This window comes from Salegentibacter maritimus, from assembly GCF_016236915.1.
GTDB classification, from domain to species: domain Bacteria; phylum Bacteroidota; class Bacteroidia; order Flavobacteriales; family Flavobacteriaceae; genus Salegentibacter; species Salegentibacter maritimus.
Genome location: NZ_JAEHOK010000003.1, coordinates 114,967 through 172,637 on the forward strand (window position 1 = coordinate 114,967; position 57,671 = coordinate 172,637).

Genomic DNA, 57,671 nt, shown 5'->3' on the forward strand with positions numbered 1-57,671 from the left:
GAATTGAATTTCCTAAAGTTAGAAAACGTACCGAAAGCCGTGGTAAGCGTCGAAATTATCAGGCTGAAAAATATAGAAAATGGGAATTACTGGAATTCTTGATTGAAAATAAAATGTGTCCGCTTACTATTGATGAGCTAAATGAATGGCGAAAATACTCCAGAAAAGACAAACGCAAATATCCTCAAACAGAAGAATTTATTAATTGGCTGAGATTTGACTTTAATGGCGACGGAAAACCCGATTTTCATTTATTGGGTGGTGACAAACACGAGAGTTATTATTTATTCAGGGCAAAAGTAATTAGTGAAAATACTACAGACAAAAAAGTATTTCAAGAAAACCCAGAGATTTTAGGACGTGTTTTTTATCAACTAGTTCAACGACGTGGTTTTAAAGGGCGTGATGAGGAAGAAGCCAAAACAATGCTTAAAGGCTCAAAAGATGGTACTGTAAAAGGCAGGGATGCTATTGCTGAATATATCGAAGAATATAAAAGTTTAGGTGCGGCACTTTATTACTACCAAAGAGACCACTCTACAGATTACGAAAAGATAAGGATTCGTCAACGGTACAATTTGCGAAAAGATTATGAAAATGAACTAAAAGAAATTTGCCGTGTTCAGAATTTAAGCGAAAGTGATTATAAAAAGTTGCACAAAGCCATTATTTGGCAACGCCCATTACGAACTCAAAAAGGTTTGATTGGCTTATGCACTTATGAAAAAAGTAAACGAAGAGCACCTATAAGTCATCCGCTTTATGAAGAATATCGTACATGGGTATTCATTAATAACCTTAAAATTGAAGCTCCAGAAGGAGAATCCATTGAAAATTATCTCAATGAGAAAATTTATCCATTGTTCTTAAAAAGCAGTAACGATTTTAAGTTAAAAACCATTCTCGATAGAATTAATAGAGATGGTGCAAAAATTCATTCTAAATTCAGTGAAAGACCAGACACTAAAGCTCTATCGGCAAAACTGCTGAAAAAACTACAAGATGTTTTGGGCGAAAATTGGAAAGAAGATTATAATTGGAAGACTTCTTTTGAGCGCCAAGCTCAACCCAAGAAAAAACAAAACAATAATTATTCAGTTGAAGATATTTGGCACGTTTTATTCACTTTTGATAATGAAGAAAAACTTAAAGATTTTGGTACACAAAAACTACGACTTACTGAAGAAAAAGCTGAGAAATTTTCAAAAATAAAATTACAACAGGGTTATGCAACGCTTAGTCTTTCAGCAGTAAAGAAAATCATTCCTTACCTTCAAAAAGGCTTTATTTACCCTAAAGCAGTTTATATGGCCAACCTTCAAAAGGTTTTGGGAACCCCCGAAATATCCAAAAATTTTATTAATCATTTTGCCAATGAAATTGATGGTATTTATGAAAATGCTTCCACAGCTAAAAAACTAAACAATGTGCTTAACAGTCTTTTTAGGACAGAATTAATTGCTGAAGGCGATTATCACCTTTCGGAAAATGAAGATTTGGATGCCTCTGATTTAAATTTAATTCAGCAGAAAATCATCGATAATTTAGGCGAAAAAACCTGGAAAGAAACAGATGAAGCTACTCAAAATAAATATAAAGATTATGTAAAAAAGCACTTTAAAGATTTTTTACAAAAACCACTGCAAGCCAAAAAAAGTGGATTTATGGAGCAGCCCAGAATTCATGACCAGATTTTTTCTTATCTCCAGGAGCATTATCCAGAGCAGGTTCCTGATGAAAACATCAAGTTTTTATGGCATCCATCTGAACAAGAAAAATACCCCAATGCTTCAGAATATCAAGAAGTCAGCTTAAAGAATAAAACTTTTTACATTAAAGAAAGTGAGCTTGATCGCTTTTTACATAAAAATCCCACTGCCGAAACCGAAGGGATTTCTTTAAAATTATTGGGAGATCCTGAGCCTATAAGCAAAGGTTTTAAAAACCCAATGGCTCTAAAAAGTTTACATAAGCTTAAACAGTTATTGAATTTTTTGTTGCAAACCCAACAAATTGACGCACACACACGCATTGTGGTTGAAATTGCCCGAGAATTGAACAACGCCAATTACCGGAAAGCTCTTGAGAAATGGCAAAATGAACGTGAACGAGAAAATGAGACTTTCAAAAAGCGTATTGAAGAAATCAATAAAGAATGTAAAACTAGTTTTGATGTTAACGATAAATCACTATTGCGGAAAATTCGCCTTTGGGAAGAACAAGATAAAAAATGCCTTTACACAGGTGAAACCATTAATATGTGCGATGTGCTTAATGGCGAATATTACGATATTGAACATACCATTCCTGCAAGTATAAGTTTTGATAGTGAGTTGAAAAATTTAAGTCTGGCTAATAAAGATTTTAATAATCGCATTAAAGGAAAAAAATATCCTTCACAACTCGATAATTATAAAGAAGCTTCAACCTTTAATGGAAAACACATGGAGCCTGTTATAAAAAACATCGAAAGTATTTTTGGGAAACGTACTTTTTACAAAAAGAAAGTTAAAAAAAGAGGTGTAGAAAAAGAAATCACCGTTGAAAAATGGGCAAAAATAGCTGATTTAGAAAAACAGTTGGATGGTTTAAAAAACCTGAGTTATATAGATAACAAAGACGCTAAAGATTATAAAATTCAGCAACGACACCTGTTAAAATTCAAATTAGATTATTTAAAACAAAAACTGCAAACCTTTACCGTAGAAGAATATAAAGCCAGTTGGAGAAACAGTCAGTTACGGGATACTCAAATTATGACTAAATATGCTGTTCCATATTTACGAACGGTCTTTAATCGCGTAGAAGTACAAAAAGGAAATGTAGTAAATGATTTTAAAGAGATTTACAATGTAAAATTATTTGGTGAGAAAAAAGACCGAACCAAACACAGTCATCATTCTGTAGATGCAGCCATTTTAACGCTTATTCCAAAACCTGTTCACCGAGAGCGGATTTTAAAAGAATATCATCTAGCAAAAGATAATCATACTGCTAAAACTTATCATGAACAACCTATAGATTGGGATGATTTTAAACCCTATTACATTAAGCAAATTGAAGAAGAAACCCTTATCAATAATTTAACCGAGCAACGCACCTTAACCCCAACTTTTAAAAAGGTAAGAAAACGTGGTAAAATTGATAAAAAAGAAAACGGCAAACCAAAATGGGCAAAAGGTGACACTATTCGCGGACAATTACACGAGGAATCATTTTATGGTGCTATAAAACAAGCCAAACGTAATGAAGATAATACCATCGTGTTTGATGAGAAAAAGAAAATGATTTTAGAAGATGAAATTAAACTTGTCATTAGAAAACCTTTGGTTTATGCAAAAGATAACAATACACCTGGTTTTAAAAAATTAGCTGATATTAAAAAAGTAATTGTTGACAAAGCCTTGTTTCAAATGATAGCAAAACAAGTTGAAGAGGCAGGAAGTTTTAAAGATGCTTTAGCAAAAGGCATCTATATGTTAGATAAAAAAGGCGAAAAAGTCAATAAAATTAGACATATTCGTTGTTTCTTTAAGGGGCTAAGTTATAATAGTTCAGTTAAGCCACATATACACGATTTTTCTTCCGATAAAGATTATAAACAATCAACCATAGCTAAAAGAGGAGATAATATATTCTGCTTATTTTACAAAGGCGAAATCAAAGGAAAAGAAGAACGAGCTATTAATATTGTGGGCATTTTTGATTTAGCAAAACTAGACATTAATGATGAAAAAGAATTTTTCGAAATCCCACATTTCAATTCCATTCAGAAGAAAAAAGCCGAACTGCCTTTATATGCTATCTTAACATCAGGACAAAAAGCTATCTTTTATAAAGAAAGCTTGGAGGAACTAAAAGAGCTTAACGAAAAAGAACTTTCTGAACGAATGTATAAAATGTATCAATTTGAGGCCGATTCAAATAAAATAAAATTCAAACATCATTTGATTTCAGGAGCTAATACAGATATTACAAAAAACTTACCAAAAGGTTATAAAGAGGCTTCGGCATATGGAAGCTTTGAGAAACAACCCTTAATGCGGTTAACGGCTGGTAACTGGAATTTTGCAATTGAGAAAAAAGATTTTGAAATGAATTTGGATGGTTCAATAAAATTTAAATTTTAAAAGGTGATGAAAATTTTCTTTGGTAAGAACCAGCCCAGCCCTGGCAGGTTTAGAAAACCTGCCAGGGCTCAATTCGACAAATAAAAGTTGATAATATGCAAGACAAAAAAGCAATATTAAATCCCGAAAGCTCCTATCATATTTATAATAGAGCAAATGGGAGTGAGCAATTATTTGTATCAAACGAAAACTATAGGTACTTCCTCAAAAAGTATGATACATATATAAATCCCATAGCAGATACGTTTTGCTATTGTTTGATGCCTAATCATTTTCATTTTTTGTTAAGAATAAAAACAGAAGAAGAGTTATCATCAACTTTTCCAAAGTTTGAAACTTTGGAAAAGTTAAGCCTCCTCCTAAGCAAACAATTTTCAAACTTCTTTAGTTCCTATACACAAGCTTTCAACAAACAACAAAGTAGAAAAGGGAGCCTGTTTATGAAAAATTTTAAACGAAAGCTCATAACTAATGAAGGTTATTTTAGAAAAGTTATGCATTATATCCACTACAATCCTGTAAAAGCCGGTTTGGCAACATCTCCAAAAGATTGGAAATATTCTTCATATCGAACAATTATTTCCAATAGGGAAACAAAACTACAAAGAGAAGAAGCCATAAGCTATTTTAATGACCTCAATAATTTTAAATATTGCCATAATATACCACCCGAAATTACCGGCATTAATTAAGTCGTGAAAATTTCAGACCCTTTCCAAGATTGAAAAAACCCAACAACTATGATAAAACGCAGCCTCTTTTTTGCCAATCCTGCTTACTTAAGTACCAAAAACGAGCAGTTAGTAGTTTCCTTCCCGGAAGGGGAAAAAGAAGATAAAACAGTTCCCATTGAGGATATTGGGATGTTGGTTCTGGAAAATCCTCAAATTACCTTGACCAACGGACTTATCACAAAGCTTATTCAAAATAAAGCGGCCGTGGTGAATTGTGATAAACAACACCTTCCCTGCTCTATTTTACAACCCCTGGTAGGCCACACCGAACAAACCGAACGTTTTTCAGCTCAACTCAGTGCAAGTTTACCATTAAAGAAAAATTTGTGGCAGCAAACCATAAGCGCTAAAATTAGCAATCAGGCACAGCATCTTTTTAGGAGAGGTAAAAACCATAAAAAACTAGTGCGTTGGGCTAGAGAAGTGAAAAGTGGCGATACCGAAAATCACGAAGCTATCGCAGCCGCTTTTTATTGGCAAAACCTTTTTGAGCTAGAAGGTTTTACCAGGTATAGACACGGAGATCCGCCAAACAGTTTGCTTAATTACGGTTATGCAATTTTAAGGGCTGTTACCGCCAGGGCACTTATAAGTTCAGGTCTATTGCCGGGAGTGGGAATCTTTCATCATAATAAATACAATGCCTTTGCGCTAGCCGATGATATTATGGAACCCTATCGCATTTATGTAGATGATTTGGTATATGATATAGTTCTTGCAGAAGAAAATATAGAGGAGTTAAGCACAAACCTGAAATCGCAACTGCTAAAAATACCGGCTTTAGATGTTTTTATTGACAGTAAATGGAGCCCGCTAATGATAGCCCTTAGTAGAACCACCAATTCTCTGTATGAATGTTTTGCCAATCTAAGTCGGAAGATTCTTTACCCGGTTTATCAATAGCAAGCGGTTTTTAGCATGAGATTTCAACATTAAATATATGGATCAAAAATTTTCACGTTTAAATCAATATCGAAGTATGTGGGTATTAGTGTTCTTTGATTTGCCAACTGAAACCAAAGTAGAAAGAAAAGCGGCAGCTCGTTTTAGAAAAAACCTGCTTGATGATGGATTTGGAATGTTTCAGTTTTCAATTTATACCAGGTTTTGTGCAAGCCGTGAAAATGCCGATGTGCATACCAAACGCACTAAAAGAAATCTCCCAAAAAAAGGAAAGGTGTGTATTATGCAAATAACCGACAAGCAATTTGGAATGATAGAACTTTTTCACGGTAGAAAAGAAACCGCTCCCGAACCCCCTACTCAACAACTTGAGCTATTTTAGGATTTTAAAATTCCTTTTAGACTGATTTTAAATGTCTTAAAACTTAGAAAATTTTAAATCCTACAAAACCATCTAAGAAACAGGAAACCAGCTTTTTATAGCGGGTATCCTGTGAATCCTAGATAAAAATACAATTCTGAAAGCAATTCACAACTTTTGAAGTTATAGAAGGCACACCGGCAGCCCTGTGAATCCTAGATAAAAATACAATTCTGAAAGCAATTCACAACTCTAAGCGGCCATTTAAAACCGCAGAAAACCTGTGAATCCTAGATAAAAATACAATTCTGAAAGCAATTCACAACTTTTAGCGGTGTCCGCTTCACCTAAAAATCCTGTGAATCCTAGATAAAAATACAATTCTGAAAGCAATTCACAACCCACGCAGTATGCGCCTATAATCTTATTACCCTGTGAATCCTAGATAAAAATACAATTCTGAAAGCAATTCACAACTTGCTCCGCTAACAAAACGGAAGTAAACAGCCTGTGAATCCTAGATAAAAATACAATTCTGAAAGCAATTCACAACTAACAGTTTGCATCCCTTCAAAGCCTTCAACCTGTGAATCCTAGATAAAAATACAATTCTGAAAGCAATTCACAACCTAAAAAATCATTTATGTATAATCGAATTCCTGTGAATCCTAGATAAAAATACAATTCTGAAAGCAATTCACAACTACTCATTCTCCTGGTAAATGGTTTCCTGGCCTGTGAATCCTAGATAAAAATACAATTCTGAAAGCAATTCACAACACTGGAAAGGGAAAGGGAAATAAAATATTTCCTGTGAATCCTAGATAAAAATACAATTCTGAAAGCAATTCACAACTGTTATTGTTCCGCAAAGTTATGCCGATAACCTGTGAATCCTAGATAAAAATACAATTCTGAAAGCAATTCACAACTACGGGTAAAAACACCTTTGCCGCAACCCCCTGTGAATCCTAGATAAAAATACAATTCTGAAAGCAATTCACAACTTCCAAAATCAACCACACTCCATTCACGAACCTGTGAATCCTAGATAAAAATACAATTCTGAAAGCAATTCACAACTAAATGCAAAAGCAAAAGGCCCCAAAACAGCCTGTGAATCCTAGATAAAAATACAATTCTGAAAGCAATTCACAACTCCCTTACCGAAGATTTAAGTAAAATGCTTCCTGTGAATCCTAGATAAAAATACAATTCTGAAAGCAATTCACAACTCTTTTTTCTTTTTTTCCTTATCGGTTTCCCCTGTGAATCCTAGATAAAAATACAATTCTGAAAGCAATTCACAACTGTAACTCAATTCTTTAATGGTATTCAGAACCTGTGAATCCTAGATAAAAACACAATTCTGAAAGCAATTCACAACTCGAAGCTCTTTATCCAGCGCTTTATACTGCCTGTGAATCCTAGATAAAAATACAATTCTGAAAGCAATTCACAACTAATAATATTAGAGCTATTCTATTTATACGCCTGTGAATCCTAGATAAAAATACAATTCTGAATTCTTAAGCCAAAACAACATTATTTTATACTAACCTAAGATCGTAGAAAACAACAACCCGAAGTCCAAAAGATCACCTCGAGAATCAGCGAAGCTAAAGCAAATAACTGTTCTCTTTTTGGTTCAAGTACCTAAATGCATAAGCATACTCTCGTTTCACTTCTCGATAGATAAAAATACAATTCTAAAGCCAAAAACAACATTATTTTAAACAAACCTAAGATCGTAGAAAACAATAACCCGAAGTCCAGAAGATCACCACGAGAATCAGCGAAGCTAAAGCAAATAACTGTACTCTTCTTGGTTCAAATACCTAAATGCATAAGCATCCTCTCGTTTCACTTCTCGATGACCAAAACTAAAAATACAATTCTGAATTCTAAAGCCAAAAACAACATTATTTTACAGCAACCTAAGATCGTAGAAAACAACAACCTGAAGTCCAGAAGATCACCACGAGAATCAGCGAAGCTAAAGCAAATAACTGTACTCTAATTTCTGTGATATACTTAAAATCATAAGAACATCCTCTTGTTTCACTTGTCGAATTCCGAAGCCAGAGCAAGCATTATTTTACGCATTATCAACTACCCCACCTCCACTCTCCTAAAATATTGCTGAAGAATATCTGAAACCTTTTTTAAGGAAGTAATTTCAGGACTTTCTACGTGCTCCAATTCATATTTCCACCCCAGGGCTTCCCATTTATGTACTCCCAATTTATGATAAGGGAGAATTTCTATCTTTTCAATGCTTTTATAATTTTTGAAATGATCTCCCAGCTGATGTAAGTACTCTTCCTGATCTGAATAACCAGGCACCAGCACATAGCGTAACCACATAGGTTTACCGGTAGACTCCCTATATTCGGCGAATTTCAGGGTATTTACATTAGACAGTCTGGTAATTTTATGATGCCAATCGTTATTTATATGTTTAATATCTAACATCACAAGATCTGTGGTTTCCAGTAAGTCTTTAGTTTGCTTATCTATCACTTTTCCATTGGTATCTAAAGTAGTGTGAATGCCCTCTTTATGAAGTTTGTTGAATAACTCTTTTAGCATAGCACGCTGCAAGAGTGGTTCGCCTCCAGAAATAGTGACGCCTCCATTCTTTCCGAAAAATGGTTTTTGTTTTTTGGCTTTGGCTACAATTTGATCCAGACTCATTAAAGTACCACCGTCTATACTAATGGTATCGGGATTGGCACAATACAGGCAATGAAACTGGCATCCCTGAACAAATATTACCAATCTAATGCCCGGCCCGTCATGTGTTCCAAAAGTTTCAATAGAATGTACCCGTAAAGCTTCCGCCTTCTGTAAATTGGCAATTAAATTACCTGAACCTGTTGTACTTGTGTTTTTCATAAGCTTTTAGAATCAAGCTCCCTAGACCGGGAGCTATGTATGAGCAAAAATTTAAATTAAAAGATGAGAGAACCTGCCAGGTTTAACTAACAGGATCTCTCACCAACTAACACAAAAACTAAAAAAACCAATTTTATAAACTTTCGTGGAAGGTTCTGGTAATCACTTCCAGTTGATGGGCTTTGGAAAGTCTTGTAAAGTTTACGGCATAACCAGAAACCCTTATAGTTAATTGAGGATAGTTCTCCGGATTTTTATAAGCATCCATTAAAGTATCCCTATCCAGAACATTTACGTTTAGGTGATGTGCCCCCAGTTCAAAATACCCGTCTAACAGCCTACTAAGGTTTTCTATTTGATCTTCCCTGCTACTTCCCAAAGATTTTGGAATAATAGAAAAGGTATTGGAAATTCCGTCCAGGGCATCTCTATAATCTAATTTTGCTACAGAGCTAAGTGCTGCTACCGCACCATCGGTATCTCTCCCATGCATTGGGTTAGCTCCCGGAGCAAAAGCTTCTCCTTCTTTTCTGCCATCTGGGGTTGTTCCTGTTTTTTTACCATACATTACATTAGAGGTAATGGTAAGTAAAGAAAGGGTAGGCCGTGCATTTTTATAGCAGGCGTGCTTTGCCAGTTCTTCAGAGAAAAACTTTGTTATATATGCGGCAATTTCATCTACCTTATCATTATCATTTCCAAATTTAGGATAATCGCCCTCTACAATAAAGTCTACCGTTAAACCATCTTCATTTCTTACAGGTTTTACTTTTGCGTATTTAATGGCAGAGAGGGAATCGGCTATAATTGATATTCCTGCGGCCCCATAGGCCATATCAATACCAGGATCTGAATCTATTAAAGCCATTTGAGCTTTTTCATAATAATGCCTATCGTGCATATAATGAATTATGTTCATGGCCCTGGAGTAAACTTCTGCAATTTGGCTCATTGATTTTTTAAAGTTCTCCATCACAGCTTCGTATTCTAAATACTCCCCTTCTAGTACCGAAATATCCTGAAGCACTTTCTTTCCTGAAATTTCTTCGCGACCTTCATTTAATGCCATCAATAAGGTTTTTGGTAGGTTTGTTCTGGCACCAAAAAACTGAATTCTTTTCCCTAATTCCTGGTAAGAAACGCAGCAAGCGATCCCATAATCGTCAGAGCCACGTGTTTTCCGCATAAGATCGTCATTTTCATATTGTATAGAAGAAGTATCTATAGAAACTTTTCCGCAGAACTTTTTAAATCCTTCCGGTAAATCTTTAGACCAAAGCACGGTAAGGTTAGGTTCTGGCGATGCGCCCAGATTATAAAGGGTTTGCAAAAATCTAAAGGATGTTTTGGTTACTTTGGTCCTTCCATCGTTAAATTGGCCTCCAATAGCCTCGGTAACCCAGGTGGGATCACCACCAAAAATTTCGTCGTATGCGCCGGGCCTTAAGTGGCGAACCATACGTAGTTTCATCACAAACTGGTCTACCAATTCCTGTGCTTCAGACTCGGTGATAAGGCCTTTTTCTAAATCTTTTTCAATATAGATGTCTATAAAATTAGACACATTACCTAGCGACATAGCAGCACCATCCTGTTCTTTAACCGCCGCTAAATAGGCCATATACAGCCACTGAATAGCTTCTTTTGCAGAGGTTGCAGGCCTATTTAACTCCAAGCCGTAAGAATTGCCAAGAACGATCATGTCTTTTAAGGCTTTTATCTGCGAAGTAATCTCTTCGCGCAAACGTATTTTATGCTCATTCAACACGCCATTTACCGCTTTTAAATCGTTTTTCTTGGCTCTAATAAGTTCATCGGCACCATATAAAGCCAGGCGACGGTAATCTCCAATAATTCTTCCCCTGGCATAGTTATCGGGAAGGCCGGTAAGTATCCCAAGAGATCTGTACTGTTTTATTTCATCGTCATAAGCCGAAAAAACACCATTATTATGGTCGCTGGTATGTTTAAACACGTTTTTAACCTCCTCAGCAACTTCCAAACCTCGTTCTGCAACGGCTCCTTCCACCACGCGTATTCCTCCAAAAGGCTTCATAGCCCTCTTTAATAACTCATCGGTTTGTAAGCCAACAATAAGTTCTAAATCTTTATTAATATATCCGGGTTTATGACTTGTAATACTTGAAATAGTTTCAGTATCAATGGCCAGGCAACCACCTTTATATCTTTCTTCCAGCATAGCTTCTAAGCAAATCTGCCAAAGCGTAGTGGTTCTTTGTGTGGGACCTTCCAAAAAGGAATCGTCTCCATAATATGGGATTACATTTTTTTCAACAAAAGCTTTTACATCTATTAAGGGAAGATTTAAAAGTTTTTTTTCAATAAGATCTTTTGTTTCTGCAGTTTGACTTTTCATAATACAGCATTTTGAATGAAAGAAATTTGGGTATTTTTTTAACCTTAGCGGGTCCTTTTATTAATATGCATATAAAATAACTGCTCTTTGATACCATAATTACTGATTGAAATCATATTTAGACATAAGCATTTGAGAAGAAGGCAACTACAACGATTTTGTTAATAAGTTTTAAACAGCTTAAAAGGCAAGCTATTTTTGGTAAGTTCTGAAAGAAACCGGGGCTATTAAAAAAACCGCCTAAAAACTTAGATATCATTAAACCAAATAACGATTCAAAAGTTTTTAGGCGGTTCCTTCTATATATAAAAAGCCTACTCAGATTTTAGCTTAAGATTGCTTTAGTTTGTTTTTTGGCATGAATAGCTACTTTTCTTTTTTTCAATTTTCGAATCTCCAATATGGTTAGCACCGATAAAAACAAGGCGATTACCAAAAGGGCAGCAAAGAAATATAAGGTACCATTATAACTATTTGAAATAGACCTGGCCCAGGCAGCAAACAAGGGCCCTGCCATACCTGCTGCAGCCCAGGCGGTTAAAATATAGCCATGTATGGCCCCGAGTTCTTTAGTTCCAAACATATCGCCTATATAAGCGGGAACAGTAGAAAAACCACCTCCGTAACAAGATAAAATTAAGAAAATAAGCACTTGAAATATCAAAGCATTGCCGGCAGAAGGCAATAAAAAGAACGCGATAATCTGAATACTAAAAAACAAGGCAAACATGAGGGGCCTTCCTATAAAATCAGACAAAGTTGCCCAGCCTATCCTACCCGCACCATTAAATAAGCCCATAAATCCTACCATAGTAGCAGCAGCTACCACGCCCATCCCGGCATATTCCTGGGCCATAGGCGAAGCTACCGAGATAATTGCAATCCCACAGGAAATATTTATAAAAAGCATCAACCATAAATACCAGAACCTTTTTGTCTTTACCGCTTCATTGGCAGTAAGCTGCGAAAGATCGGATTTCAGCACTTTCTTTCCGGTTTTTGTAATTTCTTTAAAGCCTTCAGGCAGCCAATCTTTAGGAGGTGGGGCAAGATATAGAGAAGAAATCAATATTAATATAAAGTAGATACTGCCCATTATAAAAAAGGCATTTGCAATACCCACTGCCGCAATAAGATAAACAATTACAGGGCTACTAATTAGCGCCGCAAATCCGAAACCCATAATAGCCAGGCCGGTTGCCAGCCCACGTTTATCGGGAAACCATTTTACCAGGGTAGAAACAGGGGTTATATACCCTAAACCCAGTCCTACGCCCCCAAAAACACCATAGAATAAGTATAAAAGATAAAGGGATTCTAAATGAATTGCAACTCCCGAGCCTATAATTCCAGCTCCGAAGAAAATGGCGGCAAGAAGCCCCGATTTCCTGGGACCTTTTTTTTCGAGATAATGGCCCAAAAAGGCTGCCGATATTCCCAGAAAAAATATTGCCAAACTAAAGGTAAACTGGGTATCTGCCAGTTCCCATCCAAATTTTTCAATAAGTGGTTTTGTATAAACGCTCCAGGCATAAACCGAACCAATCGAAATATGGATTCCTACTGCTGAGGCTGCAATAAGCCATCTATTTTTAACTTTTTCCATATCTAAAATGTTTTTAGGATTTACAAAGTAAAAATATGGGCGTGCAAAAAAACCTGACCAACATCAGGATATAGAATAATAAGCATATTTCTATAAAAAGTTAAAAAAGTATAGTCGGAGTAGTTTTTTAGGAAGCGGTGGAATAACCGGGCTATATCATTAGGGCAGTAAAAAGTGTACCAGCTCTATAACCCGGTTTTATGGCTATTAAAATTTCTTCTTTTGTAACCTAACGGCATTTAATATGGCCAATAGTGCCACTCCTACATCAGCAAAAACGGCTTCCCACATCCCGGCGCTTCCCATGGCTCCAAGTAATAGAACCAAAGCTTTTACACCAAATGCCATCCCAATATTTTGCCATACAATATATCTAGTACTTTTTCCAATTTGTATTCCCTGTAAAATTTTAGATAATTGATCGGTTTGTATAACCACGTCGGCTGTATCTATGGCTACATCGCTACCAAGTGCCCCCATAGCAATCCCCACATCGCTGCCTGCCAATACCGGGGAATCATTAATGCCATCTCCCACAAAAGCAATTGTTCTTTTGGCGTCTTTTTTAAGTTCTGTAAGTTCACGTAGCTTATCCTGCGGTAACATTTCCCCTTTTGCATTGTCTATATCCAGTTTGGCAGCAACTTCCCGAACAATTGCCCGGGTATCTCCCGAAAGCATAATTATTTCTTTTATTCCATAGTTTTTCAATGCCTCAAGACTGGCTTTGGCATCCTCTTTTAATTCATCTGCCAGGGTGATATAACCAACATATTTATGGTCTATGGCCAGTCCTACAACAGATGCTGCCATTGTCTCCAATTCTTTTGGAAAACTAATATGGTACTGTTCCATAAGTTTAGGGTTGCCGGCCAGTACCTGCTTCCCGTTAATCACTCCTACCAGGCCTTTTCCAGAAATCTCTTTAAGATCTTTTACTTCATAATGTTTTGTTGCCTCTATTTCGGCAAGAATTGCTTTGGCAATAGGATGGGTAGACTTTCTTTCTAATGCCAGCAAATAATCAAAAAATTTTGATTGGTCTATTCCTACTGTTTCTACCTTTTGAATTTTAAAAACCCCTTTGGTAAGTGTTCCCGTTTTGTCTACCACCAGGGTATTTATTTTAGTTATTTTATCTAAAAAGGAAGCTCCTTTAAATAGAATTCCATTTGCCGATGCTGCGCCCAATCCGCCAAAATAGCCTAAAGGAATAGAAACAACCAATGCACAAGGGCAGGAAATTACCAGGAAAACCAGTGCACGGTACAACCAGTCATTAAAAATGTAATCTTCTATAAAAAAATAGGGTAAAAAAGTAAGTGCTAAGGCGGCAAACACAACAATAGGTGTATAGATGCGGGCAAATTTCCGAATAAACAATTCGGTTTTAGACTTTCTGGCACTGGCATTTTGAACTAGATCAATGATCCTGGCTACCGCACTATCTTTAAAAACTTTTGTGGTCTCTATTTCAATAAGCCCCTCCAAATTGATCGCCCCGCTTAATACCTGCTCATTCTTTCTTATAAGTCTTGGTTTACTTTCACCGGTTAATGCAGCGGTATTTAGCCGGGCTTTATCAGAAAGAAGTTTTCCGTCTAGCGGAATCTTTTCGCCGGGCTTTACCTGTATTTTCTCGCCAATCTTCACTTTCTCCGGATGCAGGCTTTCAAACCTATTATCTCTCCAAACCGAAGCGATATTGGGGCGAACATCTAATAAAGATTTTATACTGCTTTTAGCCCGCTTTACGGCCTTTTCCTGAAACAACTCACCTACAGTATAGAATAACATTACCGCTACGCCTTCTGGATATTCTTTAATAGCAAAAGCTCCAATAGTAGCTATAGACATTAAAAAAAATTCGGTAAAAAAATCTCCTGCCCAGATATTTTTAATTCCATTTTTAAGCACCGGAAAGCCTACAGGGATATAGGCCAGGATGTACCAACTTAACCTTATAAAACCTTCAAAAAAAGAAACCTCAAAAAGGTCTAAAAGAAGTCCTGTTACAAGAAGAAAAAAACTAAGAGCGGCAGGAAAATATGTCCTAAAAATTTCTTTCTTGTTTTTCTTAATGTGCTTTTTTCCTTTTAAATGCTCATCCCGGTATTTTATATTGTTCCTTTTCATAATTCTGAATACTTGTTTATTTAATTTAGAACTTCAAATTACGAGCAAGATGTAGTGCCACAGAAGTGCATTTATTCCTATAATAAAATAGGGCTGCTTGAAAATATATTTTTCAAACAGCCCTATTAACAAGCTTGTTTTCTTAAGGCCTGCACACTAGACCTATAAGGAGTTAGCCCTCACATTGATCGCAAATACCCTTTACCACTAAATTGGCATCTTTTACCACAAAACCTTTAGGCAAATTAATATGCGGTATTTTCCTATCGGTTAAACACTGTGTTTCATTACATTTTACGCAGTGAAAATGAAGATGGAGGTCTTGCGGATCACACATACAATCTTCTTCACAAAGCGCATATTTTTGAACGCCCGTACCATCATCAATTTGGTGAACCACTCCTTTCTCTTCAAAAGTTTTTAAGGTGCGGTATAAGGTTGTTCGGTCAGATTGCCCCATAAAGTCTTCAATATCGCTAAGGCTGCTGGCAATGTTTTTCTTTGCCAGGTAATCATAAACCAGAATCCTTACCGCAGTGGGCCTAATACTTCTTTCGCTTAATTTTATCTGAATCTCTTCCATAACATCATTTTAGTGAGAATGCCCGCCTTCATCCTTATTCATTTGAGCATCTAAATAATACGCATTATTTTGAACAAAACGGGTTGCTTTTGGAAGGTCTTCCATTATTTTTACAGATACCCAACCATTAACAACTTCACCCTTAATAATTTCTACAGGCCGCATACTCCAGTTTTCTCCTTCTTCCTGGGCGGTAAAAGCATAGTAGCTTTCCCCATCTCTAAAAATAGCTTCTTCGGGAAGGGCCAAACTTTGTCTATTTTCTATATGTATCCTGCCTTTTACGTACATCCCCGGGATTAAACCTTGTGGTTTATCCTTTATTTCAGCATGTACATGTACAGCTTTTGGATCCTGTTCAAAAGTTTTACTTATAGAAATAATATAGGCTTCAATCTCTTCTCCCGGCTTAGACGCCACAGAAAATGTTACATTCTGCCCAACTTCAACTTTTGCCACATCCTTTTCAAACACCATTAAATCGGCGTGAACATGATCTGTATTTACAATTTCGAACATAGAAGTTTGAGAAGCCACATACTGACCGGTTTTAACATTCACCTGCTCTATAGCTCCTTCAATAGGGCTTCTCACCGGAATTTGCTGGATGATATTTCCCTCTTCTATAGTTTTGGGGTTAAGGTGTAAAAGTCGCAATTTGGAACGTAAACCTTTTACACGGCTTCTGGAACTCTCTAAGGCAGCCTCTGCTCTTTGAAAAGTTTCTCCCGAACCTACACCCTCGTTATATAAAAGCTCCTGGCGCGCAAATTCTTTTTCCTGTAACCTCTTGTCGGTAAACGCATCCAGGTATTTGGTTTGTATCTCAATAATATCGGGATGACTTACATACGCAATTACTTCTCCTTTGCTAACCTCGTCTCCTTCTATCACCAATATTTTAACCACATTTGCCCCCATTACCGTGGTTACCGTGGCCTCGCTTTGCGGCGGGACTTCCAATTGCCCGTTGGCCGATACAAAACCACTTATATTCCTTTTGCTTAAGGTATCTATTTTTATCCCCAGGCTTTCAAACTGATTTTTTGTAAGCATTGCCTCTTTAACATGTGTCGTCTCTTTATTTTCTTTAGAGGTTTCAGTTTCTTCGGCTTTGCTTGTATTCTCGTTACAGGAGAAAAAGCTGAATATTATTAAAATCAGGAAACTATATTTTGTATATCTACTTAAGTGTATCATTCTTCTAATTGTTTAGGTAAAATCACCTCGTGGCAAGCCTACGAGGCATTAACTGAAAATATTTTTATTTCGAGGCAAACCTCCCGGCATTAATTCTCGATTATCAAGTAAAACTCTAATTCGGCAATTGCCTCTAAATATTGTTGCAATGCTTCCAAAGCTTTTAACTCGGTTTCAATAACCTCATCAAGAATTTGAAGAAAACCTACATATTCTAAGGCTCCCTCTTTAAAGGCCAGCAAAGCAGCTTTTTGTTGCTCTTTTGAAACCTCTAAAGCTTCTTCTTTATAAAACTCCCACGAAGCTTTCCACTTCTTATAATTTTCTTTGGCTTGCTGAAATTCTGCTTTTAATTTTTGCTCCTCCAGTTGCGCATTTTCTATAGCCATCTGGGAGGTAATTTTAGCGGCACTGGCATCTCCATAAGCTTTTCCTGAAAGCACAGGTATTGAAATCCCGGCCTGATAACTGTAAAAACCATCTTTCCCATTAATCTCCTGTGCCCCATATTGAACATTAAACTTTGGAAGGAAATTAGCCTGTAACCGCTTATGTTCCTGCCGGGCTACTTCAAGCCTACTTTTTGCAAGGCTCAAACCAGGGTGATCGCTAACAGAATCTTTGGCAGCCAGTAACTGTATCTCTGAAGGCTCATCAAAATTTAAACTTACTGAATAAAAATGGGCTTCCCCTAACCAAATATTTAGCTTTTGAAGCGCTATACTATAATCGTTTTGAGATTGATTAAAGCGATTATGAATTTGATTTACCTTATTAGCTGCGGTGATAGCCTCTAATTTTGAAATCGCTTCTACTTTAAATCGAAGGTCTATTGCTCGCTTAAATTGAGTATATACAGAATCCAGCTCTTTAAACGACTTATACCTGTGCCGTGCAATATAGGCTTCGGCCCAGGCCTTTTTCACCTCTCTTTCAACTTGCAATGTAGTTAAGTTAAAAGCATTTTTAGCAAGGCTTATTTTGCTCTTTTGAAGTTTAAGTTTAGGGGCTATGCCAAAAAGATCGATATTTTGCTGTTGTACCCCAATCCTGGTATAGACGCCACGGCCGTCGTCAATTTCCTCGCCCCCGATAAAAACCTGGGTTTCCCCCAGGCCCCAGGCCGATTTCTTTAAAGCTTCCTCCCTATCGATTTCTAAAGCTTTACTTTTTAAACCGGGATAATTTTCTAGTGCTAATTTTACGGCCTCAGCTTGCGATAATTGCTTATCTAAAGGCGCTTCCTGTGCATTTGAACTGAATGGAACAAGAAAGAACATACCTGTAATAAGAGCAAAAGCAGGAACAGCTTTTTTACCTATAGATGGCCCTTCTGCCTGTTCTACCCATTTATATAAAATAGGAAGCACCAAAAGCGTTAATAAAGTAGCCGAGATCATGCCACCAATTACCACAGTTGCCAAAGGTCTTTGTACTTCGGCACCTGCCGATGCTGATACCGCCATGGGCAAAAATCCAAGAACATCGGTAAGGGCAGTTAATAAAATAGGACGTATTCTGCGTTTTGTTCCCAGGCGTATTCGCTTATTTAAATTAGTTACGCCTTCTTCTTTAAGTTCGTTCAGGCTGCTTATTAGTACCAGGCCATTTAAAACGGCAACTCCAAAAAGCACAATAAAACCAACACCGGCCGAAATACTAAAAGGCATATCCCTTAACCATAACGCGTAAACCCCGCCTATGGCTGCCATGGGTATGGCCATATAAATCATAATAGTTTGTTTAAAAGATTTTAATGCAAAATAAATAAGGATAAAAATGAGCAATAGCGCAATAGGAACCACAATTTGCAACCTCCCGGTAGCACGCTCCAGGTTTTCAAAAGCACCTCCATACCTAATATAGTACCCGGGTGGAAGCTCAAAATCTGATTCCAGTTTTTCCTGAATATCGGCCACTACCGATTTTACATCCCTATTACGAATATTAATTCCTACATAGGTACGCCTGTTGGTGTTATCCCTACTAATTTGCATAGGCCCTGACTGGTAACTGATTTCTGCCACTTCTTTTAACGGGATTTGTGAGCCTGAAGGCAAACTTACATACAGGTTTTTAAGGCTTTCAATATTTTCACGCTCTGAATCGTCTAAACGCACCACAAGATCAAACCTTTTTTCCCCTTCAAAAATCACCCCTGCTTTACCTCCGGCAAAAGCAGTTTCCACTAAGCCATTTAACTGTGAAATAGTAAGTCCGTACTGTGCGAGTTTTTCCCGGTTATAAGCTACAGTAATTTGGGGTAAACCAGAGATGGCTTCTACTTTCATATCGCCCACACCATCTACTGTAGCAATAATACTACCCATTTCCTGTGCTTTATCGGCAAGAACATCCAGGTTTTCGCCATATAATTTTACGGCTACATCCTCACGCACCCCGGTTAGCAGCTCATTAAAGCGCATTTCAACCGGTTGACTAAATTCGAAAGAGACCCCGGGGACAACACTTATAGTTTCTTTTATTTTAGAGATCAACTCGTCTTTGGAAGATGCACTAACCCATTCACTTTTTGGCTTTAGGATAATAAAACTATCCCCTATATCCATAGGCATAGGATCTGTAGGAACATCGGAAACACCGAACTTAGATACCACCTGTTCAATTTCGGGGTATTCTTCTAACAATAATTTTTCAAGTTTAGTAGAAGTAGCAATTCCTTCAGTTAAAGAGCTGCCGGGTTTTAAAATAATATGAAAAGCAATATCTCCTTCATCTAACTGGGGTACAAACTCACCGCCCATTCGGGTAAACAATAAAACGGCCAAACCAAACAACAGGATTGCCACACCAATTACCAGCTTCGATTTCTTTAATGCCCCGGCCAATAAAGGCTCGTACATACTTTGTAGCCAGATTACAAGTTTATCGCCCTTAGATTCTTTTATTTTCTTAGTGGGTTTTAAGAACAATGCCGACACCATAGGAACATAGGTAAGGCATAATATCATAGCACCCAGCATTGCAAAGATAAAGGTAAGGGCCATGGGCTTAAACATTTTCCCTTCAACGCCCTCCAGGGCCAGGATTGGAAGAAATACAATTAAGATGATAAATTGTCCAAAAAAGGCTGAATTCATCATTTTTTTAGCTGAAGAAGCTGCAATTTCGTCCATACTCTTTGCATGAAATTGTTGCTTCTTTTTTATTCTCTCATGAATTAAGAAAACCGTACTTTCTACAATAATAACTGCACCATCTACGATGATACCAAAATCTATAGCCCCAAGGCTCATAAGGTTAGCCCAAACCCCAAAAGCATCCATTAAAATAAAAGCAAACAACAGCGAAAGTGGAATTGTAGAAGCTACAATAAGGCCGCCCCTCCAGTTTCCGAGGAGGATCACTAAAACAAAAATAACAATTAGCCCGCCCAACATTAGGTTTTCGGCTATTGTTCCTGTTGTTTCTCCAATTAATTTGCTTCGATCTAAGAAGGGTTTTATAGAAATCCCTGGCGGTAAAGACTTTTGAATTTCGGCTACGCGTTCTTTTACATTATCTATAACCTCATTAGAATTTGCTCCTTTTAACATCATTACCATACCGCCTACGGCTTCCCCTTCACCATTTTTGGTAAGGGCGCCGTATCTAACCGCACTTCCCACCTGTACTTTGGCTATATCTTTAATCGTAATTGGAACATTATTACTGGTTTTCACCACAATATTTTCCAAATCTTTCTTATTCCTGGCCAGTCCTTCTCCCCTAATAAAATTAGCCTGATGATCTTTTTCAATATACGCCCCTCCGGTATTCTGATTGTTTTCCTGAAGGGCTGTAAACACTTCGCTTATACTAATTCCCATTGCCCGTAATTCATCGGGAATTACCGCAATTTCAAATTGTTTAATATTACCTCCAACACCATTTATCTCTACCACTCCCGGCACCATGGCCATTTGGCGTTTTACAATCCAATCCTGGATGGTTCTAAGTTCTGTAAGATCATATTCGTCCTTAAACTCGTCTTCTACCTCTAAAGTGTACTGGTAAATTTCACCTAAACCGGTAGAAATGGGCCCCATAGAAGGCTCTCCAAAGCCCTGTGGGATTTCCTCCTTAACCTGGGAAAGTTTTTCAGAAACCAATTGCCGGGGAAGATAGGTTCCCTGGGCGTCATTAAAAACAATGGTTACTACCGATAGTCCAAAACGAGAAACCGAACGTATCTCCTGAACTCCCGGTAAATTACTCATAGCTACCTCTACAGGGTAGGTCACAAATTGCTCTATATCGGCAGTACTTAAATTGGGTGCCTGGGTAATAACCTGCACCTGGTTGTTGGTTATATCGGGTTGGGCATCTAAGGGTACTTCGCGCATACTCCAAATTCCCAATCCTACAAGGACTACGGTAAATAGCCCCACTATAAATTTATTATTGATTGAAAAATCAATGATTTTATCTAGCATAAAAAATAATGTAAATATTAGTATTAACCCTGCCCGCGGCAGCGCCCGGAGCAAGTTTTTGATTCTCGGTTAACCTATAGATACGAGCATATACCCCGAAATTGCGGGATTAGATAAATTGTAAGCTAATAATGATGATGCCCGTATTTAACCGAGCCTGGGAGGCTGAAAAACCGATAGAGAGATACCGGAATCCTTATTAAAACGATAAAAATCGGGGGAAGTATTATTTTCTATCTCCAAAAATATCTGATAAGAAACTTCAGAGGTATTATAAACAAGTACATGTACATGGCAGCAGGAATGATTTTGCTGAAAAGGAAGTTCCCCATCGTAACCATCATTATGGTAGGTTTTATCTTTGCCATAATGATCTGCTATAAATTCGAAAAAAGAAATTTGGCTTTCCTGCTTAAGCTCTGTGTAATGTTTTATGAAATTATCTACTTTAGGAAGTTCGCAACACCAATCCATTCCGGGTCCCAGTGACTGAAACAGGAAAATTAAGGATAAAGATATGCTAACAAATAATTTCATTCTGAAGCAAAATTAAACAAAATAAGATGCAATGGTAGTGCAAAATTATTTAAATGCTTTTTTTTACGATCTATAAAAAAAGGATCAGACTTAAAAAAGTCTAATCCTTTTATTTTAATCTTATACGCTTTGTGGGATAGTTCCAGAACCCTAAATGTAACTATTGTTGAGTAGCTTTAAATAAATCCATTTTCCCATCTCCATTAAAATCGGCAGTAAAAATAGAATTAATTGTTTCATTATTAGATTCAGCTAAGGTATCCCAGGCAGTTGCCCCTTGATAAGATACCTTATAATTGCCCGCAGACTCAATAAGAATATCTGTTTTATCGTCGCCGTTGATATCTGCGAATTTCATATCAGCAATTTCGTGATTTGAAGTAGCCCATTCAGTCCAGGTTCCACTTGTTGCTAATGAAACATACCATTTCCCACCGGAAGTCCTAAAAGCATCTGTAATACCATCACCATTAAAGTCACCAAATTTTATAGATGATAAACTTATTGGCGATGACGCCCACTCTACCCAACTGGTATTTCCGCCAAGTGAAACATACCATTTTCCACCAGAAGCTGTAAAAACATCTGTAGTTCCATCTCCATTAAAATCTCCAAGCTTAAAATCATTAATGCTTAAGCCAGAGGTTGTCCATTCTGTCCATGCACCAGATCCTCCAAGAGACACATACCATTTTCCTCCAGAGGCTCTTATAACATCTGTGGTATTATCTCCATTAAAATCTGCAAATTTAAGCGTAGAGATATCATAACCCGTACTGTTCCATTCAGCCCAATCAGAAGTTCCGCTTAAAGAAACATAGGCTTTTCCGTCGGTAGAAGTTCTATAAATATCTGTACTTCCATCTCCGTTAAAATCTCCATAAGCCAAATCACTTAGTGGTGAGTTAGACACCCTTATTTGAGTCCATGGTGTATTACCAGAATAGGAAACCATCCAGGCATCGTCTGTTTTATTACTGTCAGAATAATAAGTAAAATCAAAATTACCATTATCAGTTCTAATCCCAGAAGCTCCTGAAATATCCTGAGGAAGGTTATAAATTGCTTTTCTCCAAACCTCATAACCATCTACACATACAACTAATTGAAAATCATCTCCTATAGAGCCATTTGGATCACTATCAGCTATTGGAATTAATTGTGCTCCTAATTCGTGAAACTCACCATCACTCATAGAAGAAACAGGAGGAAAAGAATTCGCTGAAGTGTCTGCATAAAGAGAAGTATACCCACCATCTACACACTGACTGTGGTACACCATACCAGGATTTGATTTTATAGAAACGGCTATATTTTCATACGGTTCTAACCACCACATTACATACAAAACATTACAGGTATTCTTTGACCTTAGTTTCAATCCTATTTGCCGTCTCATAGTTCCATCAGTTAAAGGAATGTCTGCATCAGAGGGCCCATTATATCTAAAATTAATTTTCGAATAAAAAGATTGCACCCTATCATTATCTATTTCTGCTCTTGTAACAGGGGTAGAGGTAGATAGTAAATTATTATTTCCTTCAGTAACCGTACCACTTGTAACATTTAAACCTGTTCCTGTTATTTGTTTTAAGTTACTAAAGTTACAAACCGGTTCGTCACCAAAAATAATACCTTCCGATTCTGAAGATAAATCATGATATTCGTTTGTTGAAGAACTAATAATTTCTTCCTGCTCTTTTTTACAAGAAGACAACAAAGTTGGTATAAGACATAAAATTGCTATATAGAAGATATTTTTTTTCATAATATAATAGTTGAAATTTTAAAATTATTTGTTTAATACATCCCATGACTACCCCTTGAAACGCTATAACTTTTATAGCAAACTTCTTTTGCCAATTTTCTAAAATATTCAGCGTTTAGCTCAAGAAATTCTTTTACTAAGTAGAATGGAAATTTTGTTTACTTTGCTCCTTATTTCTTTACAAGAAACTTTGTAAAAAAGATTCCCTCTTTGATCTTGAAACCGCTCCCTTTAACAACTTCTTCTTTTTACCCTCAACAGGTTGGTTAAACAATGGTTTTGGTTATAAACCTGTAGTCATTAAGAAGCATTTAGTTCATTTAAGGCTTAATAATCATGGGGCTTAAGAAACATTCTGGTATTTCTTAATTTAAGTGAAATCAAGATTTATAAAACCATCTATTTATAAGATTCTTTGAAACGTAGAAAGAATCAGGCAGACGAAATCTACTTGAAAACACTTTAAATATTTCGAGTGTATAAGTTGGATATGAATACCAATCTCATATAAGAGACACCCCCTAAAGCTAATTCACTGTTAATTCTGTAGTCCTATAAGTACTAATCCCGTTTCTAGTAACTGTAAAAGTTAGGGTATACACTCCTGGTGTTTCTGTTACGATATAATTTAGGTCTTTTTCCTCTGAAATGATTTGTGATTCTAAAGTCCATTCATAAATAGCACCATCATTTGGAGATACAACAGGAGAGTGTATCAAGGTACCATTGGCATTTATACTTTGAGATGCGGACCAGTTTACAAAAAATATTTTAGGCAATTCATCATCAGCAAATACAGATTTGGAATCTTCATCGGGAGTACAGGATACCATAAAGACAATGAAAGATAACAATAGTAGTATGTGTTTATTTATATATGTTTTCATAGATTCTATTTTAATTGATTTTTAAATTACTGCTTATCCCACCAAACTCTTTTAGTCCAGTTGTCTTCTCCAATCCTTGAAACCGCTTCATTATAATTATCCGTATTTTTAGTTTGTTCCTCTACAGGATATATCATCCTACGAGGAGCCACCCCGTTTGATTGGTTTACAGAAGGTTGGTAATTGTAAAATTCAATTTCCGGCAAACCAGATCTTCTAAAGTTTGCCCAGGCTTCTAATGGATCAATAAAATGAAGTACCCATAATTGTGTATTAATTTCATTTAATTCGTCTCCTATGGTCAATGGATTGGAAGCACTAAATGCAGTAACTTCATTTTCATTTACAGGTGCCCCAAATAAGGTCCATTGCCTAACCGATGCTTCAAGCCCGTTTTTATAATGTTCTGCAGCAGTACCATTCACATTCCATCCTCTTGCGGCAGCCTCAGCCATTAAGAACTCAACTTCAGCATAACTAATATAGATATAGGGAGCATCATACTCCATTAAGTATTTTGATGGCCTCATCATGTAGGTATATTGATTAATAGTTAATGGAGAGCCATTATTTTCTATAGTTACAGACCAAGGTGAATTATATTTCGTATTAGGATCCCATCTAAAACGTTGGGCTTGACAGGTCATAGCTGCGTAAGAACCTCTTTCTTGCAAAACCAAATCTGTAATATCTGTCCGATCAACATCATTTAAAGCAGACATACAATAATATTGATTCAATAATCTAGGATCATCCATCTCTTCTAAAACCTCTACCAATTCAGTAGAAATATAGGTATCACTACCAACTGCATCATTAGAGCCTCTTAAATATGTAGCTACTCCGTTACCTTTTCCGGTACCAGAAACAGGACTTCTAACATTCTCATATTTTACATAAGAAATATCTTCATTAGAAGTAAACACCCCCGCCGCAATTGCATCTTCTGCTTCTTGTTGTGCTTTTGTAGGATTTATCTTTATTAAACGCATTGCTATTCTTAATCGTAAAGAATTTGCATATTTTTTCCATTTAGCAATATCTCCATTATAAATAAGATCATATTTAGCCGAAGGCTTTGACTCATCTAAAGCATTCTCAGCTTCCTTTAATTCTTTAAAAAAATCATTGTAGATATCCTCTTGTTTGTCGTATTTTGGAGTTAATTTATCATCGTAGAAACCTCTACCTGCATCAAAGTATGGTATATCTCCATAATAATCTGTAAGTTTTAAAAAGTTTTGAACCTTTAATATTCTTGCCATGGAATTTACATTTACATAAGACTCATCGTCTTTTGTACTTTCTATAAGAGCCACTACTTTGTTTATTACATTGGGATAATAGGTAATCCAAAGTCTTTCTTGATAATTAGAGTGTTGTTGTCCAAAACCGCCATATTCAGTTACAGCATATTTCCCAGTCCAGTGATTCATAAACCCTCCAGGATAGATCCAATAACGATATTGTTCCTGCCAGTTAGAACCTGGTAGATACTGTACAGTCGTCAACATTAAATCGGGATCCATTTCAGAAGCACTGTTAGGGTCTGTATTTAATTCATCAAAATCAGTACAGCTAATACCTAAAAACAGTGATAAGAGCACTATTGAATAAACTTTTATTTTTTTAATATATAATTTCATATTTTAAAATTTTGCATTAATACTAAACCCTAAGTTCCTTCTTGATGGTAATGACCCATATTCTAATCCTTGACCATTTGATGTATTATAATTGGATTCAGGATCGAAGTTTTTAACTTTTTTAAACAAGAAAGCTAAATTGCTTCCATATATAGAAAAAGTGATTGACTGCAGAGGCATTCTCAACAGGGTCTTTTTTGGTAATGAATAAGACAGGTTTACCTCTCTTAGTTTTATATAAGAACCATCGTAAATAAAAGGTTCTGGAGTATTAGCACCTACATTTGTCCAATAATCTTGTGGATTTACATATACATCATTCGGAACATATTGCGGAGCATCATCGGTACCTATATTTTTAACTCCTTCACCAACATATCCTCCTGTTGGGGTCCAATTAGCTTCATCTACATTCGCTGCTCTTCTTTGTTCTTCAGAATTATACCATTCTGCCCGTCCTTCAAGAGTGTTTGTTGAAGTTCCATTTGCATGAGCTTGAAAAGCACTCATTGAATAGATATCCAACTTCCATTTCATATCAAACAGCACCTTTAAACTAAATCTTTTATACCTAAAAGATTGAAGGAGACCTAATGTAAAATCAGGCACCCCATTTCCTAATGTTTTTAAATCAGATTCATAAGTAGGCAATCCATTTTTAAAAATAATATTTCCATTATCATCGCGTCTAAATCCTTTACCAACAATATTCCCATAGGCTTCACCTTCACTCGCATAAATAAAGGCACCTGCCCATCTTGCTGCAGCTAATTCATAATTTTTAACATTGGGATGAAGTTTCACTACTTCATTAATATTTTTAGCATAATTTAATGATGTATTCCATTCAAAATTTTTGGTCTTAAAAGGAGTTGCAGATAAAGCAATTTCAATTCCTTGATTTACAATTTCTCCTGAGTTAATAGTAGCACTTTTATATCCGGTAGTAGAGCTTGTAGATAAATTTAAAATTTGGTTGGTGGTTGATTTTCTATAATAACCGGCATCTAAATTAAGCCTACCATTAAAAAAACGTAAATCGGTCCCAAATTCATAAGAAGTTGTTTCGGTAGGTTTTAAATTTTTATTTGGAATAACCCCCGTACTAATATTTCCTAAAGCATTCCCTTGAAAAGTATAGGGATATAACCCGTAAGTTAAATTCAATCTATAAGGACTTGTATCACCACCAACCTGTGCCCAAGAAGCCCTTACTTTACCAAATGATAAGATTTCTTTATCTAAATTGAAAAAAGTTGAAAAGACAAAACTACCTGAGACAGAAGGGTAAAAATAAGATCTATTGTCAGCTGATAATGTAGATGATATATCATTCCTCAAAGAAAAATCAATATAAGCGTATTTGTTATACCCTAAATTGACAGAACCATAAACAGAATTCACCTGTTTTCTATAGTTAGTTGGATTTAAGGTCATTTCACGATAATTTAAAATAGACTGAATTCCTGATTGTACCTCATCAAATCCTTGATTAATGTATGCTTCTCTTTGATATAAGCGAATATTGCCTCCAACAAAAGCAGAAACGTGTAATTTGTTAAATTGCTTATTAAATCTAAACAAGCCTTCAAAATTACTTTCATTCACATTTATCTGTGATAATTTAAAACTTCCTGTAGAAGCTGTAGGAGTATCATATGGACTGTATTCTTCTGCTTTAAAATTATAAAAATCTGTACCTCCTCTTATTTGAGCAGTTAAGTATGGAGCAATTTTATAATTTAACATTAAGTAACCCATAACCCTATTTTTAAGAGACTCGTTACTCATTTCATTAATTGCCCAATAGGGGTTAATTCTATAAATATTACCCCCATTCCAATCTATATACCTACCAAACTCATCTTTATAGTTTTCTCCTAACCATTTTTGGTTAAAGTTTGGTGCCAAACCAATGATAGCATTTCCAATATTATTGGGATTATCTGACAAAGCAGGCCTGTTATTTACGCTCTCACGGGTATAGTTTACTTTCCCCTCAACTTTTAGTTTTTCTCCAAGAGTTGCCCCGCCTTTAATCATAAAAGTATTACGTCTCATATCAGAATTAGGAACAATATCTTTATAGCTCATATCTGAAATAGATGCTCTAAAACCATTAGAACTTGATAAAGAAACGGAGTTGTTAACACTTAATCCCCTTCTAAAAAATGACAAGATATTATTAGGGACATTCTCATAAGGTTTAAGTTCTCCATTATATATATAACTATCGATAGAAGGATCTAATTTGGCTCCCCACGAAGATTGTGTTGTTCCCTGCCCTGTTGAAACATCCATTGGCAGAATACCACTTCTACCCTGGCCATATTCTCTTTGATAATCATCAAAATGAGATAAAATTTCTACAACGCTTACATTAGAAGAATACTCCACACCAATACCAGGTTTTTTCTGACCGGATTTGGTTGTAATTAAAATCACACCATGCGTAGCCCTCGAACCATATAAAGCTGCCGCCGAAGCGCCTTTCAAAACAGAAATAGACTCAATATCTTCCGGTAGTATAGACGATAAGCCATCTCCGTAATCGTATCCTCCCCATTTACCGGCTTCTCCTAATTGAGAATTGTCCATAGGAACACCATCTATAACATAAAGTGGATTGTTATTGCCTGAAAGTTCAGAATTACCGCGAATAACTACTCTTGTACTTCCCGAAGGCCCGGCAGTTGTACCCGAAATATCAACTCCAGCAACTTTACCGGCTAAAGCTTGTACTGCATTTGTTTGTCTACCAGAATTTAAGTCATCTCCAGTAACATTAGAAACCGCATAACCAAGAGCTCTACTTTCTCTTTTAATCCCTAAAGCAGTAACTACAACTTCGTCTAAGTTACTTAATTCCTTATCTAGTACCACATCTAAAATAGTATCATCCCCTACCTTGATCTCTTTGGTTCTATAACCAATAAAACTAAAGACAATAGTGTCACCCTTCGTTATATTGTCCAAAACATAATTTCCATCAAAATCAGTTTGCGTACCATTTATAGAGCCTTTTAAGAATACGTTTACTCCTAGCAGTGGCCCATCGGTGTTAGAAACGGTACCGGAAATAGATTGTTGAACGTTATCCCTGTTATTTATTAAGGCCTGGTTCTTATTATTTACCAAAGGTGGTTTTTTGATATTGCCCAACTTTAATATAATCTGCTTCTTTTCAATTGTATAGTAAATAAAGGTTCCATCAAAGATCTTATCCAATACTTCAGATACTGGTTTGTTTACAACCTCTACCGAGACCATTTTTTCTACATCAATCTTTTTGTGATTGTAGAAGAACTTTAGATCGGTAAGAGATTCTATTGATTCTAGTACCTTTTTTATTTCCACATTTTCAAGGTTTAAGGAAACCTTATCTTTTTGGGAATATATATTGGCCTGGACAGAAAAAATCGAAACTAGTAAAAGAAAAGTTGTTAGTTTCATTTTCAAATTGAATTTTAAGCGATTGGGATTGAAAAAACCTTTTTGATCACTTTTTTTCATATATTTATGGTGTTTTTTAGTTGACTACTTAACAGTCGATTACTATAGATCGGAAAATGCTCCAACATTTTCCGATTTTTTTTAACCAACAGTTTTTATGTTTTAATAAATACTATATTCTTTTTCTCATTGGCGTAATAATATTTTAGTTTTCAGGTTTATAAATAATTATATCGTCTCCTTTTATTTCGTATTGAAAAGGTGTTTCTATAGCGAATATTTTCAATGTTTCTTCTATAGTCTCAATATCGAAAGTTGCGGTAAAGACTTCGTTGTTTAGATCTTCATATTTGTTTTCTATATTTACTTTATAATGGCGCTGTAATTTTTGAATTATATTCTTAAAAGGCATTTCTTTAATTATCAATTTACCCTCTGTCCAACCCGTATAGATATCAGTATCAACTTGCTCAACAGCTTTAGTTCCTCCATAAAGTCGATCCCAATCGGCCTTATATCCAGGTTTTAGCTTTAAGGCTCTTTTTGGATCATACTTATTCTTGGTATTATAAAGGCTTACAGCTCCCTCTACCAAAACAGTTTTGATGTGTTCATCTTCTGGATAGGACGAAACATTAAATTTTGTACCCAGTACTCTTACATCCAAATTGCCACTGGTTACCACAAAAGGTTTTGCTTTGTTCTTGGTCACATCAAAATATGCCTCTCCTTTCAAAAAAACCTGTCGATTCTGATTCTCTATAAATTTTATTGGATATTTTAGTGAAGACCCGGCGTTTAAATGAACAACCGTACTATCAGACAGAACAACACTAAATCGTATACCGTTGGGAACTGTCAAGGTATTATAAACTAATTTCCTGACTTCTGTAGTTTTAGAATAATCAATTAGCTCTCCTTTTTGTTCACTTAAAATCTTCCCCTGAACATCAGTTATCGTTTGTTGAGCTTCGGGAGATATTTGAAGCGTTTTACCGTTTCCTAATGTTAAAGTAATTGAATCTCCAGATTCAAAGTTAGACTGGTTATTAAAATTATAATTCCAATATCCATACCCCAGACCAATAAGACCTATAAATACTGCGGCATATTTCAATAAGCTACTAATATTAAAGGTTTTATTCTCCTTTATCTTCTTATTCCTATACTTTTCCAGAACTTTCTGCCACTCTTCATTATCATCAAGCTTAGCGATGACAGAAATATTTTCTGCATTTTCTGAATCCTGTAATCGGTTGAATAAATCTTGTTTTTCCTCTGATTCTTGTATCCAGGATGTGAAGAATCTCTCTTCTTCATCTGAGAGTTTCCCTTTCAATTTTTTCGCTATTATCCGAGCAATATCCATGACAATTTTTATAACTTAAGTGGTCATTTAGAATAACCTCTTTAAGTATAAGTGTCAAAAAAGTAAAATAGGGTGATGTAAAAGAAGAAAATTATTGTAAATAATGATAAATAATGCCTAAAAGTGATATTTTATTAGACCTATCACTCAAATGAACCCTTAGTATTTTATAAGCTTTTTTCATCTGTGTTTTAACAGTGTTTACCGAAATACCTAAAGAATCAGCAGCATTTTGGTATTTCTGTCCATCTAAAGCACATAGCTCAAATACATTTTTACACTGCTCTGGTAATTTATCGATACCGGAACGAAGTTTGGGTCCTAAATCTACATCCTGTCTAACTTCCTCACCAAAAATTTCTTGAACCAGGGTATTCCCATTAATAGGGACTAGCTTCTTAGTATCTTTTATCTTTCTAAGGCTTGCATACTTGACAGACTTCCAAATATAGCCTTTAAGATTAGATATGTTGGCACTTTTTTCATCGTTCATTAAAATTTCAACAAATACATCTTGAACAATATCTTTTGCAAGACTGGGAGAAGACACATAACTAATAGATAACAAGCAAAATTCTCGATAATGTTTTTTGTAAACACTTTCTAACCTATTATGGAATGCTTTCATTTATATTAGTTGGTTTAAAACAATGGCAGCTTTTAAATATCAAGCCACAACAATCTCGGAAATAAGCTTAACACTTAAAACAATGTTTCAATTACGGTATTAATATTATTATTTCAAAATAATTAATGTAATCCAACACAAAACGAATTAGTTTACAAGAATACCCTAAATTTTAAGACAGCTAATTTATTGTCTTAAAAATTTATTCCGGAATAACTCTATACATTCTTCTTCTATTCCTGGAATGTTTTCACCTATTCTGTTATTTTGTTTTACTAACACTTAAATAAAAAATTCTAGCGTAATCAGAATTAGACGACTTTTAAAAAAACTTCGACTTCCTAAGACGTATTATTTACCGTGGATAATTTATAACTTTAGGTAGTACCTGAAAGCTCTATTTATTGGGCTTGATCTATAAACTTCTCGCCTCTCCGTCCATTTTTCCATTCAATTTATTCCATAAAAAAAGCCCCTCATTGCTGAAGAGCTTTTATTTTAGGCCTGCACTGAGCTTGCCGAAGTGTGCGGGCGGAGATAAACTTCTAGCCCCCCACCTATTTTTTCCATTCAGTTTATTCCATAAAAAAAGCCCTTCATTGCTGAAGAGCTTTTATTTTTTGCCTACACTGAGCTTGCCGAAGTGTGCGGGCGGAGATAAACATCTCTTCTCTCCGCCTATTTTTTTTCAATTTACTCCATAAAAAAAGCTCCCCATTTCTGAGAAGCTTTTTGTGCGGGCGGAGAGACTCGAACTCTCACACCTCGCGGCACTAGATCCTAAGTCTAGCGTGTCTACCAATTCCACCACGCCCGCATTTCAATATGTGTTGCTTTAACTAAGCGGATGCAAATATACACAAATGTTTCAATTCACAAATAGTCTGGAAATATTTTTTTTACCTTTATCTCAGTTAAAATTTTAAGTATGACAGATATTAAAAAATATATTGAGGAAAATAAGGATAGATTCCTTAGCGAACTCATTGATTTACTGAAAATTCCATCTATAAGTGCCGATTCTAATTATAAAGAGTCTATGCTAAAAACCGCCGAAGCGGTGAAAAAAAATTTATTGGAAGCCGGGTGCGATTCGGCCGAAATTTGTGAAACTCCGGGTCATCCTGTTGTTTATGCAGAAAAAATAATAGACAAAAACCTGCCTACGGTTTTGGTTTACGGCCATTACGATGTGCAACCGCCAGATCCTTTAGACCTTTGGAACTCCCCTCCTTTTGAGCCGGTAATCAAGGAAACCGAAATTCATCCCGAAGGTGCCATTTATGCACGAGGTGCCTGTGACGATAAAGGCCAGATGTTTATGCACGTAAAAGCACTGGAGTTTATGACCAAGAACAATGAGCTTCCCTGTAACGTGAAGTTTATGATTGAAGGCGAAGAAGAAGTGGGTAGCGAACATTTAGGCTGGTTTATAGAAAACAACAAAGAGAAACTTGCTAACGACGTGATCCTTATTTCAGATACAGGAATGATAGCTAAAGACACGCCGTCTATCACCACGGGACTTCGCGGACTCTCTTATGTGGAAGTGGAAGTTACCGGGCCTAACAGGGATTTACATTCTGGTTTATACGGTGGTGCCGTGGCAAACCCTATTAATATCCTTAGCCAAATGATTGCTTCTTTAACCGATGAAAACAACCATATTACCATTCCCGGGTTTTATGATAAGGTTGAGGAGCTAAGCACAGAGGAACGCGAAAAAATGGCAGAAGCCCCTTATGATGAAGAAGCCTACAAGCAAAAAATTGCTATTAAAGATGTTCACGGCGAAGCGGGTTATTCTACGCTAGAAAGAGCTTCTATTAGGCCCACTTTAGATGTAAACGGAATATGGGGAGGTTATATTGGCGAAGGTGCCAAAACCGTGCTGCCGTCCAAAGCTTTTGCAAAAATCTCTATGCGTTTGGTTCCCAACCAGGACTGGAAGGAGATCACCCAACTCTTTAAAAAACATTTTGAAAGTATTGCCCCCAATTCGGTTACTGTTGAGGTAAAACCTCATCACGGTGGCCAGGGATATGTCACGCCTATAGATAATATTGGTTATAAGGCAGCCAGTAAGGCTTATGAAGCCTCTTTTGGAAAAACCCCAATTCCGCAGCGTAGTGGTGGCAGTATTCCAATAGTTTCGCTATTTGAAAAAGAACTAAAAAGCAAGATTATTTTAATGGGCTTCGGATTTGATACTGATGCCATCCACTCCCCCAACGAACATTTTGGGGTTTGGAATTATTTAAAAGGTATAGAAACCATTCCGTGGTTTTACAAGTATTTTACCGAGATGAGCCGGGAATAAATTGCTTGGGTGATTTACTTGTATAAATGAGTAAAAACCTTAATAGTTAGGTTCTCTAAGAAATCACGTCATTCTGAATTTATTTCAGAATCTAATATGTTTTTAATTATCTACATGTTAGATCTCCGAATAAATTTCGGAGCAGGCTCTGAAATAAATTCAGGATGACGTCTATTTTCAGGATAGCTTGACGAAACTGAACTTTTCAACCACCTCATTTTCTTTAAAACTGCTTTCAGAAAAAAATCAAAATTTCGGGAAATTAGTTTTAGTATATTTACAGGGATCGCTTATCAAATTCATCATTATTTATGGAGAAAAAAATTCTTATTCCTTCCAACTTCACCAAACACGCCTGGAATACGCTGGTATACGCTTTAAATCTTTATAAAGATATTCCCTGTACTTTTTATATTCTGAATACCTATAAGGTTTCTTCCAGGATCTCACTTGGCAGAAACCAGACTGCCGATTTGGAGGCGGCAAAAACTGAATCTGAAAAAGGCCTGCAGAAAATTATGCAGGGAATAAATTTCAGAAAGGAAAATCAAAAGCATCAATTTGAGACCATCTCCCGAAATAAAGAACTTGCTGAGGCCATTCAGGAAGTGGTAGATGCCCATAAAATAGATTTAATTTTAATGGTTTCCCGGGGCGAAAATGTCTCAATAAATACTGCTTTTGAAAGTGAGATTTCAGAAGTAATTCAAAAGGTAGAAGATTGCCCTTTCCTGGTACTACCCGAGCAAATGCAAAGTTTGCCCGAAACAAACCGGGAAATAGTTTTTCCTACCAATTATAAATTTGCCTTTAAAAATAAAGAGCTTTCCGCACTTATTGAGATGGCCATTAATTTAAATGCAAGCATTAGGGTCTTGTATATTGACAGTCTTGGAAAACCACTTACCAAAGAACAGGAAGAAAACAAAGAGAGCCTAAAGTCTTATTTTACCAAAGTAGACTTTAGTTTTCACAAACTCACACAAACCAGTGTTACCACCGGTATTCATTTGTTTATTGAAAGTAGGGAAAGCAACTTTTTAGCCCTTTATAAACGTAGGCAGGGCTTTTTTAGCAAACTTTTCTCTCAAAAATTTAAAGAAGACATAGACTTTAACCCTAAGGTACCGGTATTGATTTTAAAGGAGTTGGAGTAAACTATCTTACGGAAAATCCCATAGTGTTATATCTCAATTACCAATAACCTCTTTCCATAAAACCTTCCTTAATACTGCCTTCGCAGTAAGCTTAGAATATATAATACTTCGTAAATCGCTATAGGTGTTTTTTAGAATAGCGAATACCCAAATATTATAGATATAGATGTATTAAATTCTGCACTCCAGTTTAAATCATAGTTACCTAAAAGCTGCCTGGTCGTTTGGTACCTGGCCTCTACACTATATTTATTATTTAGCTTATAACCTAAGCCAAACGCCAGGTTGGAGCCCGAATTAATTTCAAAGGTTTTCACCATTGAGCCATCATTTCTAGTATATTCGATAAAAGAGTTTGAATCAAAATCAATAACATAGGTAGCATCGACAAAAAATTTAGAATGGTTATTTAAAAAAAGATAATATCGTAATCCAATAGGGAGTTCTATAGAACTATAATCAACGTTTGCAACCAATTCACCCCCCGTAAGATTATTTACAGGTTTCACCCTCTCTGCCTTAAAAGCCCGATAGGTAGGTTCTAACATAATGGCCCACTTATTTTTATTAAACGGAAGTATAAACTCGGCTTCCACTCCTATACCCGTGCCAAATTTGTTTTCAAAATTTACACTTCTGGCTTCCGATTTAGAGTTTTGAATTTGTAATGAAGAATTATTTAAACGAGGTCTGATTGTAAGATTAAAAAAATCCTTTTTAGTCTTTTTTGAGTAGTTGGCGAATTCCTGATTATGACACCGGTTATAATCTATAAAAAAACTGACTAACTCATTTTTTTCGTAATCTAAAGCCTCAAGTTTATTTGAGTTGAAATCTGGGCATTTTAAATCTAGCCAAAGCTGTTGTCTAAACCTATTGTTTTCCCCAATTTTAGCACTGGAAGTTTTATATTTTTTATAGATAAGTTGTTCAATATTAGAATTTTCTTTCTTGTAAAAATACCTTTTTAGATTATTCTCCACATATTCATAAAGCGTAGACCTTCCCTCAACCAAAACCTTTAGAAAAAGGGTTTCTTTCTGAAAAACAGGGTTTTTCTCTGTACTTAATTTATTAATATTCTTACTGGACCTGTCAATTTCTACCTCACTCCTTACATATTTAGATACACCCTTAATTGCAAATTCCTTTACTGAATTGAGGGATGCAGTTTTTATTTCAGCTTCTTCTGAAAGTTTATATTCAAATTTATTAGGGTTATTTCTCCAATCAACATTCCTAATTAGGCAATTAAGCCTTTGGTTCGTTTCATCTATATAATAGCCTTTTTCAAAAGTGATTTGTGAGAAACAGTTGAGACTCAAAATTGTAAACAATAGAAATAAGGCCTGTTTTTTCATTTTGAAAGCTTTATTGAATCTTTAATTTCAATGCGTCAAAAGCCTCCGTTTTAATTCCGATTAGGCCATACCTGGTTGCACCGTCTTCTATAAGCGTTCCGTTCACGTTATATTCCAGTAGCTCTTCTTTAAATTTCTTATTGGCCGAACTTGCTGCAATCATATTTCCGCCCGCTAAACCCGGTCCCAAGATCAAACCTATAGGCGTAGAACTGGTTTGCTCCTGTACCCCATTAGAATTTGTCTTGCTTGTATAAAAGTTTACGGGGGTTAAGAGTAAGTACCATAGATAGGATGCCGGACTTTGTTTTAGTGTTTTAAAAGCCTTTTCATTCTCCATCACATAAATCTCTGTTCCGTTTTCGTAGGCTAGTTTTGCATCACGCCCAAACACTAAATCCTTCCCGGAGTTGTTAGTTACTTTTACCGCTACTAATTTTACGCCTTTTTTCAACTCTTTCTTCTCGTACTTCTTATCGAGTAAATCATATTTGTATTCCAGTATTACTCCGTCATTTTCGTTGGCAGAAATATAATTAATGGCTTTAGGTTCAATCATTTTATAGCCAGACGCACAGTTTGTAAGACTTAATGCCACTACCAACAGGAGAGTAATTTTAATAATCTTCATTTCTAAATTTTAAAGTTCTTGATTGTTTAAATGGTTTTCAATTAATGGCTAGAGTCTATTTATTTATTCTATTAATAACAATTCCCCTGGAAGAATAACCACCGGGCAACTGCAGGAAATTGCTCCTAAAAAATAAGAAATGCGCGACTCCAGTAAATAAAAACAGCCTGTAGGGATGGCAGTTTTAATAGATAGATATATCAAAAAAACCTATCTATGTTAATTTTTTACTAATATATAAATAATATTAAATTTATATAGGAATTCACCTTATAAAATATCAAAAATTAAAAGATTAAGTATTTAACGTGAATTATTATCAAAAGAAGGCTTAGAAATTATGGGGGCGCTTAAGGCTAGTTTTTTCGGCAATACAGATCACTGGCGATCAACCGATATTTAGCGAAGACCGTTTACTAAAGAATTGTTGATTGATTGATTTATTTTCTATCATCTTTATTTTTTTACTATTCCAATTTAGAATAATGCGGTAATTTTTAAAAAAATCTGAACCGAAAGCCTTATCTAAATATTGTTCTGAGTACACTTTTACATTTTCTAGTGTTGAATTCCCAAATTCAATTTCATCAATAATTCCGATAAAAGATTCCCGGGTTGTATTTGGTGCACCATAAATTCCTGTAACCCCTTTAGTATTAGATTTTTTAAAATCTAAAATTTCACCATTTTCTGTTTGCTTTTTAAATTCAGAAAAGGGTACGACAATACCTCCATTATAGCCTAAATCAACAGTGAAATTCCAGACTTTTTCTCCATTTATTTTACAAGCAATAGCAGGTATTCCTGCCACACCAATAAACAATTTGTTTTCAATTACATCTTCAGGTATATCTAATGTTGATTCGTTATCAGTTATAGTAATTTGTTTTTTTCTAAAATCGATATCCCAAATAGCATGTTGCATTAAATTAGCTCCTATAAACCCATGAATATCTAAAGAAGACCATACTGATACTGAGTTAAAATCATTTATTAAAGCTATTGTTCCGGTAAAATCTATATTTCCAATTTTAACGTTTTCCAGTCTTGTATATTTATTTTGTAGTTTATTATTATAAACATCCCCTGCTTTTGCAGAATCAATAGCTTTTAAATTTAAACTTGCAGCAAGTTCTTTCGATACCAGCGTAGGAGAACCTGTGTCTAAAAGAAAGTTATAATTCTTATTTTCTATTTCTACAGGTATAATTATAAACCCATTTTTAATCTCGAAAGGCAACGTAACCTTGTAGTTTTCCTGTTCTGTTTCTCCTTCTTTAAGATGTTTAGCAGCTTTGCTTAGGGAACAGCTATTTATTAAAACAAGGCTTAGTAGATAAACACATACTTTGGCTAATTTCATTTTTTATTTTTTTATTAAAGTTTCTTACATATCGTACCACAACCTCTTTTTTAATTATTTGATAGAAAAAGGATGAAAACTTACCGGAACTGAGTTGTAGCCTAAAAATTCTTTAAATAGTCGACGATTTTTCTCCTTTTTCTGCTATCTTTTTTGACTATTCCCCCATATCATTTCTTCTTTATTAAATAGCTGTTTAAAATTTTGCCAACGGCTCTGGCTTTGGCAAGTGCGGGGTGCTAAAGCCGCTTTGTTGTCCGTCTACCGTAAATGTATTTGGTTTTAATATCTTCATTATGAAGTAGTCATTCCGCATTTGCTATAGCGGATATTGGCCATAGTTTTTTTCTTAAAACGGCAAATCATCATCTTCTTCTTTTTCTACAACCTCATGGGAAACAAATTCCTCCTTCCAATCGGATTTTCTAACAAATCTCAATCTTCCATCTTCTTCAAAAACTTCTTTTGATATAGTTAACTTGTAGTCCTTCCTATTGTGGTTTTTAGACCATTCATGAAAAGGTTCGGGATCACCAAATGGTAATTCCTCATCATATGAATATCCTCTTGCTTTTAATAGTTGTTTTACATCATCAAGACCTTCAAAATAGAAGTTATAAGGTACGTCCAATTTAGCTTTTAATTCCTCTACCAAAGGATGGCTAATCATAAGGATTTTATTAATCTCATCTGTTTGATCTTTATTTTCATCACTAAGAAAGTTTACTAATTTATTTAGTGTACTTGCTGTTTTCTCTAGCCCTTTAATTAAACTAACCTCTTTAACTCTTGTCTGTTCCTCCAAAAATCGTTGAAATAAACCTGCCATCTGTTCTCTGAGATATTTGACAATATCAGAAGCAGTTTCAAACCCCTTAATTATGTTATTGGCTTTAAGTGATTTAATTTCTTCGATAAATTCATACACACGCTTATCATCGACATACCTATATTTAGTTTCCCCTTCTTTGTTGATTAAATATGTCTCGTATTCTGAAAGCACATTGGCATCTATAAACGTGTACACTTGCTTTCCCTCACTGAGTGCTGCTTTTAGCTCCATCTGGGTAATTGAAGACCTGTTGTTGCTTTTTGACTCGCTCCCAAAACGTCCACCTATAATGCAGACTAGAATATCAATGTTTTTAATTTCTTTATAGCAATACTCTTCTAGTGCCTCATCCTTTCCGTAAGGAATATCTCCTTCCTCATTTCTCACTGGATCATACCCCATTTGTTCAATGAAAAAATCTAAGTCTGCTCTGACTTGCCTTAAATCGTAGAATGTAGAACTTATAAATACTCTTGGTTTTGCCATTTTATTTCATTCAAATTATCGCAAACGATTAAGGCTATAAGTAGTTGCATGGTTTAACACTTAACTTTGTAAGTACACCCAAACGGAAAATCCACAAAGATTTTCGAAAGTAGGCTAGAACAAGCAATTACTTATAACCATTGTTTTGCCTCATTATTTTTTTAGTATTTCTTTAATTTCATTTACCATTGGTTCAAAATTTTCAAACAATTCTTTTGTTGCATTATTTAGAATGTATTCCTCAAATTTTGGTTTGTCAAGACTTGATTGAACCCCTCCATCATCTTTATCTTTTAATGGATAAAACTCTTCTCTGAAATGTTCTTCTGCAAAAAGGTTTTCTATTCCTTTTTTTACTTTTTCATTTGCTGAATTTTTTTCAAATGTAAATGCATAAGTTTCATTTATTGAGTCATATTCTGTTTTTACATCACAATCGTAAATGAATAAGACTTTATTATCGTGAGGCATTTTAGTAAAAAAGTCAAATAACGTTTTCAGTTGATTTTTTCCAGTTCGGTCTTTTAGGTTTTTCACGATATCAATTGAACCTGATAATTCAGGGTCAAATATTTCTATTGCTTTTTCAATAAAATTTATGTTGTTGCCTTCTGTAAATATTGTAAGCTCTTTTTTACTGAATTGGTCAAAAATCTGTAGCCCCTCATCTAATGTTATAAAACCTTCTGATAAGATTTTTAATGCTTCTTGTTTTGTTTGCTTTTCTATTCTGTTTTGGCCATCTCTATTTACAACGTAAATATTTTTTTCTTCAGCCAATGCAATAGTTGTAGGTGAATGAGTTGCAATTATCACTTTTACATTATTTTGATTGATGAATACTTCGTTTACAACATTCAGTAGATTCTGAATTTGTGAAGGATGAAGAGAAGCATCAATCTCGTCTAATAATAATGCAGATGGAAATATTTTATCACCAACAGATTTATAAATCGAAAGAACTAATGAGAAAAGTATTTTTTCTCCGGATGATAAGTTTGCAAAAGGGATGGAAATACCTTTTGTTTTATGCTTTAAAGTTAATGAGAATGTTCTGGTTCTATAAGGTTCTATTAATATGTCTTCGGGATTATTTATTGAATAATGAAATGAATTAAAATTCTTTAATATCTCTGTAATCAAAACCCAAGGTCTTGGTCCGTGAATTTTCTCAAATTCTACTCTAAATTTCTCACTGTCATATTTTTTATTTTCTCGTGTTCTCTTATATTCAAACATTTGGTATTTGTACCAATAGTCCAAGAATAGTTTGCCTATTTGAGAAGGTAAAAAATCATTTTTTAAAACTACAGGTGTAAAGTAATCAAAAAAATCATCTTCAGTTAATTCATCCAAAGTATTTGTTATTCTGTAGGCTAATGACTTAAGGCCTTTAGACTCTACCGTGTTTTTAATTCTATCATTACTGAATAAATTATGCATTCTTTGCTTATATGATTTATACATTTGAAAAAGAGATTCGTCTATAAAATCACCTTTTCTTAATGACAAAAAAGGTCTACCATCAGCAATTTTGATAATCTTATCATAATTATCAGCACCTAATTGACTTTTATTTGAAACAAAATTGGCTTTAATGTGCGGATTAGAATTATGAGTAAATTTTTGCCAAGCATTTTGTTTTTCTTGGTTAAGTTGTTGGTTATTAAATGCTGCCTCATTTTCTAAAAAAAATGTTTTATAATCAAAAAGTACTATTTCGGAATATTGAATGTTGTCTAATATGCTGCTTCCAGCTTTTATGCTTTCTAATAAATGACTTTTACCACTTCCATTATAACCTGTCAGAATAGTTAAATCGGATAATTTTACATCATTAAATCGGGATATGGATTTGTGTACTTGTTTGAATTTTAATATCATTTTCAGATTTTCTTTTTAATGTTTGCCAACGGTCTCCTTTACTTCGCTTATTAATAAATATACCTTTGAAATGAAGAAGGAGGAGAACTAAAGCGGAATTTTCAGATAAGCCTAAAATAGCAATTGCTTATAGCCATCGTTGCGGGTAGTTTTTCACGGTAATAACCAATCTCTATCTGGTCTTGCTAATTGTCGAGCATTGTTGTAAGCCATATCCAAAGTCAGACAGGTTGAAGCTCGATAGAATGTTTCGTGTTTCTCAACTACTAATGCTAAATCAGCTGTATTCGGATTGCTCAAACACAAAGGCAATAATAATTGTACTCTACCTCGATGAAAATGCGGTATTGCTGTTTTGTAACTTCTTCGTACCCTTTCTTTTGCATTGTCAACCGCTCCTTTTATTAGCGTTTGAACTCCATAATCATCCATTGATTTATAAGGTTTGGGAAATCGGTCTTTGTTATGGCTAACGATATGCTCAATATTAGTTCTTAATTCTAATCTTGCGTCCATAACTAAAAGCGATGGGTCGTCAAAGTAATGAGCCATTAGAGGTAATTCAGGAAACTTTGTCATATCGTATTCGCCTTTTCTTTTCCATCCTTGGAAATACCAAGGTTGTTCAGCTTCTTCGTTTCTATTCGTATTTGCAAAGGCAAAAATCGGTTCTTGATTCGCTGTCACCAATCCAGTATTGAAGGTCAGATATTGTCCATTTTCAGAAACCAGTAATTTCCCTTCTTCTGCAATCCGTTTGTAGGTGTATTGAATATAATTAAATAAAATAGGCAAATGATGCTCGTCCTCTGTGTTAATATAGTTCCAGTTTTCCTCCTCAGCAAGTTCTGATAATTCGTCCATTTTAGAGTTCATATCTGGTATGAACATCAAATCAAATAATCTTTCAGGCCAGTTTTCCATTTATTCTCGATTGTTTTTTCGTATTACCGCCAACTCGTTATAAAACCAATCCCCCATTTCCCTAAAAGCAATTCTTACCAGGTAACCATTATAGGAGACCCCAAAAAATTTGCATTTAAAAGTTTCCGGAATAAATATTGTTACTCCAAAAAAATTCAGAAATATGAGTTTTTGATAAAAAACAGCCTGTAGGGATGGCTGTTCTGGTAGCTACTATTAATAAATATCTACCGCTGTTAAATTTTCAACAATATAAGAAGAAGATTAAATTTTTGTAGGAATTACTGATATTTTTTTTCGACTGCAAAAAAGTTTATAGAAGAACTTAGATCCTGAAATAAATTCAGGATGACCACTTAAAAAACTGAAACATCCAGAAGCTTCGGGACAGCTTGACGTAGGCTGCATAGGAATAAATCCAATATTTAGTATTTTTTCCTTGTAATAATTCCTAATTGTTGTTAATTTGGCGGTATGAAAGATGTCAAATTTGCGATAACCGATATTGAAACTACCGGCGGTGGGATAAAAGGCAATAAAATCACCGAAATTTGTGTGTTGGTAGTACAAAATGGGGAAGTGATAGACGAGTATCATTCCCTGGTAAACCCCGGAACTGAGATCCCGTTATATATTGAGACCCTTACCAATATTAACGATGCCATGCTTAGCGATGCTCCAAAATTTACTGAGATAGCCCACGAAATTGAAGAAATTACCAAAGATTGTGTATTTGTGGCCCATAATGTGAATTTTGATTATAACATTATTAAAGCCGAGTTTGAGAATCTAGATAAGACGTTTCAGCGTAAACGCCTGTGTACGGTAAGACTTACCAAAAAGTTGATTCCGGGGCTTTTTTCATATAGCCTGGGAAATATTTGTACCTCTATTAATATTCCGCATTACGACAGGCACCGGGCAAAAGGCGATTGTGAAGCTACGGTAGCGTTATTTCAACGTTGTTTAGCGCTAGATCCCGAATATGAAGTTCTTAATGGCCTGCTAAATCAACGTACCGCCGCTTCCTACCTGCCCCCTAATTTTAAAAATTCAGATTTTGAAAAACTACCAACTTCAACCGGGGTATATTTCTTTAAAGACAAAGACGGTATTCCTATTTATATTGGCAAGGCAAAAAATATTAAGAGCAGGATAAAATCGCATTTTCAGGAAAAATCTAACCGAAAATACAAACTCATGCAAGCCACCTATAGCATAGATTATGAGCTTACGGGTAGCGAATTGCTTGCCTTATTAAGGGAATCGACTTTAATTTTAAAGTATTTTCCAAAATTCAATAAGGCACAAAAGAAAGTTAATAGGCCTTATACCCTTACCTCCTATCACAACCAAAAGGGAATTGAACAGTTTGTAATACATAAAAACAAAGTTTCGCCGGTAAGCTGGATGAAGTTCTACACCCGGGAAGAAGCCATAAATTTCCTGGAATTTATTTGCACTGAATTTGAACTATGTCCGCGCTATTGCGGCCTGCAAACCGGGGTTGAGCATTGCAGCCATTATAAAATTAAAAGCTGCAGCGGGATGTGCAAAGGAGAAATAGATGCCACCGGGTATAACCAAAGAGTTGCCAGGGCGATAGATTATATTCAGGAATACGAAAATTCCTGCCTGCTGGTGGAAAAAGGAAGGTCTAAAGAAGAAAAATCATTTATCTACCTTAAAAAAGGCCGCTATGCCGGCTATGGGTATGTAGAGAATTCGGAAGATTTTAGGCCCGAGCAATTTGAAGATTACTTAATTCCGCAGGAGAATTCCAGTTATTCCGATAGGATTATAAACAGGTACTTAAATACTAAAAAGCAACTAAACCGCTTAAACCTGGACCGGGAGGAAGAAGTAGAGGAATTGGAAACCGAGGTTTGTTTTGAGGCTATGGCTTCCTAATTTTTTTGAAAGTTGAAAAAACATTCCTGAAACTACAAATTTTAGCCTTATGACCTGACTCATAAATTAGCAGGTGAACAAGACGGATATTTGTATTGAAATATTGTTCAACTTAATGCTATTATTATGAATACCGGAACCGCTAAAACCGTAGCAGACTATGTTACCGAAAATATTAAAAACGCCCATTTATTTAAAAAACACGGCATAGATTTTTGTTGTGGGGGCAATATCAGCTTAGCCGAGGCCGCCACAAAAGCGCAAGTAAATCTGGAGTTATTGGAAAAAGAGCTACAGCAAACAGACGCAAATATTAGCGCAGCTTATGATTATAGGAACTGGAAACTGGATTTTTTAATCGATCATATTATAAATGTACATCATCAATATGTTGAAGAAAATATTCCATTGTTAATTCAATATGCTGCAAAAGTGGCGAAAGTGCATGGGGGCGAAAGAAAAGAACTCTTAAAGATTCAGCAATTATTTACCGAGGTTGCCCAGGAATTAAGTGCACACCTAAAGAAAGAAGAATTAATACTGTTTCCGTTTATAAAGAAACTGGTAAAAGCAGAAAAGGAAGGTACGCCGGCACCAGAACCAAACTTTGGAAAGATTGACAACCCCATTGAAATGATGGAAGCAGAACATGATGAGGCCGGGGCAATTTTTAAAGAAATTTCCCACTTAAGTGATAATTACACCTACCCCGACTGGGCTTGTAATACTTATAGGGCATTTTACTCCAAACTGGAAGAGTTTGAAAACGACCTACATCAACACGTTCATTTAGAAAACAACATTCTATTTCCTAAAGCAATTGAACTTGAGCGCAGTTTAAACAATTAGTATGATTTCAATTTTCGGCTTTTCCCAGAAGCCTAAGAGAAATTTAGTTTTATTTTAGAGATTTGTTTATAATTGTGTTGAAGCTACCCCGAGTTAGAAATTTCTTGGGGTATTTGCTTTTACCCGATTATTTGGGCTCCCAGAGTTGTTTGGCAGTAAACTACCTCGCAACAAGCCCACGAGGCATTTGTTGGAAACAAATTTTTAGTTTAGAGGCAAGACTCCGGGGCATTACACCCTTTGGAGATACCAATAAAAAAATCTTTTCATTTAATGCATTGTTCGCCTACCACGAGGTAATTTACTATATTCAAAAATGTTTCGCTTAAATATAAAGAACCATACTTATATTGCTCTTGCCTATTTCTTTATGGCAGCCGCCCTGGGGATATTACTCCGGCTTTTTTATATAACCCCCATTGCGGCCAATTATAAATATATTATTCATACTCATTCCCATATAGCTTTATTAGGCTGGGTATATCTTGCACTAACCGCAATTATTTATCGATTGTTTTTTCATGGCACAAAGCTTTCAAAAAAATACCGGTATATTTTCCTGACCACTAATATTAGTTTGCTGGGAATGCTGTTTAGCTTTCCTTTTCAAGGTTATGCGGTAGTTTCTATTATTTTCTCTACGCTGTTTTTATTTTGCTCTTATTTTTTTACCGCTTATATTCTAAAAAACACACCTAAAAAACATCGCAATACTCACTATTATAAGCTAATAAAAGCCGCCTTATGGTATATGGTTTTCTCCAGTATTGGCCCCTGGGCTTTGGGCGCCATTATGAGTAGCCTTGGAAAAACCTCTATTTGGTATAAACTTTCTATTTATTTCTACCTACATTTTCAATACAATGCCTGGTTTTTACTAGCCATTCTGGGAATTGCCTTTTACCTATTCTATCAATTAAAATTTACATTTAATCCCAGCGAGTTTAAGCGATTTTTCTACTTACTAAATTCGGGAGTTATTTTAAGCTTCTTTCTTTCTACCTATTGGACAAATCCGCCTCTAATTTTTTATTTAGTAGGTGGTCTTGGTAGCCTTTTCCTGGTACTTGCCTTCTACAAGCTTTTTGCACTTATACTGCGGAATAAAATGAAATTAAAGCAAGGCCTTAGTCCTTTTATCTATAGAATTTTCCAACTTACCAGTGTATTATTGATTGGAAAAATAGTGATGCAAAGCCTTACGGCCATTCCCTTTTTTGCCGATTTAGCTTTTAAGAACCTGGACTTTGTTATTGGCTATTTGCACTGGGTTTTTCTTGGTTTTGTTTCAATCGCCTTATTCGGATTTTTAAACTGGTTGAAATTAATTAAGCTTCCCAAAAAAGCTTTCTATTTGTATTTGAGTGGCTTTTTAATTTCTGAAATGCTTATTTTTTACAAAGGATTGGTACTTTGGCTGGGCCTGCCTTTTTTTTAGCGATTACTTTCTAATATTGGTTTTGGTAAGTGCGCTGATTCCTGTGGCTACCGGATGGATTTTAGGCCTCAACTTAAAATCCAAATAAACCACTCATTATCAGAAGATATGACCTTTCTCATTTTTAATTACAGTAATTTTTAGCAGGTTTGTTTCACTTTAAAAGTTTAAGATGATTAAAGAAAGTATTTTGTTGGATTTTGGTGCTTCAAAAGAGACTTACCATAAAGGAGACCAGCTCTTTGGAGAGGGAGAAATTGCTCTTAATTTTTTTCAGATTATAAAAGGTGAAATTAAGATGAATAACTACAATGCTGATGGAAAAGAATTTATTCAGGGGCTGTTTGTAGATGGCGAAAGTTTTGGGGAGCCGCCGTTATTGGCAGATGTAAAATACCCTGCAAATGCCGAAGCTATTAAAACTTCAGAAGTCTTAAAATTACCTAAACGTAACTTTTTAGAATTACTCACAAAACATCCTGAAACCCATTTAAAGCTAACCCGAACCCTGGCAAAAAGATTATTCTATAAGGCAATTATGGTTTCTGAAATCTCGAGCCAGGATCCCGAACATAGAATTATAAGAATACTGGATTACCTTAAAAAATATGTACACCATATTGAAGGACCTTTTAAATTTAAAGTAAATCTAACCCGCCAGCAAATAGCCGATCTAACGGGGCTACGGGTAGAAACGGTGATAAGGGCCATGAAAGGACTGGAAAAGAAAGGCGAAATAAAAATTAAAAGCGGAAAAGTATATCGTTAAGCCCTCAATGAGGGCATTTAATTATTCCTGGCTTGACCCAGGGTTTTGATGATTTAAAAATCTTTTTTTGCTGAAATATATTTAATTCTCCAAACCGGAAGTAAAACCCATAAAATTAATACTCCAATTGAGGTAAATGCTCCTAAACCGGTTCCAAAAAATTGTTTAAATACCGCTCCCGTATACCCAAGCAAGGCAGAAATATCAAGTTTCAACAAAATAAGTATCCTCGAAAGGTCTATAGGGTTAAGCATACTGGCCACCAAAGAGAACTTATCTAAGGGATAATCCTGAAAATATACCAGGGAAAGCAAAAAGAGTCCGTCGTAAACCACGGCCAGGAAAAGCCAAAGTAAGATGGCCAGGCCAAAGCCTTTTATCTTGTTCTCGTAAGATAAGGCGATATTAAACGCCAGGGCAGTAAAAATAAAGCTTAGGAATACCCCCGAAACCAACAGGGAAACAAAATCCCAAATTGCCCCCGACTGGAATAAGCCGTAAATAATAAATGGCAAACCCAGGCCCAGAATAAGGCTGGCCGACAATGAGATGGCTACCCCAAGATATTGCCCGAGAAAAATAGAACTTCTTCTTACCGGCTGTGCCAGAAGCAGCTCTGTAAACTCCCGGGAATTATAAAAATACATCACTCCAAAAATGGTCCCAATAAGCGGTACCAAAACAATAATTACATTCATTAGGGTAATTACAGCATTGGAAAGGTCGTTATTTAAAAACAACAAAACCACTCCTAAAAGAAGGTAAAAGAAAAAGTATACGTAACTCCAGAGGCTACGCGAAAGGTCGTAAAAACTATATTTTAATATTTTAAGCATGGTTCCCGGTTAAGATGTTGGCAATAGCGTGTTCAAAATCTTTCTCTCCTGTAGATGTTTTAAGCTCTTCTACCGTTCCGTTAAAATAAATTTTACCTTCCAGTAGAAATACAATTCTATCTGATATTTCTTCTACAAAATTCATAATATGCGAAGTAATAAGAATGGTCTTGCCATTTTCTTTTTCCTGTTGGATAAGCTTTCGCAAACGAATAAGTGAAACGGGATCCAGCCCCGAGGTGGGCTCATCGAGAATAATTAGAGGGCTATTAAACATAAAGCATAAAACCAGGTTTACTTTTTGCTTGCTTCCTCCAGATAGATTGTTAAGTTTCTTTTGCAGAAATGGTTCCAACTTAAAAAGTTCTATTAGCTCCCAGTCACGAGCTTCCTTTCCGCGTAAATCTTTAATCATATCAATAAGCTCCTTTACTTTTAAATTTCCCGGAAAATTGGCTATTTGCGGTAAATAATCTATGTTTTCCCGGTAATTCCAGTGTTTTTTCACCCTTTGCCCATTTACTTCAATTTCTCCCTTTTGGGGTACTACCATCCCCAGGATACTTTTTATGAGTGTAGTTTTCCCCGAACCATTTGGCCCCAATACAGCTATAATTCCGCTTTCGGGAGTTTTAAGTTCAAGTCCGTTTAGCACCACCATGGAACCAAATTTTTTATGGAGGTTTGTTATGTTTACCATTGAATTCTTTTCATTAAGGGTTGATCATCAATGAGGTTGGCCGGGGTAAAAATAGGAGACACTTTCTCTGAAAAATCCAGTAAATCTATAAACGTACTTCTTAGCAGCACGATAGCCTCAGGGGTTTTGTTCACCAGGTAAGAAAAGAGGCTCACAGGCCTAAAAGGCACGTCCCCAATTCCATTTTTATCCAGGTCATAACCGGAATATCCACTCCAATAATTATTACTAAACTTATTGTTATTAAGTTTTCCGGTATAGGCAATATCAAAAGAATTATATAAAAAATTATTTCGCTGAAAATTGTTATCATATACCGCTCCCCGTATTCTTACTGCATACCCATTGTTCCTAAAATTGTTTTCAATATAATTTATACGGTTGGTATTATCGGCACTAATAGCGATGGTGTTATCTTCAAAAATATTATTTCTTAATTCTGAATCGTTTATTTCCTTTAAAAGAAGTCCGTAGGAAGCACTACCCCAGTTCTTTCTAAATTTATTATTGTGCATATCAATAAATTTAGAATACATAACCGCTACTCCGGCTCCGTTATTCTCAAAAACATTGCCCTTATACAAATCGTGGTCTGAAAACATAAAATGCAAACCATAGCGCAAGTTATCTTTACATAAATTATCAATAACCTCTGAGTTATTTACAAACTCTAAATAAATACCATCCCTAAGCCCAATTACCTGATTGTTTTTTACTGTTATTTTCTCTGATTTCCAGATATGCACGCCGTTTCCGGAAGTTGATTGACTTTTGGCATTACTGGTAATTTTGTTTCCCAAAATAATCCCTTCGGAAGCTCTTTCTAAGAGAATCCCGAAAAACACCTTATCAAGCCGATTGTTCTTTAGCTCAAAATTTTTGGAGTTGGAGACCAAAATACCCGCAAAATCACTGGTATGGCTTCTTCCAACATTAATAATCTTTAATCCTTCAACAGAAAAGTTTTCGGCTCTTATGCTTAAGGCAGTACCTTTCATTTGGGCGTCTATTACCGGAAGGCCTTCTCCAATAATGCTAATGGATTTATCGATAATACTTATATCATGCTCTTTATAAATTCCGCTTTTTATTTTGAGGATATCTCCATCCCTTGCCATATCTACGGCTGCCTGAATAGTCTTCACCTCACAGGTTTTACAGACTTCTATCTCCTGCGCCCGTGAAACCACTGAAGCAAAAACAAAAATTATAAAAAGAAAAAACCTGCACATAATATTAGTAACTGGTTATTACCGGTTCATTATTTAGAAAATTACTTTGTAATTCTTCCCAACTAAAAATCCCTTCGCCTCCTTTGTTAACTACATCACTCTCTTTTTTAAAAGCAGCCAAATTGCCGCCCATGGGAGATTTAATACTATCGTTTATCACAAAACCGGCCGTTTTCACATCTATCATCACTCCGGGCTGTTCAAAATTGGCCACAAGATAAACCGCCATATTATAGTCTTGCTGAAGCTGGTGGTTCACCATACATTCTATCGCATCATATTTATACTGCTTGCCTTTTTGGCTTACAGCCTGGGCAGCAAAAGCCTTGCTCACAATTGTCATTTCACAAAAATCACAATTGTCATTTCCGTAATTAATGGGTTGGGGTTTATTGCTGCAAGCCATTAATATCCCAAGCATAAAAAGGTAGATTATCTTTTTCATAGCTTTAATTTTTATTTAGCTCCATTGTTTTTGACTTCCTCCCAAGAAGCCATGCAACTAAAGTCAGCAACATTCCTATAAACATTAAATAGGCACCGGCCCTAGGGTAGGAATGTGCAGTGAAATTTAAAATTTTCTGAGACCCAAAGAGGGGTGGTTTGTAACTCAAAGGATTGCCTTCAGAATCGGTTAGCTTCATAATTGCCCTGGGATCCAGGTCTGTTCCATAATCGGTTAACCAATTATTAAAATCTATCATCCCTAAAACTCCCAAAACCGTCATTAAGATAAGCCATCCTAAAAACCATTTTGGCCCTATAATTTTAAAGAACCCTAGAATTCCCAGTAAGGCACCAAGTGTGGCCATCCCTCCAATTACAAGTGGAAAAGTATTGAATTCCCACATTTCTGCCGGGGTAGGAATCTTTTTCATTCCAATATAATGGTTAATCCCATCTATATTTTGAATATCAAATTCTTCTTCGCCCTCAATTCCACTTATATAAATATTCATCCCCAGAGGGTCAGGATATTGTGGAGCTTCCAACTGAATATTCCAAAGTGGGAAGATAAACAGGCCTAGCAGTAAAGCTGAACCGATTATCATTAAAGTTCCTGATTTTTTCATTTGTAATTGGGATTTTTAAAAGAAAGCGGGCAAACATACCATCCACCCGCCTTTCTCAATCTAAAAACAACCAGTTTTCAACTAAATAAACTAATTAATCTCTTCGTCATCCAAAGTCCATTTTAATGGCACATTTGAATTTTTACCGGAAACTCTTACATATCCCTGCATTTCCTGGTGTAAGGCCGAACAGAAATCTGTACAATAGAATGGCCATACGCCTTCTTTTTCAGGTTCCCAGGTAATTGTCTTTGTTTGTCCCGGCATTATTAAAAGCTCTGAAGTATTTGCACCAATCATAGCAAAGCCGTGGGGTACATCAAAATCCTGCTCAAGGTTGGTAACATGGAAGAATACTTTATCTCCTACTTTAATACCTTCCAGGTTATCTGGTGAGAAGTGACTTCTCACGGTAGTCATATACACATGAACTTCATTCCCTTCACGAACCATTTTAGTTTCAGATTCACTAATAGCGGCATATTCATGCTTGTTTTCATCCAAACGATAAATTTTCTTAGATTTCGATTTGATTTTCTCGGCAGGAATACCTGCAGCATAGTGGGGCTCTCCATGCGTTGGAAAATCTAAAAGAAGTTCCATTTTTTCTCCTGAAATATCATACAGTTGCGCAGAGTGTTCTAACTCGGGCCCGGTGGGCAAGTAACGATCTTTGGTTATTTTGTTCATAGAGATCATATACTTACCGTATGGCTCTCTAGAATTTCCTCCGGGAATCATAAGGTGACCAACAGAATAGTAACTTGGCTGCCTGTCTAAAACTTCCCAGGTTCCTAATTTCCATTTTACAACTTCAGAAGAGATAAAGAAAGTAGTATAGGCATTTCCTTTACCATCAAACTCGGTATGTAGTGGGCCTAAACCTCCTTCTTTAACTGTACCTGCCAAGGTAGAGTCGAAATTTAGCACCGGGATACCATACGCATCTCCATCAAAATCTTCATTCTCGATAGCCTTCAGCATTTTTGAAAAAGAATGAACGGTTAGATCTGTTGAAAGTTTTCCGTTACCTACAATATACTCTCCCGATGGGTCTACATCGCAACCATGAGGAGATTTTGGGGTTGGCATAAAGTAAACCGCTCCTTCCACTTCTCTCGGGTCTACGGTTAAAACTTTCTTTTCCATAGTAGTGGTAGCCGTTTGTGTGCTATGATCAAAAACATTATGCGCATATTCGGCATCTATTTCTTCCCCTCCTCCATTTTTTACATATTCCTGAATTTTCTTCCAGTTTACGGCAGCGATAAAATCTTTATCATTTTGTGAAGCGTTTACTTCCTGCATAGTATGGGCTTCTTCGGTATTATAAGTAGTAAAGAAGAACCATCCGTGGGAATCTCCGCGCCCGGGATGCGAAAGGTCGTAGTTAAAGCCCGGCATTTTTAGCTGAAAATCGATATTCATTCTACCGTTATCATCAATAGCAATAAAGGTAAGAGGGCCTTTAAAGTTTCCTTTCATTTGGTCTATAGCCATATCCTCTTGTGGATAAGGCACAGAAAAACGGGTACCTGCCACTACATATTCGGTATTTTCGGTAATGAACGAAGAAGAGTGGTTCCCGGCACTGTGGGGGATCTCAATAATTTCTTCGGTTTCAAAAGTTTCAAGACTAATACGCGCTATCCTTGGCGTATTATTTTCATTGATAAAAATCCAACGTCCGTCAAGTTCCCCTTCTGTTTGAGAAATATCGGGATGGTGGGCATCTCCCCAAGGCACAAAACCGAACGAAGTATTTAACATAGGCACTGTTTCTTCAGAATACCCATAACCATTGGTTGGGAATTGGGAAAAAACAGGAATCTCTTTTAGCAACCTTCCCGATGGTAAACCATAAACGGTTAGGTTACCGCTATAACCACCTGAGAGAAATGCATAATACTCGTCGTGCTCCCCCGGTGCTACATATACGCGCTCGGCTGCGTTGGAAGTAATGGCCCCCGATTTACTGCCCGAAGATCCATCATTACCACAAGACTGTAAAAAAAGGCCCAGGATTCCGAGGACGGTAATTTTAATTATATTTTTCATTAGATTAGGTTTTAATTTATTACTAGTTACTTGAAAATTAAATTGATTACTCTTTTGGTAAAATAACGTCTTCTACAACGTGTACCCAGCCATTGCTCACCTTAACAGTCCCTACAATCTTAGCTCCGCCTACCATAATATCTTCTCCTTCTTTACTAAGCTCTACATTCTCCCCCGATGCCATGTATAGGGAACGGCCTTTCTTTATATTCTTTTCAAGCATATCTATGGGATAGTTACTGGGGGCCACGTGGTTTGTAAGTATATAAGCAAGTTTAGACTTATTTTCAGTTTTTAATAGATTTTCAACCGTCCCATCGGGCAATTTATCGAAAGCAGTATTTGTGGGGGCAAAAACAGTAAGCGGCCCTACATTTACCAGCGCATTTTCAACACTGGCAGCTTCAACTGCAGCTACTAAAGTGGTATGATCTTTAGATTGCATTGCCAGGCGTAAGGCATTTGGTGTTTCACTATTGTCATCAATAAAGGCCTGGCCTTTATTGGCACTTGTAGTTTCTTCTGTGGTAGCAGCCTCTACTTTATCGCCTTTATTATTCTTACAGCCAATAAGAATAGTGACACTTAAGAGTAGAATACAGCTTAAGAAAAGGACATTTTTTTTCATGATTGGTTGGTTTAATTAAGTGTTGAGTTTTATTTCAATGGAGTTTATAATTCACTTAAACACCTAGTTTTCCTTATCATATTGTCTAAAATACTCTACAATAGCCCTGGCTTCATCTTCTTCAAGCCCCTGATTGGCCATAACGGCCATATTCGATTCTATAAGCAGCTTCTTGGCGATAGGATCTTTTTTAATCATTTCTTCAGGGTTAAGAATCATATTCATGATCCATTCTGGCGAGCGTCTTTCGGTTACCCCGGCAATTTCAGGACCTACAAACTTCTTATCCATTTTATGACAGGCAGAGCACATTTTTTTGAATATATCTGCTCCCCTGTTAGCCATTTCTGCATCTATGCTTTCGGGTAAAGCCATAGATTTAATTGGGCCAATGCCTTTATTTGACAGGTCGTTGCCCCCGGAAGCCTTTCCAGTTTCAACGTTTTCTTTTTTAGCTTTTGAACTGTAGCCCTCTAAACGAATATCTTCATCTTTATCCTTTTCAGAATTTCCGCAGGCTGCGAAAGAAAATATAAAGGCAATTGCCAATCCTATTTTTAAAGTAAATTTCATAATGATTGTTTTGAATTTCTGAAGTAAAATTACCAGCTATATTCATCCTTTTTTATGACTCCAATCATAAGAGAAATTAAATCAAATATGGGATTTGTCGTTTTAAACAATTCAAAACAAATCACTTACATTAATACAGGCATAAAAAGACTGTCTTAAATTTTAATACTTTAACCTTAAAGAAGGCGATGAAGATTAGCAAAAATGAATAAGACAGAAGTAAGTAAATTAGCTTTTGGTATTATATTTTTTAGCTTGCGTAAACCGATAAATTAAGTAGAAAATTGAAGTAGGAAAATTTAAAAATGACCAATATAAAGAATATCTACAGTCATTAATTTCATTAAATAAAAGGTTTTGGAGCTTATGTTCATTATTTATGTAAGCTCTCGGAGAAAGATAGATTTTTTAAGCTTACAAAAGCAACAAGGGAGCTATAATGCCCACCCTCACTTCATTTCTATTATAGTTTGCGGCTCCCAGTTCTTTTACAGCATAGTTTGAATAATCATAATACCTACCAATATAGGCCAGAAAAAACCTGATATCAATTTTCTTAAACGGACTATAGTATAAGGTAGGAACCATCCCGTAGCTTCTTCTCATGTGTTTACGATCGCTTGTAACATTAGAATAGGCGCTACTGGTCATTAAACTTAATAAGCCTTTAAATTTTGAATTAAATTGATATTCGGCCCTAAACCAGTTTTCAATATACAGTACGTCTTCTGCAATAGATTCATCTGCAAAAATTTCGGTTACAATACCTTTGGTATCTACTTCTTCGAAACTGTAATTAAAATCATACATTAAGCTGAAGTTTCGGTTTTGATATTTATTCCCTAAAGTAAAAAAGTAGGTTCCTCTGTTTTTTACCTGGTTAGAATAGCTAAGGCTGTAAATAGTTTGAAATTTACCATCAAAAAAACTTCCGCGCCAGTTTCCAACCACCGCTACCGGCCAATCGGGTTCCTGGATATTTTCAGCAACAACATCGCCATAAATATCTTCGTAATGCATTGTACGGGAATTTAGCACCTGAAAACCAAACTTATGCCCTCCTAAAGGTTTATAGGTAATACCGGCACCGGTTACAAAGGCTAAAGCATTGCTTTGAATATCGTTATACTCCAACACCTCAAGAGCTTTAAATTCATATTCATAACCTCCGTAAAAAGCATAGGTTTTTCCCAATATAATATCTACAGTAGGACTAAGCTTAATATCCAGATAAGCCAACTCTATATTACTTCCCAACTGGTCCAGGCTTTGTACATCACTACCTTTATTAAAACGATTCCTAAAGCTAAAATCAATCCTATCGTGTAATTTTGCTGAAAATCCCATTGCTGTGAATCCATTCTCAAACTGTATCCCATTATAATAGCGGTCGCCGCCCCTAAAAGTATACGCCTGAAACTCGGTACGCATATCAAAAGTTATATTCAAATTTTCTAAAAGGCTTTTCTTTTCCAAAGAGATAAGAGGTTCTTTCAAACTATCTTTTACCTGTGAAAACCCAAAAAAGGGAGTTAATAATAGCACAGTTATCAGAAAAGACTTTAGCATACAGATTAGAGATTTAAAATTTTAAGCTTTAGGGTTGAACATTTTTTTCTCAATAGGTTTATTTAAAAACAAAAAACTATCAGAAAATTACCTCGGAACAAGTCCACGAGGCATTCGTTGGAAACAACTTTTTAATTTCGAAGCAAGCTTCAGGGTATTATAGCCTTTGGCAATGCTACTAAAGCATCTTTATTAAATCTACTAAAATTTTATGGAAATATTACTCTTATCCACATATTTCACAAATTCTGTTGCATTTGTATTTTCAGACATTCCTTAATCAAAAAAAGGGTTCAGAATTCTCTCAAATCCTAAACCCTTCTTATTTATTTTGAAATATCGCAGCCTAAAATTAAAAATTAACAGGCAAATTTCTATTCCTTTTGATTAAGAAGATTTCCTTAAAAATTATAAATCTATTTAGTTAGTCTTTCAAAATAAGGCAGTTCATCTAAATCAGCCTGGACCACTTTTTTTGTAGGCCCTTTAATTATTTTACCCGAAGAATCTTCCCATTTTCCCTTTGGGAAATGGACTATTCGTTCTCTTTTCCCCTTTTCTAAAACCGGCGCTACCAAAACCTTATCACCTAACATAAACTGATCTTTTACCAGTTCAAACCCCTTGTTTGGAAAGCTATATTCCATGGTACGAACAATTGGCTCCCCCGTTTTAGAAGATTCTTTGGCTAGTTGCATAATATAAGGTGTAAACTCTTTTCGTAAAGCTACACTCTCTTGTACGGCCTGTAAGTGTTCCTTATCTAAAATACGCCAGGGAGCCACTGAAAACTGCATCATAGGCATTAAGGCATGTACCTGTGCCGAACGCACAATAAGCTCCTGGTCTATAGTTTCGGCATTAAGAAATGAAGAAAACTCACCACCTCCTATCATATCGGGTGCACTGTAGGCATATCCCATTAACCCCTGTACGGTAATATTGGGAATTAAAGTAGAAAGATCTCCCCACCTATGTCCTTTATCACTAAGGCGTTGTGCCAGAGGTTGTCCTCCCATTTTCCACATCGCACGATATTCATTTAAAGGAAAATCGAGACCTATTTCCCCAAAAAGTTTAGCATGCTCATTCGGGCTGGTATTTGGCTTGTGGGAAACAAGTACATCGGGATAAAAATTAAAATCGCCAGCATCAAGTTTAAAACCGTCTACGCCATAATTTTCCTGGAGGTATTCTAACTCCCCCTTAAACCATTTTTTGGCGGCAGGGTTAGAAAAGTCTAATAAAGCACTCACCCCATTCCACCAATAGATCATAGCAGGTTCGTTTGGTGGAAGCAGCCTTGTTTCTGTGTTTTTTTCTTTCCCGGGATTTGTTAAAAACAATTCTTTTTTTGCTAAATCTCTGTAAACGTCACTATCGGGACTTACAAAAGGACATACCCATAACATTACTTTAAAACCA

Annotated in this window: 40 protein-coding genes, 1 tRNA gene and 1 CRISPR repeat array (2 of these 42 only partly in view); of the genes, 10 read left to right on the forward strand and 31 right to left on the reverse strand. The window is 35.8% G+C overall.

Translation table 11 applies throughout. The features are described 5' to 3' along the window. The 4 genes from cas9 to cas2 all read left to right on the forward strand — a co-directional run. Positions 1 to 4,130, forward strand: partial view of a type II CRISPR RNA-guided endonuclease Cas9 gene (gene cas9 / locus I6U49_RS03795; RefSeq protein WP_198627633.1) — the 3' portion only. Its footprint begins 136 nt before the window's first position; 4,130 of the gene's 4,266 nt are visible here — the last part of the coding sequence; its start codon lies off the left edge, out of view; the stop codon is at positions 4,128 to 4,130. Between the two features lie 440 nt (positions 4,131 to 4,570). Then, on the forward strand, positions 4,571 to 4,822 hold the full coding sequence (locus I6U49_RS03800) for a hypothetical protein (RefSeq protein ID WP_198627634.1): 252 nt from the start codon (positions 4,571 to 4,573) through the stop codon (positions 4,820 to 4,822). Between the two features lie 48 nt (positions 4,823 to 4,870). Beyond that, positions 4,871 to 5,767, forward strand: a complete 897-nt coding sequence (cas1, locus tag I6U49_RS03805; protein ID WP_198627635.1) for a type II CRISPR-associated endonuclease Cas1 — start codon at positions 4,871 to 4,873, stop codon at positions 5,765 to 5,767. A 37-nt stretch (positions 5,768 to 5,804) separates the two neighbouring features. Beyond that, positions 5,805 to 6,149: a CRISPR-associated endonuclease Cas2 gene (gene cas2 / locus I6U49_RS03810; protein ID WP_198627636.1), complete on the forward strand. Its 345-nt coding sequence runs from the start codon at positions 5,805 to 5,807 to the stop codon at positions 6,147 to 6,149. A 108-nt stretch (positions 6,150 to 6,257) separates the two neighbouring features. Further along, positions 6,258 to 7,592: direct repeats of the CRISPR family, unit length 47 nt; unit sequence CCTGTGAATCCTAGATAAAAATACAATTCTGAAAGCAATTCACAACT. A gap of 648 nt (positions 7,593 to 8,240) precedes the next feature. Here cas2 and pflA read toward each other — a convergent pair. The 15 genes from pflA to I6U49_RS03885 form a co-directional block, all read right to left on the reverse strand. After that, the gene (gene pflA / locus I6U49_RS03815) at positions 8,241 to 9,026 is read right to left on the reverse strand and encodes a pyruvate formate-lyase-activating protein (protein WP_198627637.1); all 786 of its coding nucleotides are present in this window, start codon (positions 9,024 to 9,026) and stop codon (positions 8,241 to 8,243) included. A 133-nt stretch (positions 9,027 to 9,159) separates the two neighbouring features. Further along, positions 9,160 to 11,403: a formate C-acetyltransferase gene (gene pflB, locus I6U49_RS03820; RefSeq protein WP_198627638.1), complete on the reverse strand. Its 2,244-nt coding sequence runs from the start codon at positions 11,401 to 11,403 to the stop codon at positions 9,160 to 9,162. A 325-nt stretch (positions 11,404 to 11,728) separates the two neighbouring features. Continuing rightward, the gene (locus tag I6U49_RS03825) at positions 11,729 to 13,009 is read right to left on the reverse strand and encodes an L-lactate MFS transporter (protein WP_198627639.1); all 1,281 of its coding nucleotides are present in this window, start codon (positions 13,007 to 13,009) and stop codon (positions 11,729 to 11,731) included. A 207-nt stretch (positions 13,010 to 13,216) separates the two neighbouring features. Continuing rightward, positions 13,217 to 15,145, reverse strand: a complete 1,929-nt coding sequence (locus I6U49_RS03830; RefSeq protein WP_198627640.1) for a heavy metal translocating P-type ATPase — start codon at positions 15,143 to 15,145, stop codon at positions 13,217 to 13,219. A 172-nt stretch (positions 15,146 to 15,317) separates the two neighbouring features. Continuing rightward, entirely contained in the window at positions 15,318 to 15,728 is a 411-nt protein-coding gene (locus I6U49_RS03835; RefSeq protein ID WP_193711161.1) for a Fur family transcriptional regulator, read from the reverse strand. A gap of 9 nt (positions 15,729 to 15,737) precedes the next feature. After that, positions 15,738 to 16,928: an efflux RND transporter periplasmic adaptor subunit gene (locus I6U49_RS03840; protein WP_198627641.1), complete on the reverse strand. Its 1,191-nt coding sequence runs from the start codon at positions 16,926 to 16,928 to the stop codon at positions 15,738 to 15,740. A gap of 89 nt (positions 16,929 to 17,017) precedes the next feature. Then, a complete protein-coding gene (locus I6U49_RS03845) occupies positions 17,018 to 21,364 on the reverse strand; it encodes a CusA/CzcA family heavy metal efflux RND transporter (protein ID WP_198627642.1) in 4,347 nt (1,448 codons plus the stop codon). A 147-nt stretch (positions 21,365 to 21,511) separates the two neighbouring features. Next, the gene (locus I6U49_RS03850; protein WP_198627643.1) at positions 21,512 to 21,901 is read right to left on the reverse strand and encodes a hypothetical protein; all 390 of its coding nucleotides are present in this window, start codon (positions 21,899 to 21,901) and stop codon (positions 21,512 to 21,514) included. Positions 21,902 to 22,061: 160 nt separating this feature from the next. Next, complete coding sequence (locus I6U49_RS03855; RefSeq protein ID WP_198627644.1) at positions 22,062 to 23,669, reverse strand: FG-GAP repeat domain-containing protein; 1,608 nt, start codon at positions 23,667 to 23,669, stop codon at positions 22,062 to 22,064. Between the two features lie 527 nt (positions 23,670 to 24,196). Continuing rightward, positions 24,197 to 24,523, reverse strand: coding sequence for a hypothetical protein (locus tag I6U49_RS03860; protein WP_198627645.1), 327 nt, complete (start codon positions 24,521 to 24,523; stop codon positions 24,197 to 24,199). A gap of 59 nt (positions 24,524 to 24,582) precedes the next feature. Next, complete coding sequence (locus I6U49_RS03865; protein WP_198627646.1) at positions 24,583 to 26,202, reverse strand: SusD/RagB family nutrient-binding outer membrane lipoprotein; 1,620 nt, start codon at positions 26,200 to 26,202, stop codon at positions 24,583 to 24,585. 3 nt (positions 26,203 to 26,205) lie between these two features. Next, positions 26,206 to 29,715 (reverse strand): SusC/RagA family TonB-linked outer membrane protein, encoded by a 3,510-nt coding sequence (locus I6U49_RS03870; protein WP_198627647.1) that lies wholly within the window; start codon positions 29,713 to 29,715, stop codon positions 26,206 to 26,208. A gap of 145 nt (positions 29,716 to 29,860) precedes the next feature. Continuing rightward, positions 29,861 to 30,994, reverse strand: coding sequence for a FecR family protein (locus tag I6U49_RS03875; RefSeq protein ID WP_198627648.1), 1,134 nt, complete (start codon positions 30,992 to 30,994; stop codon positions 29,861 to 29,863). Positions 30,995 to 31,115: 121 nt separating this feature from the next. Beyond that, entirely contained in the window at positions 31,116 to 31,652 is a 537-nt protein-coding gene (locus I6U49_RS03880; protein WP_198627649.1) for a sigma-70 family RNA polymerase sigma factor, read from the reverse strand. A 735-nt stretch (positions 31,653 to 32,387) separates the two neighbouring features. Further along, positions 32,388 to 32,469 (reverse strand) — tRNA-Leu (locus I6U49_RS03885). A gap of 111 nt (positions 32,470 to 32,580) precedes the next feature. Here I6U49_RS03885 and I6U49_RS03890 point away from each other — a divergent pair. Further along, the gene (locus tag I6U49_RS03890; protein WP_198627650.1) at positions 32,581 to 33,972 is read left to right on the forward strand and encodes a dipeptidase; all 1,392 of its coding nucleotides are present in this window, start codon (positions 32,581 to 32,583) and stop codon (positions 33,970 to 33,972) included. Between the two features lie 311 nt (positions 33,973 to 34,283). Next, complete coding sequence (locus tag I6U49_RS03895) at positions 34,284 to 35,129, forward strand: universal stress protein (protein ID WP_198627651.1); 846 nt, start codon at positions 34,284 to 34,286, stop codon at positions 35,127 to 35,129. A 131-nt stretch (positions 35,130 to 35,260) separates the two neighbouring features. Here the strand turns inward: I6U49_RS03895 and I6U49_RS03900 are convergent, their stop codons facing one another. The 6 genes from I6U49_RS03900 to I6U49_RS03925 all read right to left on the reverse strand — a co-directional run bounded on the left by I6U49_RS03900 (position 35,261) and on the right by I6U49_RS03925 (position 42,610). After that, positions 35,261 to 36,490, reverse strand: coding sequence for an outer membrane beta-barrel protein (locus I6U49_RS03900; protein WP_198627652.1), 1,230 nt, complete (start codon positions 36,488 to 36,490; stop codon positions 35,261 to 35,263). A gap of 10 nt (positions 36,491 to 36,500) precedes the next feature. Then, a complete protein-coding gene (locus I6U49_RS03905; RefSeq protein ID WP_198627653.1) occupies positions 36,501 to 37,121 on the reverse strand; it encodes a hypothetical protein in 621 nt (206 codons plus the stop codon). A gap of 388 nt (positions 37,122 to 37,509) precedes the next feature. Continuing rightward, positions 37,510 to 38,484 carry a retropepsin-like aspartic protease gene (locus I6U49_RS03910; RefSeq protein WP_198627654.1) on the reverse strand — a complete coding sequence of 325 codons (975 nt, stop codon included), beginning with the start codon at positions 38,482 to 38,484 and terminating at the stop codon, positions 37,510 to 37,512. 349 nt (positions 38,485 to 38,833) lie between these two features. After that, on the reverse strand, positions 38,834 to 39,802 hold the full coding sequence (locus I6U49_RS03915; RefSeq protein WP_198627655.1) for a DUF4062 domain-containing protein: 969 nt from the start codon (positions 39,800 to 39,802) through the stop codon (positions 38,834 to 38,836). A gap of 153 nt (positions 39,803 to 39,955) precedes the next feature. Next, positions 39,956 to 41,686 carry an AAA family ATPase gene (locus I6U49_RS03920; protein WP_198627656.1) on the reverse strand — a complete coding sequence of 577 codons (1,731 nt, stop codon included), beginning with the start codon at positions 41,684 to 41,686 and terminating at the stop codon, positions 39,956 to 39,958. A 153-nt stretch (positions 41,687 to 41,839) separates the two neighbouring features. Beyond that, a complete protein-coding gene (locus tag I6U49_RS03925) occupies positions 41,840 to 42,610 on the reverse strand; it encodes a DUF3825 domain-containing protein (protein WP_198627657.1) in 771 nt (256 codons plus the stop codon). Between the two features lie 474 nt (positions 42,611 to 43,084). Here I6U49_RS03925 and I6U49_RS03930 point away from each other — a divergent pair, with 474 nt between their 5' ends. The 4 genes from I6U49_RS03930 to I6U49_RS03945 all read left to right on the forward strand — a co-directional run bounded on the left by I6U49_RS03930 (position 43,085) and on the right by I6U49_RS03945 (position 47,577). Beyond that, the gene (locus I6U49_RS03930; RefSeq protein WP_198627658.1) at positions 43,085 to 44,521 is read left to right on the forward strand and encodes an exonuclease domain-containing protein; all 1,437 of its coding nucleotides are present in this window, start codon (positions 43,085 to 43,087) and stop codon (positions 44,519 to 44,521) included. Positions 44,522 to 44,647: 126 nt separating this feature from the next. Beyond that, positions 44,648 to 45,370, forward strand: a complete 723-nt coding sequence (gene ric / locus I6U49_RS03935) for an iron-sulfur cluster repair di-iron protein (RefSeq protein ID WP_193711174.1) — start codon at positions 44,648 to 44,650, stop codon at positions 45,368 to 45,370. 316 nt (positions 45,371 to 45,686) lie between these two features. After that, complete coding sequence (locus I6U49_RS03940; protein WP_198627659.1) at positions 45,687 to 46,808, forward strand: hypothetical protein; 1,122 nt, start codon at positions 45,687 to 45,689, stop codon at positions 46,806 to 46,808. A 172-nt stretch (positions 46,809 to 46,980) separates the two neighbouring features. Next, positions 46,981 to 47,577: a Crp/Fnr family transcriptional regulator gene (locus I6U49_RS03945; protein ID WP_193711176.1), complete on the forward strand. Its 597-nt coding sequence runs from the start codon at positions 46,981 to 46,983 to the stop codon at positions 47,575 to 47,577. Between the two features lie 53 nt (positions 47,578 to 47,630). Here the strand turns inward: I6U49_RS03945 and I6U49_RS03950 are convergent, their stop codons facing one another. From I6U49_RS03950 to I6U49_RS03995, 10 genes are all read right to left on the reverse strand, one after another. Further along, positions 47,631 to 48,413, reverse strand: coding sequence for an ABC transporter permease (locus tag I6U49_RS03950; RefSeq protein ID WP_198627660.1), 783 nt, complete (start codon positions 48,411 to 48,413; stop codon positions 47,631 to 47,633). Then, positions 48,406 to 49,113 carry an ABC transporter ATP-binding protein gene (locus tag I6U49_RS03955; protein ID WP_198627661.1) on the reverse strand — a complete coding sequence of 236 codons (708 nt, stop codon included), beginning with the start codon at positions 49,111 to 49,113 and terminating at the stop codon, positions 48,406 to 48,408. Before I6U49_RS03955 ends, I6U49_RS03950 begins: the two co-directional genes overlap by 8 nt. Beyond that, entirely contained in the window at positions 49,107 to 50,345 is a 1,239-nt protein-coding gene (nosD, locus tag I6U49_RS03960) for a nitrous oxide reductase family maturation protein NosD (RefSeq protein WP_198627662.1), read from the reverse strand. The genes I6U49_RS03955 and nosD overlap by 7 nt, the downstream gene beginning before the upstream one ends. Positions 50,346 to 50,349: 4 nt before the next feature. Then, positions 50,350 to 50,790 carry a nitrous oxide reductase accessory protein NosL gene (locus tag I6U49_RS03965; protein ID WP_198627663.1) on the reverse strand — a complete coding sequence of 147 codons (441 nt, stop codon included), beginning with the start codon at positions 50,788 to 50,790 and terminating at the stop codon, positions 50,350 to 50,352. A gap of 4 nt (positions 50,791 to 50,794) precedes the next feature. Further along, positions 50,795 to 51,418, reverse strand: a complete 624-nt coding sequence (locus I6U49_RS03970) for a hypothetical protein (RefSeq protein WP_198627664.1) — start codon at positions 51,416 to 51,418, stop codon at positions 50,795 to 50,797. A gap of 90 nt (positions 51,419 to 51,508) precedes the next feature. Continuing rightward, on the reverse strand, positions 51,509 to 53,476 hold the full coding sequence (gene nosZ / locus I6U49_RS03975) for a Sec-dependent nitrous-oxide reductase (RefSeq protein WP_198627665.1): 1,968 nt from the start codon (positions 53,474 to 53,476) through the stop codon (positions 51,509 to 51,511). A 46-nt stretch (positions 53,477 to 53,522) separates the two neighbouring features. Then, the gene (locus I6U49_RS03980; protein ID WP_198627666.1) at positions 53,523 to 54,104 is read right to left on the reverse strand and encodes a fasciclin domain-containing protein; all 582 of its coding nucleotides are present in this window, start codon (positions 54,102 to 54,104) and stop codon (positions 53,523 to 53,525) included. 63 nt (positions 54,105 to 54,167) lie between these two features. Then, entirely contained in the window at positions 54,168 to 54,677 is a 510-nt protein-coding gene (locus I6U49_RS03985) for a c-type cytochrome (protein ID WP_193711184.1), read from the reverse strand. Between the two features lie 414 nt (positions 54,678 to 55,091). Further along, entirely contained in the window at positions 55,092 to 56,174 is a 1,083-nt protein-coding gene (locus I6U49_RS03990) for a porin (RefSeq protein ID WP_232804629.1), read from the reverse strand. Between the two features lie 488 nt (positions 56,175 to 56,662). Then, positions 56,663 to 57,671, reverse strand: the 3' portion of a protein-coding gene (locus I6U49_RS03995) for a glycoside hydrolase family 31 protein (RefSeq protein WP_198627668.1). 632 nt of this gene lie beyond the right edge of the window; only the last 1,009 of its 1,641 coding nucleotides appear in the window; its start codon lies beyond the right edge, outside the window — the gene reads right to left on this strand; the stop codon is at positions 56,663 to 56,665.

Excerpts from the sequence above, each read along its gene's own strand:
- I6U49_RS03850 (WP_198627643.1), bottom strand. The coding sequence starts at position 21,901 with ATGAAATTATTTGTTAGCATATCTTTATCCTTAATTTTCCTGTTTCAG.
- I6U49_RS03965 (WP_198627663.1), bottom strand. The coding sequence starts at position 50,790 with ATGAAAAAGATAATCTACCTTTTTATGCTTGGGATATTAATGGCTTGC.
- pflB (WP_198627638.1), bottom strand. The coding sequence starts at position 11,403 with ATGAAAAGTCAAACTGCAGAAACAAAAGATCTTATTGAAAAAAAACTT.
- I6U49_RS03955 (WP_198627661.1), bottom strand. The coding sequence starts at position 49,113 with ATGGTAAACATAACAAACCTCCATAAAAAATTTGGTTCCATGGTGGTG.
- I6U49_RS03925 (WP_198627657.1), bottom strand. The coding sequence starts at position 42,610 with ATGGAAAACTGGCCTGAAAGATTATTTGATTTGATGTTCATACCAGAT.
- cas1 (WP_198627635.1), top strand. The coding sequence starts at position 4,871 with ATGATAAAACGCAGCCTCTTTTTTGCCAATCCTGCTTACTTAAGTACC.
- I6U49_RS03800 (WP_198627634.1), top strand. The coding sequence starts at position 4,571 with ATGAAAAATTTTAAACGAAAGCTCATAACTAATGAAGGTTATTTTAGA.
- I6U49_RS03905 (WP_198627653.1), bottom strand. The coding sequence starts at position 37,121 with ATGAAGATTATTAAAATTACTCTCCTGTTGGTAGTGGCATTAAGTCTT.
- pflA (WP_198627637.1), bottom strand. The coding sequence starts at position 9,026 with ATGAAAAACACAAGTACAACAGGTTCAGGTAATTTAATTGCCAATTTA.
- I6U49_RS03980 (WP_198627666.1), bottom strand. The coding sequence starts at position 54,104 with ATGAAAAAAAATGTCCTTTTCTTAAGCTGTATTCTACTCTTAAGTGTC.
- I6U49_RS03865 (WP_198627646.1), bottom strand. The coding sequence starts at position 26,202 with ATGAAATTATATATTAAAAAAATAAAAGTTTATTCAATAGTGCTCTTA.
- ric (WP_193711174.1), top strand. The coding sequence starts at position 44,648 with ATGAATACCGGAACCGCTAAAACCGTAGCAGACTATGTTACCGAAAAT.
- I6U49_RS03920 (WP_198627656.1), bottom strand. The coding sequence starts at position 41,686 with ATGATATTAAAATTCAAACAAGTACACAAATCCATATCCCGATTTAAT.
- I6U49_RS03915 (WP_198627655.1), bottom strand. The coding sequence starts at position 39,802 with ATGGCAAAACCAAGAGTATTTATAAGTTCTACATTCTACGATTTAAGG.
- I6U49_RS03845 (WP_198627642.1), bottom strand. The coding sequence starts at position 21,364 with ATGCTAGATAAAATCATTGATTTTTCAATCAATAATAAATTTATAGTG.
- I6U49_RS03945 (WP_193711176.1), top strand. The coding sequence starts at position 46,981 with ATGATTAAAGAAAGTATTTTGTTGGATTTTGGTGCTTCAAAAGAGACT.
- I6U49_RS03840 (WP_198627641.1), bottom strand. The coding sequence starts at position 16,928 with ATGATACACTTAAGTAGATATACAAAATATAGTTTCCTGATTTTAATA.
- I6U49_RS03950 (WP_198627660.1), bottom strand. The coding sequence starts at position 48,413 with ATGCTTAAAATATTAAAATATAGTTTTTACGACCTTTCGCGTAGCCTC.
- nosZ (WP_198627665.1), bottom strand. The coding sequence starts at position 53,476 with ATGAAAAATATAATTAAAATTACCGTCCTCGGAATCCTGGGCCTTTTT.
- I6U49_RS03830 (WP_198627640.1), bottom strand. The coding sequence starts at position 15,145 with ATGAAAAGGAACAATATAAAATACCGGGATGAGCATTTAAAAGGAAAA.
- I6U49_RS03870 (WP_198627647.1), bottom strand. The coding sequence starts at position 29,715 with ATGAAAAAAAGTGATCAAAAAGGTTTTTTCAATCCCAATCGCTTAAAA.
- I6U49_RS03940 (WP_198627659.1), top strand. The coding sequence starts at position 45,687 with ATGTTTCGCTTAAATATAAAGAACCATACTTATATTGCTCTTGCCTAT.
- I6U49_RS03910 (WP_198627654.1), bottom strand. The coding sequence starts at position 38,484 with ATGAAATTAGCCAAAGTATGTGTTTATCTACTAAGCCTTGTTTTAATA.
- I6U49_RS03930 (WP_198627658.1), top strand. The coding sequence starts at position 43,085 with ATGAAAGATGTCAAATTTGCGATAACCGATATTGAAACTACCGGCGGT.
- I6U49_RS03985 (WP_193711184.1), bottom strand. The coding sequence starts at position 54,677 with ATGAAATTTACTTTAAAAATAGGATTGGCAATTGCCTTTATATTTTCT.
- cas2 (WP_198627636.1), top strand. The coding sequence starts at position 5,805 with ATGGATCAAAAATTTTCACGTTTAAATCAATATCGAAGTATGTGGGTA.
- I6U49_RS03895 (WP_198627651.1), top strand. The coding sequence starts at position 34,284 with ATGGAGAAAAAAATTCTTATTCCTTCCAACTTCACCAAACACGCCTGG.
- I6U49_RS03825 (WP_198627639.1), bottom strand. The coding sequence starts at position 13,009 with ATGGAAAAAGTTAAAAATAGATGGCTTATTGCAGCCTCAGCAGTAGGA.
- I6U49_RS03835 (WP_193711161.1), bottom strand. The coding sequence starts at position 15,728 with ATGGAAGAGATTCAGATAAAATTAAGCGAAAGAAGTATTAGGCCCACT.
- I6U49_RS03970 (WP_198627664.1), bottom strand. The coding sequence starts at position 51,418 with ATGAAAAAATCAGGAACTTTAATGATAATCGGTTCAGCTTTACTGCTA.
- I6U49_RS03880 (WP_198627649.1), bottom strand. The coding sequence starts at position 31,652 with ATGAAAGCATTCCATAATAGGTTAGAAAGTGTTTACAAAAAACATTAT.
- I6U49_RS03855 (WP_198627644.1), bottom strand. The coding sequence starts at position 23,669 with ATGAAAAAAAATATCTTCTATATAGCAATTTTATGTCTTATACCAACT.
- I6U49_RS03900 (WP_198627652.1), bottom strand. The coding sequence starts at position 36,490 with ATGAAAAAACAGGCCTTATTTCTATTGTTTACAATTTTGAGTCTCAAC.
- nosD (WP_198627662.1), bottom strand. The coding sequence starts at position 50,345 with ATGTGCAGGTTTTTTCTTTTTATAATTTTTGTTTTTGCTTCAGTGGTT.
- I6U49_RS03890 (WP_198627650.1), top strand. The coding sequence starts at position 32,581 with ATGACAGATATTAAAAAATATATTGAGGAAAATAAGGATAGATTCCTT.